The following is a 43,109-nucleotide window of genomic DNA, read 5'->3' on the forward strand; positions in this document are numbered from 1 at the left end:
TGAGGTAGCTAATCCCATTACCCAGGAGAGATACAAGGTTGGGTTGAGACGGCTCTATCGTCGAAGCCCAACGTTGGCGGTGCTGGGCTTCGCTGGCGCTCAACCCAACCTACAAAAACCTACCGCCGCTTCCCGCGAAATCCCGTAGCGCCGCACCGTCCAGGCGATAGCGCACCCACTCGCCCTGCGCCTGGGCGCCCAGGCTTTGATAGAAGTCGATGGCCGGGGTGTTCCAGTCCAGCACGCTCCATTCCAGGCGGCCGCAGTCGTTGGCCACCGCCTCGCGGGCCAGTTCGCGCAGCAGGCCCTTGCCCAGGCCGGTGCCGCGAGCGCTGGGACTCACATAGAGGTCTTCCAGGTAGATGCCGTTGCGGCCCAGCCAGGTGGAATAGCTGTAGAAATACACGGCATAGCCCACCACCGCGCCCTCGTGCTCGGCGACCAGCGCCCGGGTCGGGGTAGCGGCGGCGAACAGCGTGGCCTCGATCTGGGCCGGGCTGGCCAGCACCTCGTGGACGGCCCTTTCATAGTCGGCCAGTTCGACGATCAGTTCGTGGATGCGGCGGGCGTCTTCGCGGCGGGCGGGGCGGATCTGGGTGGTCATGGGTGCCTTGGTCTGGTCGCGGGGCGGCGCCGACCTCAGGAGGGCACCGCGGCCCGATTGGCGGACCCGGCCAGCATGGCGGCGACCTGCGCGGCCAGCTGGTCCAGGGTGAAGGGCTTGGTCATGAGCTCCATGTTACCACCCAGAAAGGCCGTCCTGCTGAGCGCGCCTTCGGCGTAGCCGGTGAGGAACAGTACCGGCAACCGTGGCCTGAGCTGCTGGATCACCTCTGCCAACTGCCGACCATTGAGGCCTGGCAGGCCGACATCGGTCACCAGCAGATCCAGTTGGGGAATCTGATCCAGCAGGCGCAACGCGGCCTTGCCTTCGGCCGCGCTCCACACTCGATAACCCAGGGCTTCCAGCGCTTCCTGATTGACCAGCCGGACGGCATCATCGTCCTCCACCAGAAGGATGGTCTGCCCGGCACCCTGGGCTAGCGCCGCCGGCTCAGGCCGTAGCGGCTCTCGGCGCTGTTCGGCCAACGGTAGAAAGACGCAGACCTGCGTCCCGCTGCTGTCGCTGGCGATGGTCAGGCGGCCGTTGCTCTGCCGGGCGAAGCCATACACCATCGACAGGCCCAGCCCCGTGCCCTGACCTTGCGGCTTGGTGGTGAAGAAGGGTTCGAGCACCTTGTCCAGCAGCCGCTCCGGGATGCCGGTCCCACTGTCCCGCACCTCGATGCAGACATAGTCTCCCGGAGCCAGGGCATCGTCCTCGGTTCCCTGTTCGGTAACGGCGACCAGGGACGTCACCAGGGTGATGACCCCACCGTCCGGCATGGCATCGCGGGCGTTGATCACCAGGTTGAGCAGGGCGTTCTCCAGTTGATTGGCGTCGGCCAGGATCCAGGGCAGGTCATTGGCAAGGACCAGGGTTACCGAGATCTGCTCGCTCACCGTGCGTTGCAGCAGTTCCTGCAGCGCCAGGATCAGTTCGTTGGCGGACATGGGCCGGGATTCCAGCGATTGCCGGCGCGAGAAGGCCAGTAGGCGCTGGGTGAGCGACGCTGCCCGATGCGCCGACTGCTGCGCTGCATCCATGTAGCGCTCCAGGCCTTCCAGCTGGCGCTTGCCCTTGAGTCTCATCAGATCCAGCGCGCCCAGCACGCCGGTCAGCATGTTGTTGAAGTCGTGGGCGATACCGCCGGTGAGCTGGCCGACCGCTTCCATCTTCAACGACTGGCGGAGCTGCTCTTCGGCGCGACCGCGCTCGGTGGTTTCCCGTTGCAACTCGCTCAAGGTATGGGCGAGGGTGCGCGTTCGTTCCGCCACCTGGGATTCCAGCTCTTCGTTGAAGCGCCGCAATGCCAGTTCCGCGCGCTTTTCCTCGCTGATGTCGGCAATCATCGTGGTCGCGCCGATGACCCGCTGAGCCTCGTCGTGCAAGGGCACCGCGCTGACGCGCAACCAGGATTCCTCGCCTGCGTCGTTGGAGTGATAGAAGTCCTGTCCCTTCACCCGCTCGCCTCGCAAGGCCCGCGCCCCCGGGAACTGATCAGGTGTCAGCAATTGACCGGCAGCGTCGAGCGCGGCCCAGCGTAGCGCCTCCTCAGGGTGCCGAGACGGAATCTGGCGGCCGGACACATGCTGGTCATAGAACGGGTTGCTGACCAGAATGCGGCCTTCACCGTCCATGAAGCACACCCCGACTGGCAGGTTTTCCAGCAGCGTCTGCATGCGCTCGCGCTCCTGGGCGAGTTCGGCGAGGCGATCGCGCATATCGAACTGGCGCAAGCGCGAGCGCCAGGCGGCCGCGACGCTGCTCAGCAGGGAAGCCCCACTCAGAGGCCGTTCCAGGATGACCAGATTGGTCGCCGCCGCAGGCAACTGACGGCGCAGGAGATCATTGCCCCGTCCCGAACGCTTGGAATCGGACGCCAGCAGCACCAGGGGAATGTCCGACCAGGTCGGCTGCCGTTCCAGTGCCTTGGCCAGGGATCCCATGTCCTGGCGCAAGGCCTCTTCGGTGAAGACGATGATGCCGATGTCGTCGCCAAGCGTCGCCGCCACCTCGTCCAGGGTGGACAGATAACGGGTGTGGTAGCCCTGGGTAAAGAGCCGCTGCAGGCTGGCTGCATCACCTCTCAAGGGCGCGCAGATGATGAGTTCGCAGGACGCCGCTGCGTTTCTGGTCAATCGCGCTCTTCCATCAGGGGCTGTTTGGCACCGAAATACTCCGGCGTGCCGGTCAGTACGCCGCGGAAGTCCACCAGGGGTTTGCCGACCCGAATGCCCTGGGTGTCGATGCGCAATTCCCGGATCGCGTCCTCGTGACCGCCCCCGCGGTGCTTGAGGATGGAAATGGCCTTGCGTAGGCGCCCCTGCGCCTCGAAGAAGCGGATCAGCACCACGGTGTCGGCGATATAGGAGATATCGAGACTTGAGGTCATCGAACCGACCAGCCCGTGCTGGGGATTGATCAAAAAGGTCACCACCCCGGATTGGCTCAGGTACGAGAGCAATTCGTGCATCTGCAGGATCAGCTGCTGTTCCTGCGGCATGGCAGCCAGGTAACCGTTGAGGCTGTCCAACACCAGCATCCTGCAACCATGCGTCTCGACATCCCGCCGCACGCGCCAGGCGAACTCGCCCGGAGACAGCTCGGCGGGATCGATCTGGTGGATCACCAGCAGCCCTTCCTGCATGTGGCGCAGCAGCGGCATGCCCATGCTGTCCGCGCGCTTGAGCAGGGTGCCGATGCGCTCGTCGAACTCATAGACGGCGCACTTTTCGCCGCGTGCGCAGGCGGCCATCACAAACTGCAGGGCCAGGGTGGTCTTGCCGGCACCGGCCGGGCCGGTGAGCAGAGTGCTGGTGCCCCGCAACGGCCCGCCGTGCAGCAGGGCGTCCATATCGGCGATGTTGCTGGGCACGGGTTCGCCGGCAAAATCCTGGTAGCGCCCTGCCGCGATCATGCGCGGATAGACCTCTAGCCCGCCACGGCGGATGGTGAAGTCATGATAGCCGGCGACGAAGTCCACGCCGCGCAACTTCTGGACCTGTAGGCGACGGCGGGCAGCACCGAATTCCAGCGTCAGCCGCTCCAGGGTCAGGACACCGTGGCAGAGGCTGTGCAGGTGGTTGTCCCGTTCGCCGCCGCTGGTGGTCAGGTCGTCCACCAGCAGCACGGTGAGGCCACGCCCGGCAAAGAATTGCTTGAGCGCCAATACCTGGCGTCGATAGCGTAGCGGGTCCTGAGCGAGCAGGCGCATCTCGGACAGGCTGTCGAACACCAGGCGACGAGGCTTGAGCTCATCTACGCGAGCCTGGATCAGCCCTATGGTGTCACCCAGCTCGGACTCCCAGGGATGCAGGATGGTTTGCTCCTGCGCACCGCCCAGTACCGCATCGGCGGCCGACAGCTCGAAAAGATGCACGCCGTCCAGGCTCCAGCCATGGGATTCGGCGACGCTCTGCAGCTCTTCCCCGGTCTCCGACAGCGTGATGTAAAGCACCGACTCGCCCTGGCGCACGCCTTCGAAGAGAAACTGCAGACCCAGCGTGGTCTTGCCCGAGCCCGGAGTGCCCTCGAGTAGATAGAGCCGATCTTTCGGCAAACCACCGCGCAGTATCCCGTCCAGGCCGGGATTGCCTGTCGCGATGATGGACGGGCTAGGAAAGCTCATGGGTGACGGGACCTCGCGGCGAAGGAGCGAAAGAGGACAGCAAGCCCGCCGCGCAGACGGCTTCCGAGCAGACCTTGGAAAGACGGTGTAGGCAACTGCTGGAATTGCGCCGGAAGATGGCGGTACAGGAAGTCAAAGGCACCTGTCGCCCTGAATTATCGTCAGTCTAATCGCGTCGCCTGTCTCGGGCCACTCCGCCGGTAGCGTTCGACGCGCCGCCGGTGCTTCCCGGAGCTCTAACGGCACCTCGTGGTGTCTAGGCGATGCCGTTCGGTCCATCCAGCACCCGGCGTACCTTGCGCGCCAGATCATTGGGGATATAGGGCTTGGAGATTACCTCGAACTCCGAACCGCCGATGTCGGTGCGCTCCAGGGAATTCTCGGCGTACCCGGTGGTGAGCAGCACCTTGATCTGAGGATGCAGCCGCTTTACCTCCCGTGCCAGCATCACCCCATTCATGCCGCCGGGCATGATCAGATCGGTGAAAAGCAGCTCAAACGGCTGCTCGCTCTCGCGCAGTACCCGCAAGGCTTCACTTGCATTGAAGGCGATCTGCGCGGTGTAGCCGTAGTCTTCCAGCACCAGTTTGGCGAGTTCGGCGACATCCGGCCGGTCTTCCACCACCAGGATACGCTCCGTGCCGCTGCGGCGATCCGAACGCTGCTCCGCCTGCTGATGGGTGATGCGGCTGTCGTCAACCGGGAAGTAGAGGCGCAGCGTGGTACCCACGTCTTCTTCCGAATAGATGCGCACCGTGCCACCGGACTGCTTGACGAAGCCATAGACCATCGATAGCCCCAGCCCCGAGCCTTTGCCTTCTTCCTTGGTGGTGAAGAAGGGGTCCATCACCCGGTCGCGGATACTGGCGGGCATGCCATGACCGTTGTCGGTGATCGCCAGGCTGACGTAACGACCGGGCATCAGCCCGTCGTACGACATGCTGGCCAACTCGCGCACCTCGACGTTGCGCGTTTCAATGCCCACGCTGGGCTGCGGGCAATTCACCAGAGCGTCCCGGGCGTTGATCAGGATGTTGAGCAGCGCCACCTCGGCCTGGGTAGGGTCGATCCGGCAATTCCACAGCTCGGGATCCAGCTGGGTGCGGATCTCCACGGCGCCCAGGGTACGCTCGGCCAGCTCATGAGCGCCGCGGACGAGGTTGTTCAGATTGAGCACCCGGCCTTCGAGCTTCTGCTTGCGCGAAAACGCCAATAGTTGCTGGGTGAGGGTACTGGCGCGTTCGGCCGCCGACTTGGCATGGGTCGCGCTGCGCACGATGCGTTCCTGATCGAGGCTGGGCCGCTCCGCGGTGCGCTGGATGATGTCGATGTAGCCCATCATCACCTGCAGCAGATTGTTGAAGTCGTGGGCGATGCCGCCGGTGAGCTGACCGAGCGCCTCCATCTTCTGCGCCTGACGCAGGGCATCCTCGGCATCGCGCCGCCGGCTGACATCCAGCTGGGACGCGAAGTAATAGGTCAGTTCGCCCGCATCGTTGTACACCGGGGAGACGAACAGCGCATTCCAGAAGGTCGAGCCGTCCTTGCGATAATTGATGATCTCCACCGAGATCTCGCGTTCCTGCTCCACCGCCTCGCGGATCTGGGCGACCACCGAGCGATCGGTCTCCGGCCCCTGCAGAAAACGGCAGTTGCGCCCCAGCAGTTCGTCCACCCGGTACCCGGTCATGTCGGTAAAGGCGTTATTGGCGAACAGGATCGGGTTGTCCGGCTGGTTGGGGTCGGTGATCAGCATCGGCATCCGCGTGGTTTCCACGGCGGCGAAGAAGATGTTCTTGCCCTCGTGCGAGACATCGCTCGTCGCGGAATTGTCGACCCGCGCCTTGCGGGGTGGGTGCTTCTGGCTCACGGAGGCGGAATCCTTGCGCAGGCAAAATTAGGCGTCTTGGCCCTCAGACAGCCAAGCGGCGAAAAAACTTCATTGGTACCCCTTGCGGGCCCGTCTGGCATAGCTGTTTTCTGGCCTTAAAGCCAGGCGTGATGCGGCGTTGGCGGCCATTTGCCAGCGTACCGCTCACCTGCCTCAGGTGACCGTTAGGTAGGTTTCGGGAGAACCTCTTCAACACCCGCTGTCTGACCTGCCATGAAGCCAAGAAGCCTTGAAATACAAAGACAAATTCTTGTTCTGGAAGATGATCCTGGGCAGCGCGAATTGCTGACCGAAATCCTTACCGAACAGGGCCTGGATGTCGTGGCGGTCGCTTCCAGCGACGCGGCCTTGGCCCACATGGATAGCCGCGGCAGCGATACCAAGATGGTAATCGCCGATGTCAACGTGCCGGGCATGCTGGACGGCTTGGCCTTCGCCCAGCTGGCCGCCGTCAGCTGGCCCACCGTGCCCTTCATCATCATCTCCGGCTACATCGACCAGGATCTCGCCATCCTGCCGCGCCGAGCGGCCTTCCTGCCAAAGCCCTGGAGCGTGGCCGACCTCAGCCAACTGGTCGAGGACCTGCTGCCGCGTCGCTAGGGTCCTGCTTCTTGGGTGGCGCAACCTGCCCGTGCCGGCCTGCCGCCTTTACAGTCACGCCTCCTTTCGTCCCCCGAATAGACGCGCTCGTCGGCAGTACCCCCTTTCGACTGGCCAAATGATATGACGTCCGTCGGCATGCCCGTTTTGCAGGGAACCAAAAGCCTTGAACGCTATCAATGTGCCATCTATTCCCGACTGGCAAGGAGCGCTTCATGGACGCAGTCATCACCCAGATTTCTCAGATCACCGATTGGGAATTTCTCATTGCGCTGGAGCGCAGCCTGGAAAGCCGCGGTCGCCTCGACCTGGCCGCACGCGAAGCCCTCGAACGCCAGGGCAGACTGCTCTCGCGCCGCTACCTGATGCAGAAGGGCAAGCTCGGCAACGGCCCCTTCACCCCGGTGGAAAACGAGATCCTCGACGTCCTGGCCACGGCCACGGCCGCCCTGCGCCGCAATCGGCGCCTGCCCCACAACATCGTCAAGACCCTGCGCGCGGGTGGCCTGATCGAGGCGGTCGAGCGCAACGTCTGCCACGCCGGCGCGCTGCAGTGCCGCACCGACTTCGAAGCCGACGGCATTCCCCGCGGTACCCTGGAGCGCATCGTCGATCGCAATCCCCAGGCCTTCGAGCTGGAAGCCCGCCGCGCCGCCGCGCGCTACATCGCCGAGCAGGAACCGGCCTTCCGCGCCGCCGGCTGAGTCTCGCCATGGCCGCCTGCGGGCGGCCATGGCGGTTCGAGAGCAGGCTGATCGCCGTCCTGACCCCGTGCTACCGTTTCCAAGCCCCCAGATGAAACGAGCCCTGTCATGGCCCTCGCCGATAACCTGCTGGCCTTCACCCTGGCCGCGTCCCTGCTCACCGTCACCCCAGGCCTCGATACCGCGCTGATCCTGCGCACTGCCGCTGTCGAAGGACGCGCCCAGGCCTGGCGTGCGGCCCTGGGGATCAACGCGGGCTGCCTGCTCTGGGGCGCCGCCGTGGCCTTCGGCCTGGGCGCGTTGCTGGCAGTCTCGGAACTGGCCTATACGTTGCTGAAGTATTGTGGCGCCGCCTACCTCTGCTGGCTCGGCCTCAACCTGCTGCTGCGACCTCGTACGGCGCTTACGCCAGCGGCAGGCGAGGGCGGCACGGCCTCCAACTGCTTCGTGAAGGGCATGCTGGGCAATATCCTCAATCCCAAGGTCGGCATCTTCTACGTGTCCTTCCTGCCCCAGTTCATTCCCCAGGGCCAACCCCTGATCGCCTGGACCTTCGGCCTGGTCGCCATCCATGTGGCGCTGGGCCTGCTCTGGTCCCTGACGCTGATCGGCGCCACTCGCACCCTGGGCAAGGCCCTGCGCCAGACCAGGGTGATCCGCTGGCTGGATCGGGTGACGGGGATGGTCTTCCTGCTGTTCGCCGCCAAGCTGGCGTTGAGTCGGCGGTAGAGAAGGGGGAGCGGCGCTTCCGAGCGGGCGCCAAAGCCAGACGCCAGAAACGACAAGGCCCGCACTTGGCAAGCCTTGGAGGTGCAAGCGCGCAGGTGGATGCCCCTTTTAGCCCAGGCGCCGCCCACCTCCAGGCATTGACGCACCCGCCAGCGACTCGATGATCCTGCATTCCGCTATGGTCCCGCCGTGGCAGCACGCCAACAGTCGCTGCAATTCGCTCTCCAGGGCTTGCAGATCGGCAAGCCGCTGCCGCACCTGCTGTAGGTGTTCTGCCACCAGACCATCCACAGCGTCACAAGGCGCCTGCTGTCTATCCGCCAGGCCGAGTAGCTCCCGCACTTCATCCAGGCTGAAGCCCAGCGTACGGGCACGTCTGACGAAGAGCAGCCGATCCCGTTCGGTCGGGCCGTACATCCGGTAGCCGGCCGCAGAGCGCGTCGAGGACGGCAGCAACCCTTCCTTTTCGTAATAGCGAATGGTGACGGTCTTGGTATCCGTGGCCTTGGCCAACTGACCGATGGTGTACGTAGAGGCGTTCATGGCCTTGACCTTATAGCGACTATAACCTTCAGCCTAGGGCAAATCCTGAGTGTTGCCGAGAGGGTGCTGTGGACAGTTGCTGCGAAGACAAGGCCAGCGAGCTGGCTCAGTTGCGAGGTCGCCAGAGTCGCGTGCTCTACAGTGTGCTGGCGATCAATGCGGTGATGTTTCTGCTGGAGTTCGCGGCCGGTTGGCTGGCCGGCTCGACGGCGCTGCTCGGGGATTCCCTGGACATGTTCGGCGATGCCTCGGTCTATGCGCTGACGCTGTTCATGCTACATCGCGGGGATAGAGCTCGCGCCGGTGCTGCCCTGGTGAAAGGCGGCTTCATGCTGCTGTTCGGCGTGCTGGTGATCGCGGACGCGGTGCGCAAGGTGATCCTGCAGGAGGTGCCCCAGGCCGACTGGATGGGCTCGGTCGGACTCGTCGCACTGCTCGCCAATACCTACTGCTTCTACCTGCTGTACAGCCATCGCGCGGACGATCTGAACATGAGGTCCACCTGGATCTGTTCACGGAACGATCTGGTCGCCAATACCAGCGTGGTGCTGGCCGCCATCCTGGTGGCTGTCACCGGCAGCCTCTGGCCAGACGTCCTGGTCGGTCTGGCCATCGCCGCGCTGTTCCTGCTCTCGGCCTGGCAGGTCAGCCGTGAGGCCTACCGCGCGTGGCGTCTTGCTTCGGAAGGGCAGGGAGAGCCAGCGCAGGAGCTGCAAGTCGCTCCGATGCAAGAGCCGCCGGTGTCTTCCTGCTGCGGCGGTAAGGCGCCAGCGGTCATCGTTGCGCCTGGTCAGCGCGCTCCGGCTGCTTCGTGCTGCGCCTCTGACAGCAAGAAGGGGGCTTTTGAAGCCGTGGAAAAGCCAGGCCGCCCGTAGGCGGTCTGTTGCTGTGCAGGCAGGGGCGGGCAAGGCGATCTCGTCGCTCCTTGGGTCGTGGACAATCCACCACCGAGACGTCCGCTTCCCGGTTTGGCATGCCGGAGAACAGAATGGGCGCCTGTGGGAGCGGTCGTGCAGGAGAGAAAAGGGGTGAGCGCCGCGAGGGCAGATTGCCAAACGCCAGAAACAACAAAGCCCGCACTGGGCGGGCTTTGGGGTGATCCTTGCGGGTCAGATTGGTCGGGGCGACTACGTCAATACATTCGTCTCTAAGCTGCTTAGATGCTGGATTCTAGGCGGTTTGTGATCTCTGGGCATACAAGCTGGCATACACGGTGGTTTTGATCCACTGCTTGCGCGTCAGTCCTTCTAGCCTGTCTGGTTTATTCGTTCGGAGAAAAAAGTCCTACGGAGATTGCTGCAGCCATAAGCGGGGGTACAGCATTCCCAACCTGACGAGCCTTGGAATTTTTTGAGCCAAAAAAAGTGAAGGAACGTGGAAACGTCTGTAGCCGTGCAGCTTCCCGCAGGCTCAAGGCTCGGTCTTGGACAGGGTGTCCAAAACGTCCATTTGAATAGCTTATACAGCGTGTTGTTAGACCTACTGCCGGCTTGTCCCAGCTCAGCCTTCCGTACACATCTGAATGCCCTTTGTATCCCTTGTGGCATTCAAGAATCAATTCTTCAGGCCAATGTTCTCTCCCTCCACCTTCAGGAGTATTCTGAATTCTTTGCAGGTTCAAATCAGAAAGTTTTAGTGCAAAGTGATCAGGGTCCCGTTCATTGACCTGGCCATTTAATAGTGGGGGAAGTTCGGATATCCAGTCGCGTAATGTTGAGTAGGGTATTTTACTGGCGCCGTGACTTGGCGCAGGTATAGATACTTTGTTTTTTGGACGCTATCAGAACAAGTCTGGCACGTCTTTGAGGTACACCAAACCACTGGGCTTCTACTACCTTGGAGTCGTGGTTGTATCCAAGTCTGTCAAGAAGCCCTAAAAAATTCTTGAAAGTCTTACTGTTCGCAGCGCGACGCTGTATTCCTGGGACATTTTCCACAAAAACATATTCAGGTAGCCACGCTTCGACAAATCGACCAAACTCGTCTAGCAACGTAGATCTGGTGTCGCTAGAGGTTCTTTGCCGATTTTGTTTGGAGAACGGTTGGCAAGGAGCACACCCACAAAATAGAAGTGGATTCTCTCTTTTGCCTAAAATGTGGCTAATGTCATCCGTTTTTACTTCGCGGATGTCTTTCTGTATCGTATTAGCGTCGGGAAAGTTTTGTTTAAATGTCTGAATCGCATCGTAGTCGATGTCGATAGCCATTTTTATATTGAGTCCGATATCACGGAATCCACAGCTGGTGCCGCCGCATCCAGAGAAAAAGTCGAATACGTCAACGTTCATAGCGGTCTCAGTCAATGTACTTCCGTAAAGTCCTGGAGAGCTCAACAATATCGAGGTGGTCAGGGGGGATAGTGGCCAGCTTTCTAACTTGTGTCTCAAGTATCTCAGCTGACGTGACCGTTTCGGTATCCATTAGCCCTTTTTCTAATCGGGTGAGCTTAGCATACTTTTCTTTGGATTTCTCGTTTTCACATAAAGCAGTGATGGCTGTTTTTTCCATATTATTCCAGATGAAGACTTCTGGATTCTCGTCTGGAAGATAGCTTGTATGCTTGATGATGTATTCTAGAAATCCCCTTTCCAATTTCTCAAGTGCTTGCTCAGCGTTCGGGTCATCCCCGCCGTTTCGTGAGAATTCAATTGATTGAGCACCTGTGAAAGTCTTGATCTGTTCCTTGATGGCTTTTGTGTCTATTTCAGGAATGTTTTCAGGAGGCGTGATGGCCTTCTGCGGTTTTTGATCGCCGTCTAACAAAAACAATACGTTATTTACTTGGGTTTGAAAAAGGCCGGGCATGCATGTAGTGAATATTGATTTGGCACCGCCTGGATAGGGGATAATCTCAAATTGCTCCATCGCCGCTTCTCCAATCAGCCTGAGGGCCTTCCTAACAATTTCCTTGGCTAGAAGGTCTTCTACAAATATTTTCTTTTTGTTAGCAGGCGAAAGACCAAGATGGAAAAATGCTTCATTCGGCTTTACGTTTTGCGGGCAAACAACTCGCCCCGATGCCAGGTTTTGCTGCAGCAGCACTATAGCGTTGTCCGGAAGCTGATCAATTATTGATTTTGAATGAGTGCCAATGAATATTTGATGCTTTTTCTGAATGCACTGCTCGGATAAAAATTCTATGAGCTTTGACTGTGCTCCAGGATGAAGTGAGACTTCCGATTCATCTATGACTATCAGCGTCTTATCCTTAGCCTTTAGAATCTTGTGAACCAAAATTATGACTGCAAATTCTCCGCTTCCTGCGAATGCTTCGCTATAGCTTAGATCTCTTGTTTTGATTATGGCTGTATAGGAATTGTTTTCAAACAGATCGTGCAGGATGAGTTTTATGCTGACATATTCTCGGCCTACTATGTCCGAAATTTTTCTCAATTCAATTGCACTAAGCTCAATGTTGGAGAAAATTTGCTCTTTTCGTCCTTTAAATGGTCGAAGCGTTTTAAGGTCTTCATTAACTGCTCGCTTTAGATAAACTGAGCGCTGTCTGAGAATTTTTTTCGGCTTTCGTCCGCGTAGAGCTGATACTGACTGTCCACGATAAAGAAGCTTATCAAAGGCGCTGATTTCGTTTCTGAAATCAATAACCAGCACTTCTTTTTTTATTCCTTTCCATCGGGTTCTTGTCCTTCCTGGATGTACTTTGCCATCTGCTAACTTGGGAAGCCTTGTCATACCATCTCCGACTAGTGGCCTAGACGGCTCCCAATAATCAGGTTCATCAGGCTTGGAAATTCTTGTTTGTATTACCTCCACTATGGCTTTCGAAGTCGGATCTTTGTAGCCAAATATATATCTCGGTCGTCCCCCAGTTTCATCTATTGGATCTACGTCCGTCGAAAACCAAAAGTCGCCGAGATTCGAGTATTGTGGACAGCAGGCAAGCGCTCTTAGAACTGAGCTTTTATTTGATCCATTAGGGCCAACAATGGCTGTTATTGGAAAGCTAAACTCGATGCGAAGGTACGGTTCTAGGTTCTTGAAGTGGGGGAATCTAATGTGCCTGACAGATGGCTCGAATTGATCGAATTCAAAAGCCGCTTGAAGACCTTTAATGTTTATCATGATTTTATGCTTAGTAAGTTTTACGTCGTACGCGTTTAAAGTTCAGCGCGCTTTTTAATTTTTTCTTCTCAATTCGTTTTTTTCTCATAGCGTCCCTTAACGGGCTTTGTGTGCCAGTTTTTATAGACCGTGTAATTTCTTGCGGTAGTTTAGATGCTTCTTCTATTAATGTGTCTACAAAGGACTTTTGAACAAGCCACATGATTTCGAGTATTAGAACGGGTGTGAGATAGAATGCGAATTGGGCTATTTGCGCGCTAAATGGGCGCTGGGAGGGATATATTGGTAGGATCAGAAGGCCAAGAGATATAACTGCTGAGAGTAGAAAGCAAGTGTATAGCGCAGCCTCCTTTTTTAGTTCTCTTAACGTTTTGAGTCGGTCAATCCTGATCTTTTTTGCTTTTACAAGGTCTCGGTAACGGAGGCCTCTTAACAGATAGACCAGTTTGGTAATTGCCGGACCACCTAGTTTTTTGAATCCCCAATACAGTCCAGCCGTCAAGGCAGGGAGATAGAGATCTTTTACGCTCGGCAGAATGTCTGCGGATCCCAACGTGTTCCAGTCCAAATCACTTTCCCTATGCTGTTGGCTTGAATTGGTAATTGTGATCCGACTCACGAATTTCTGCCACTAGGTCTGGATGGGTTACTCATGCCTCAGCTGCAGGGATCTGCAGGGTTTTTTCTGGTGCAGAGTCTAGCCTTAGGACCACAGCTGGCGCGGCCTTCAGGACAGTGCAGGGATGCAGAAAAACCGACACATTTAGCCCGCAGGCGTGGCGGGGGGACAACGGCGCGCGCTGGGGTAAGAGGCCCGCGGCGGCTGGAGACGGACGGTTGGGAACGATTCATCGAAGGTGCTATCAGATCGCCATCTTGGAACCACTTGCAGGGATAGCAGCTATGGATCGTGTCGTCGCCCAGATCTCCCAGAATCTCGACTGGGAATACCTCATCGCGCTGGAAAGCAGCCTGACCGCTCGCGGCCTCATCAACGGAAAGGTCCAGGCTGAGTTGGACCGTCATGCCCACACCCTGGCCCGGCGATACCTGCTGAAAAAAGCCAGGTTGGGCAATGGTCCCTTCTCTGCGGTAGAGGAAGAGATCCTCGATGTCCTGGCCACCGCCGTTGCGGCCCTGCGGCGCTCCCGGCAGTTGCCGCACAACATCATTAAGAGCCTGCGCGCGGGTGGATTGATCGCCGCTGTGCAGCGCAGCGTCTGCCACTCCGGCGTTCTTCAATGCCGCACCGACTTCGAAGCGGACGGCATTGCGCGGGGCACCTTTGAGGCAATCGTGAATCGTCACCCAAGCGCGTTCGACGCTGAGACGATCAATCTGGCCAGCCTGCAATCGGCTATGCCTGCACAAGCACCCCTGCAAGCGGTCAGCTGACTCGTTCACCCGGATAGCGACAGGCCGCCTGTAGGCGGCCTGTCGCTGGCCAGGAAGAGCTAGGCGCTGTGCTGAACGCCTTTCTCTTCGAGCAGGGCGAGCAGGTTGGCCCGCTTCCGGGCGAGCATTGTGGGACTCGATGCTTCCTGGCCCGTGAGTTCGTAGGCTACGGCTGGAAGCACCTGCAGCGCCTGCTCGTGCGGATCTGCGTCAGCTGGCTCGAGTCCGGTCCCAGCCGCGTCCACCAGCGTTGCCAGCGAACGTTCGAAGCGTCCTCGGGCCGCCTGCTCGCAATCGCTGCTAGCGATCATCCCTTCACCGAGGACCGCGCGGAGGTGGCGTGCCTGCTGACGTCTGGCCAGCTGCAGCCAGGCACGGCCCTCATCGGTGGCGAACATCGCAGCGGACGCGGCGGCGAAGCGATGATCCCCGTAGAGGGCTGCCGCCTGGTCTCTGGTGTAGGCGTATCGCTTGCGCGCCTCCACTGCGTCCAGCTGCGCCAGTTGGTAGCTCGGCTCCAACTCGCTTGCCAGCTCCTCGTAGCTCTCGGCCAGCTCGCGCTTGTCCAGCTCGGCGCGCTTCACCTTCAAGATCTCCGGCCTTGGGTCGCCATCGGCAGCGCGGAATGCCGCCCGCCATTCGCTGCCGGCCGTCTCCGATTCGTGGCGGGCAGCGCTGGCCGCAGCACGGTGCTTTTCCAGTCGCTTGCCGAGGGCGATCAGCGTTTCGCGCTGGGCCAGGTAGGCGGCTTTCGCCTGGTCATGGCTGGCCAGTGCGGCGGCAACGTCTTCGGGGAGGGCGGTGGTGTGGGTTTCGGTGTTCATGGGGTGTCTCTAGTTTGGGGTTGGGGTGCTCCGGACCGACCGTGCTCGAGCACGGCCAGCCGTCGCGGTTGGGTTGGGTGGATCAAGTTAAGTGAGGAGCGTCAAGCACTTCGTGCCAGAACACCCTTGTTCGTGTCTGAAAACGCGAATCGACCGGGAACGTGGGCGCGCGGACAAAACCGCTCTGGAATGCGGGTTTGCGAGTGGGAATTTGATCCCACCCTTTTTCGAGCGGGAACAGAGGGAGGAGGGAGGCTATTACTTGAACAGAGTTGTGTTCCCACATTCCCACTCTCGTAATTCAAATGGGAACGCTGCAACCCGCGTCGTTGCTGGCCTGTTCCCACGTTCCCACTGTTCCCGCTGAAAACAGTCAGCAAGGTGATATCTACTGAGAGATTCATGCTTGACTCTCTCCCTCGGCATCCAGGCGCTCGGGGTCGATGACGTAGAACCGGGCATTGCCTCCGCCTGGCGTGCGATAGCGTTTCGTGCGCCGGGAGGTGCGCGCCTCTTCATCCACCTTGGCGAGTGCATTGGCTTCCACCAGAGCGCGCAGGATCCGCTCCTTGCCGTAGCCGGCCGCCGCCTCGAGCAGCGCGGGCGCGTTGAACAGGTACAGCCGGCGATCGTCGATCAGCTCGTAGAAGCCGGCCCGATCGCGCACGGTCGAGGCAGCGTGCTCGGCGTGGATCCAGGAGAAGCGACTGTCGCCGTGCAGGGCGATGAAATCGCCGATACCGCGCAGGATCTGGCGCTCCTCGGCGTTGCCATCACCCATCCTGGCGAGCCATTCGCCGAACAGTTGGCGGCAAGCGTTGCCCGCTGCGCCGATTGGCCAGCCCAGCAGCCCGCGCTCGGCCGCCAGTTCGCCGGCCAGGGCGAGCACGGCGAAGCGATCTGCCACCCGGCCGGCATGGGAGCTTTCCGTGCGGAAGGTGGCGCGGACCTGGCGAAAGCGCTCGAGTAAGTCTTCAGGGGTCTTGAGCAGGCTTTCCACGAACGCCGGCCCCAGGTGGCCGTAGTCCTGGCCGACGGCATCGGTCAGCCGCCGGTGGAATTCCTGGCCGGTGAGGCCGTGCACGTCGTCGAACGCCCGGAAGGGGCGAGTGCCGGCGTTCACGTCCACCATGCGCAGCTCCGCGCCGGCGTGGGCGCCGTTGCCGGCAATGGCAGCATGCTCTGACAGCGAGCGCTCGCCGCTGGACAGCGCCAGGACGCGCCAGGTCAGCTTGGCGCGGCCCTCGCGCTCGCGGGTCATGGTGCTCTTGCCCATGCCGTTGGCGATGGCGTAGGCCATCTCCTGGACGCGCTTGGGGTCGGCCCGCTTGATCTCGTCCAGGATCAGCACCGTGTCGTTGCGCGACGCCGCCTCGATCTCCACGCCGCCCTTGGACACGTCCCAGGACGCGGCAAAGGTGCCTGGGTTGCCCCAGACTGACGCCGCGAGCAGCTGCGCCAGCGACTTGCCGCTCGAGGAATCGCCGACCAGGTGGATGCCACCGCCGTTGATGCCCAGTTTGGCCAGCAGCGGCCCGGCCAATGCGCAGCACACGGACAGGATCAGCACCGGATTGCCCAAGCAGTATGGCGCGATCTGCGCTTGCTAGTTTGCCAGGGTGCCCTTGCTGGTGAAGAGGTTCACCGCCCGGCCGGAATCCTGATAGCGCACGTTGTCGCCGCCGATTACTCGCGATGGCAGGACGAAGGCGCCGGATTCGTGCCAGCCGGGCTTGGTGGTGGTAGCGATCACCCGTGCCGGCGCGTGGTAGCTGGCCAGGTACGGCGCGACGTGGCGGCGCTGGTGGTACTCGATGGCCAGGCCTTGGCGCATGAGCGCCTTGAGCACCTCGTCGGCCTTGCCGGCCAGGCCTTCCATGGGCATGACCCACTCAATGCGCTTGCCGCGATAGCGGAAGCTGAGCAAGCGGCCAATGCTGCCGTCCTCGGTGTTCACCGTCTCGGCGTCGACGTGCAGCGGCGAGCAGATCCAGTAGTCGAAGGGAACCGGCTTGTCTTCCGGGCCGGTGTGCTTGACGCCGTGGTACCAGGTGCCTTCGCGGAATTGCTTGCCTTCCTTGAAGACGGGGCGGTCGTACACGGCAAAGCACGGCCGATCCAAGGTGTCACGGTCCGGCGCCTTGGGTTCACCGACCAGGCTCAGGCCAGTTTTCGCTTCGGGCGTACTCATGCCGGCACCTCCCAGCGTCCGCTCTGCCAGAGGTGCAGGTCGTTGAAGTCGGATAGCTCGGCCGGACCGTCATAGGGCCAATCGGGGAAGACCACCAGCGCCTCCGCCGCGGCGGCCGCCCGGTTCGCCGCGGCGCGGCCGGGATTGCCCAAGGTGAGGCGGTCGTCGTCGCCGGCGATCACCAGTTCGACGCGGCGGCCGAAGCGTTCCCGCATGGCCAGGGCCACCGGCTTGAGGTTGCCGGCGTTGAGCGCGCAGACCACCGGCGCGCCGGTGTGATGGTGCAGGGTGGCGCCGGTGGCCCAGCCTTCGCAGATGTACAGCCGGGCGCCGTCCTGGACCTTGCCCAGCGGGCAGTAGCAGCCCTGGACGCGCCCCCCGGCCAGAAAGCGCTTGTTGCCCTGGCCATCGATGATTTGTAGGTAGACCAGGCGGCCGCCCAAGACCAGGGGCACCGCCAGCCGGCCGTGGGAGATCTGGCGCAGCCCGAACGGTTCGACCTGCTTCGCCTGCAGGTAGGTGTGCAGCCGATCCACCGGCTTGCCATGCTGCCAGAGCAAGGCCGCCTGGCGCGCTGCAGCGGTCTGCTTGTCGTGCAGCTGCGCCTCAGCGTCGCGCTGTTGCTGCTCGAGGCGTTGGCGGGTGGCTAGGGCGTCGGCCGAGGGTTGGCCATCCCCCCTGGCGAGCGCTTCGAATAGGCCCAGACCGAGGCGTTGATCAATCTCCCGTGCCGCGTCGCCCTGGCGGCAGCCGCGCAGGTAGGCCAGCAGCGACACCAGGTCGCCGCCGTGGGCGGCGCTGTCGGCGAAGTCGTTCCACTTACCGCTGTCCAGGGAGACGCCGAAGGAACCGGCCTGGCGGTCGCCCCGGGCGGCGTTAGGCGCAACCCACTCGCGGCCCTGGCGACTGCCTTTCGGCAGCCACTCGGGAAGCAGGGTGGTGGCGTTGGCCAGGGCGTGGAGCGCGGCCTGGCGGATCAGGTCGGGAATGCGACTCTCAGCCATGAGGCACCTCCCCATGCAGGCCGACGGTGCGCGCTGCCTTGTAGAGATCCGTGGCATCGGCCAGCAGGATCTGGACCACCTCGGCGACGTTGAGCAGGTCCTGGCTGGCGGCGTCCTTGGTGGTCATGCAGGTGAGGCTATCGACCAGGCCATAGGCAGCGGTGAGGCGGTGCTCGGCGCAGTCCACCAACGCGGCAAAGCCCGGGGAGGTATCCACCAGCAGGACCGAGGCATAGGTCGGGTTGAGGGTCAGCGGAATGAGCTTATTCATGGCCGGCCCCCGTCTGCACCATAGCCAGGAGCAGGCGCAGCAGCGACAGCGGCACCTGGCGGATATGGAGCTGGCCGGCCTGCTCGGCGGCATGGACCTCGGCGCGCAACTGGTTAGCGACGCCGGGCTGATGGTTGAGGGCGTCGACGGCATCGAGCATGGCCTCGAGGGCAGGGCGCGACGGCGACTGGCCGGCCGGGTTGGCCAACGCGGTCAGCAGCTGGTGGAGGGCATCGATGGAATCAGCCATGGCGCACCTCCAGGACGGCGGTGGCCACCGGGGTGACGGCGGTAGGCGTCGTGGGGCGAAGGGCGAGGGTGGTGTCGGTAGCGGCAGTCGGCGCGAGGCTGGCCTCGAGGGCGCGAGCGCGCTGCATGTGGTGGTTGTAACGGGCGAGACGGGTGGAAAGGCTGGAGTTTGCGTGCAGGGCAGCTAAGGCCATGGCCTTGTGTGCGGCGACGCGGATGCAACGGGGGGACGGATTGAGGGCGTGCGAACGCTTCATAGGGTGTAGCTCCTGTGCTGAGGAGCTGTCACCGCTCGCGGCCAAGCGAGGAATGGCGACAGCTGTACGCGGGTTGGCCGACCGGGGCACAAGGATCCCGGCACACCCGAAGGTGTCCCGCGCACAGCTGCCATAACTCGGAACGGCAGACACAAAAAAAGCGCCTGCAGTAAAGGTCTGGGCGCCTGTGCGCCATGTGCTTGTCGACCGGCCAAGGTCGATCACGGAATTTGCCGTGACGCCACGACTATAGGCTGTCTTCGGAAGGCTTGGCAAGGCTTGAGCGGGCTTTACCTGTAACAGGTCGTGCAGCCCAACAGCGCTGGTCACGCGGGGCGAACGGCTGAAAACACCCAGGGCTGTGGTAGCCTTGCGGGTGCGAATTGATTGGTTCTGAGCCCTGGCAGCGTTGGCGCGCTTGCCGGGGCTTTGTCTTTTCTGAGACATGCAAAACTCCTCTCCGCCGAGCAAGCCCGGCGGCGTATGCGTATGGATTCAGGAAGGGAAGCGGGGGTGGATCAGCAGTCGGTCAGGATGACAGGGGTGTCGGCGCTGGTCTGGTTGAAGATCAGGGCGCCGCCTGGCAGGCCATTGGCCGTGTGCTGAGCGCCGTTGGAAGCGCTGGACACGTTCAGCTCGATCTTGGCACCCACACGGCTCGGGCCGAGGCGGCGGAAGGTCTGCTCGCCAGGCTTGCGCGCCGCGTCCAGGAGGGCGCTTTCGATGCTGGCGAGGTCTTCCACGGCGAAGGTGATGGACTGGTTGTCGATGGTCAGGGTGCAGCGGTTCATGGTGGATCTCCGAGGGTAGGGGACTGCTAGGCCTAGGGAGCAGCGCTGATGAGCTTTCGCTCGGCGAGACGGTCGGCGATCCACTGATCGATTTCCGCTTCCAGCCACGCGACGCTGCTCCGGCCGATGGGGACCGGCTCCGGGAAGATGCCGGCACGAATGTCGGCATAGATCGCAGCCCGGCTTTTGCCGGTCTTGAGTTCCACCTCGCGGCGCCGCAGCAGGCGATTGCCCAGGTTGATGCGCTCGATGGGGCGGAATGCGCTCTGTGCCGGCTTGCTCATGCACGTTGCTCCCTGGCAGCGATACGGCCTTCGATCCAGGCCTGGACCTCGCCAAGGACGAAGCCTACGGGGGCGTTGCGGGCACCGCTGTCGCTGAGCTTGACCGGCTTGGGGAAGGTCGGGTCAGTCTTCATCAGGCGATGCGCCGTGGTGCGGGAAAGGCAGGTCAAGACGAGCAGCTCGGGCATACGCACAAATCGCAGCGATTCCTGGCTGAGGCTGACGGGTTGTTTGTTGGAGTTCGCGCTCACGCTGCACCTCTCTCGACCTGGCCGGGGCAATTCGATCCGGGATCCTGTTCCAGGTCGGCCGATGCCGCTCGGCGGAGGGCGCTTGGCGCGTAGGGAAGGGTGACGTCAGGGTTTGGCTGACTGGATGGACTGAGGCGATGGGTGATCTCGTCGATACCCAGGAAGGTCGCGCCGCACACCGGATTCCGGCAGATAAGGAAAGTGCGCGACAGCAGCAGGTGTTTGCTCGTCGAGCTGCGCTTCACCAGGGACGCGCCGCAGTCAGGGCACCGGCGCCGGGGCGTGGTGTTGCGGTTGGATTTGGGAGTGTTTGTCATGGTTGGCACGCCTTGGTTTCTGGACGTGCCAAGCTTCCCTTGGACTACTGAGGAACGATATGCGGCGGACTTGTAGCAAACGCTGCTACAAGTATTTGGTAGGGCGGGAGTGGTTTGCTGGGGGATGGCGAGGATCATTCGGCACCTCCCTGACAGCGAGATTCCAGCCAGCGGGCGACGTCCTGCTCGCGATAGCGCACCAGGCGCCCGACTTTGAGGAACGGCAGGTCATGGCGGCCAGTGCTGCGCCAGGTGGCCAGCGTGCGAAGGGAGACGCCCAGCGCTTGGGCTGCGCGACGGGGCGTCCAGAGGTCAGCGCAATGCGCCGTAGGTGAGGGATGATGCATCTTCGTCTCCGTAATGCGTTCTCGATGCCGGAGCGAAGAGTGCTGGGTTACGGCGCCTGACCGGCTTTTTTTCCGAATTCCGAATTCGGAAAATCAGGGGTGCAGGTGCCTGAGCGCTGCGCTCAGCGTTTTGCTGAATCCATCGCTTTTCAGTTCGTAGTTGTGCTCAGCCGCTATACGCGCAAGCTCTTTCGAGATGGTCGAGCAGTTGGGTTTATCGCCACACGAAAGCCCTCTCTTCCGATTTCCCACCTTCTCGAGTTGATCGAGCTTGTCACCCAACTCTGCAATCAGGTGGGCAGCGAAGCCAATTGTTCTGAGTAGTGGCTCCGGGCGCTTGGGCGCAGCGGTTGTGCTTGGCCGTACGTTACTTGTCTCTCGGCGATTAGTAATGGGATAAGCCATCCACGGCGCGGGACTGTTGATGAAAGGAATATCTTCTGAGCTGTCCTCGTCTGGCGACTTGAGGAGGTTCAAGTTGCAGATGCACGGGGGCAGCTGTGGTTGGTTAGGCAGAGTTGCTGCAAGCTGCTCCAGGTCAGTGATGTGGATGAAGAAGTCATAGTGACCTTCCTTCAGGCTGATGGGCTTTCCATCTTCACCGACTCTGTAGCAGCCACCGACGGTTATTACTCCACTATCCAGCGGATTGATTTGAACAGTAATGCCAATAGGCTGTTGATGTCCTGCCCTGCAGTTGATGGCGAAAATTTGATAATGGGTAATTGGTACAGGCCCTTCGAAATGAACTATATATTCCGATTTTTCTAGAAAAACAGGTACCGGTGACTCGACATAGCGCGCGAAGAATGGTGGCAGCTTCTTCATTCTTTCTTCGTCGTAAACGATACTGAAAACACCTAGGTCTGCGTCATCGGTTGGCCAATAGTGTGCCCGGACTATGTTGTTGGTCGCAGCCCTATCAATGGCGTCTTCGTCAAACTTTCGTCCGGTTTTATCCGATAGGTAAGCGGCGGCCTCTGAATAGTTGAGCCACTCTTTGGATTCATAAGATGACATTGAGATTATCCTTTGGCTTGAAAGTCGACCGTAACGACGTTGCCTTTTTCAAGTTTGTCCAAATGATCCGCATACCACTGCATCATCACTCGCCGCTGATCGAGGTAAATGGCCTTGTTATAAAGGCCCGCAACGCCCTGCTCGGCATGAGCGAGTTGCGCCTCAACATGCTCGCGAGGAAAACCGTGCTCTCGAAGAGTCGTCGATGCGATGTGGCGGAAGCCGTGGCCTGTCTGCCTGCCCTCGTAGCCCATGCGCCGGAGGGCCATGTTGAAGGCCATGTTGCTCCGAGGCTTCTTGCGGTCGTTGCGACCTGGGAAGAGAAGGGGATAGTGCCCATTCAGCTCCTGTATTCCCTTCAGCAGCTCGAGCGCCTGGCGCGACAGGGGAACCAGGTGATCGCGACGCTTCTTCATGCGAGCCGCAGGGATGTTCCAAATCGCCGCCTCGAGATCGAACTCAGCCCATGGCGCTTCCCGTAGCTCGCTCGGCCGCACACCCGTCAGCATCAGCAGCTTCAGGCCGAGGCGGATGTCATGCGCATGGGGATAGGCGCCCATTGCTCGCAGCAGCTCGGGCAGCTCTTCCTGGGAGACGTGGGCATAGTTCTCGGCCGGCTTGGTCTGCAGGAACCTATGCAGTCCTTCGAGAGGGTTGTGGGTGGCCCGCCCGGTGACCCTGGCAAGGTCGTAGATCTCCTTGCAGAAGCGGCGCACGTTGCCCATCTGGTCAATGATGCCTTTGCGCTCCATGCCCCGCAGGAACTCCATCCACTCGATGGGCATGATCTCAGTGAAGGGGCGCGGGCCGAAGACGGGGAAAACGTGCAACTCGAGGGCGCCGATGATCCGTCGGGCGGTGCCGTCCTCCCAGCGTGGCTTGCGTGCGTCGTACCACTCACGCGCCAGCTTCTCGAAGGTGTTGGTGGCGGCCAGTGCCTCGGCGGCCTTGCGCTCGCGCTTAGTCAGCATCGGGCTCTTGCCGGTGGCTGCCTCGGCTTTCAACTCGGCGGCCTTGGCGCGGGCGGCGGCGGCACTCACGGCAGGGTAGGCGCCCAGGCCGAGCCAGGACCATTTGCCGTCCGGCTTCTTGTAGCGAAGCTCCCAGCTTTTCTGGCCGTTGGGTTTGACGCGGAAGTAGAGGCCGTTGCCATCCTGCTCGCGGTAGACGGCGGCTTCAGGCTCAAGGCCAGAGAGGGTTGTGTCGGAAAGGGGGCGACGCTTGATGTCTTGGCGTTTCATTCCTTGTATGCCTTTGGTTCGAATTTTCCCGAGGCATACACATTGGCATACACGGTGGGTTGGAATGACCAGAGACTACATGGAACCACCAGAAACAACAAAGCCCGCACTGGGCGGGCTTTTGAGGGGGTTTCTGGTACTGCTTGGGACTACCAGAAACAAGGCAATGGTCGGAGCGACTGGATTCGAACCAGCGACCTTCTCGTCCCGAACGAGACGCGCTACCAAGCTGCGCTACGCTCCGTAATGGATGGCGCGCATTCTACCTAAAACTCATGCAAGCACAAGGGGTTAGGTAAAAAAATCGCGCCGGGCAGGAATCAGAGCTCCTTGATGGTGCGAACCTGGTCCTTGTTGATGCGGGTCGGCTTGCCGTCGAGCTGCTTGAACGTATAGAAACCCGAGTCGTCATCGTACTTCGGCGTGTCGGTGGCCTGGATCTCGCGGCCATCGTTGAGGGTGATGACGCTGGGGGTGGAGCAGCCGGCGAGCAGGGCGCTGGCGACGACCAGCAGGGCGGCGGGGAGCAGGTGCTTGTTCATGTGACGGTCTCCTTTCTTGGCAACCAAGCGGGCTTAGGACCGCGGGTGCGGGGCCGAGTTCGTCCCGGAACCGCTGGGTCACGCCCTCTGGCCTAATGGTTCGCCGGGTTCAAACCCTGTTTTCCAAGGCCGCGGGATCGTTGAAGTTGGCCAGGCGGATATCGTATTCGGCGAACTCCACGGCGGTCAGGCCCAGTGGCAGCAGGGCGCCACGCGGACTGCGTTCGCCGTCCGCCCAGGCCTGGCGCAAGGCGGGCAACAGGCGCCGGGGCAGGGCGCTGAACAGCGGTTGCCAGTAGCCACCCTGACGCGCCATCACCGGGCCCGCGCTCGCCTGGGCCGCAGCGAGCAGCTGCAGGGCGAGAGCGGCATCGATTCGCGGCGCATCGCAGGGCAGCAGCAGCACCCAGTCATGCCGCGCCACGGCGAGTCCGGCGAGGATGCCGGCCAGAGGACCGGGAAAGTCCGGTTGCTCATCGGCCACCAGCTGGTCGGCCCACAGGGCATAACGCGGCGCATTGCGGTTGCAGGAGATGACCAGGTCATCGGTCAGTGCCCGCACCGCGGCCTGCACCTGGGCCACCAGCGGCTGACCCTGCCATTCCACCAGGCCCTTGTCGCGCCCGCCCATGCGCTGGCCGCGACCGCCGGCCAGGATGAGGATGGAGGAGGGGAGCAGTGGCATGCAGGAGGCCTTGGGCTTGCGGACGCGGAAGCGGGTATCCATCCTAGCCCGGTTTCACCGCTGGCGGCTGACCAGAGCGGGCTTTATCGGGGCGGGACGGCTGGGCTAGACTCGAGCGCGTCCCGTGCAAAGGGGCGTGCTAGACACCTTTGATCCCTGCCGCGCGGTGGCGGGGAGTCCCTGCCCAGAAGGAGTTTGCAAAAGATGAAGACGATGCTGCTTTCCGCCTTGGCCCTGGCCGCCTTGCCCGCCTTTGGCGCCGGCGGTGGTGAACCCCCTGCGATCAAGGTCACCTTTGGCCAGCCGACCGTTCGGCAGAAGCTGTTCTACGAGAAGCTCTACGAGAAGAAGCCCTATCCCGACGCCACCCTCTACTACTACAGCAATGGCGTCTACAAGATCATCTCGCCCGGCGAAGAGCACTATGGCGTCTACGTGGTGCACGGCAAGCTGACCGACGACCAGTACCAGGTGGATTTCATCTCCCTGCCCTCCGCGGACTGGGGCGGCAATACGGCCCGGCACTTCCTCACGTTCGATCGCAAGGCCGGCACCTTCACCCAGCAGGCGACCTGGGAAGAGGACCCGAACATCGCCCCGCAATACGGTCGCTTCAGTCAGGATGCCAACGACATCGCCGATCCGCGTCCCATCAAGTGGGAGACTCACGCCGAAGGCGAGCAACGCCAGCGCTAGGTCAGGACAGCGGCGCCCGCTCGGTTGAAGGGGCGTCGGCTTTTCCTCTAGGCTGTGACGATGCAGCCTTTTCGGACCTTCACCTCGACCAGGGTCGACAGCGACCCTCACTGTCGGAGCGGCCACCTTCCGGTCGCTGCCAGTCCAATGCTCGCTCCATGCGGGAAACCCGCTGCCCGTCCAGCGGTCTTCCGCTGCACCCTTTCCTTCGCACTCTTCGGAAATCCAACCAGATGAGCCACAAAGCCGAGGCGGTTTTCGTACCGCTGAACATCGCTGTCCTGACGGTCAGTGACACCCGCACCTTCGAGACCGATACCTCGGGTCAGCTGTTCGTCGACCGCCTGGAGGCTGCCGGCCATTTCCTCGCCGACCGCGTGCTGCTCAAGGATGACCTCTACAAGATCCGCGCCCAGGTCGCCCACTGGATCGCCGAAGACCAGGTGCAGGTGGTGCTGATCACCGGGGGCACCGGCTTCACCGGGCGCGACAGCACCCCGGAGGCCGTCGCCTGCCTGCTGGACAAGCAGGTGGATGGCTTCGGCGAGCTGTTCCGCCAGATCTCCGTGGCCGACATCGGCACCTCCACCGTGCAGTCCCGGGCGCTGGCCGGCCTCGCTAATGGCACCCTGGTCTGCTGCCTGCCGGGTTCGACCAACGCCTGCCGTACCGCCTGGGACGGCATCCTCGCCGAACAGCTGGACAACCGTCATCGCCCCTGCAACTTCGTGTCGCATCTCAAGCAGGCCGAGCCCTGCGGGCCGCGCGGATGAGCCTGCTGGCGCTGGAAGAGGCCCTGGCCCGGCTGCTGGCCCTGGCGGCCGAAGACGGTCCCTTGCCCCATGAGCAGGTGGCGTTGGAAAACGCCGACGGGCGCATCCTGGCCGCGCCCCTGGTGGCCGACCTGGATCTCCCGCCGTGGGACAACAGTGCCATGGACGGCTATGCCCTACGCCTGGACGACTGGCAGGGCGAGCCGCTGCGGGTCTCCCAGCGCATCTTCGCCGGCCAGGCACCGGCGCCCCTGGAGCCGGGCACCTGCGCGCGCATCTTCACCGGCGCGCCCGTCCCGGCGGGTGCCGACTGCGTGGAGATGCAGGAGAACACCGAGGTGCTGGACGAGGGTCGGGTGCGCTTCGTCGAGCAGCTGCGGCCGGGGCGCAACATCCGTCGCCGCGGCAACGAAGTCCGGGTGGGTGACGAGGTGCTGTCGGCCGGTACTGCTCTGGGTCCGGCGGAGCTGGGGGTCGCCGCGTCCCTCGGGCGTGCCCAGCTGAACGTCTTTCGCCGCCTCAAGGTCGCGGTGCTGTCCACCGGCGATGAACTCGTGGCGCCCGGACAGCCGCTCGGTCCGGGGCAGATCTACAACAGCAATCGCGCCCTGCTCATCAGCTGGCTGCGGCGGCTGGGTTGCGAGGTGTCGGACCAGGGCATCCTGCCGGACGATCTCGCCGAGACCCGCAGGCGGCTGGGCGCGCTGCAGGCCGATCTGATCCTTTCCACGGGCGGTGTCTCCGTGGGTGAGGCCGACTATCTGGGCCAGGCCCTGCGCGAAGAAGGCGAGCTGACCCTGTGGAAGCTGGCGCTCAAGCCGGGCAAGCCACTCACCTGTGGACGCTTTCGTGGTATCCCGCTGATCGGCCTGCCCGGCAATCCGGCATCCACCCTGGTGACCTTCGGCCTGCTGGCACGGCCCTATCTGCTGCGCCGGGCCGGCAAGATCGACGTGGCACCGCTGAGCGTCGAAGTGCCGGCGGGGTTCGACTGGCCGCGTGCCGGTGCGCGCCGCGAATACCAGCGGGCGCGGCTGGAAGATGGCCGGGCGGTACCCCACCGCAACCAGGGCTCCAATGTGCTGCAGACGGCGGCCTGGGCCCATGGCCTGGTGGAGATCCGTGAGGATCGTACCTTCGCCGTCGGTGATCCGGTGCGCTTCATCCCGTTGGCCGAATTGCTCAAGGCCTAGCCAACCGGCGGTCAGGACTGAACGTGGCCGTTGGGCCACAGTCCTAGTCTCCAGATTCGCTCGCCGGGCGCTGCCCGGTACCTGACGCGGCATCTCGCCGCGCAGCGCCAACCTTGGACGACAGACATGACGACGACAGGCACCCTGGCTGACGCAGCCCTGGTCATTCTCAATGGCAAGGAAACCGGTAACGAGGACGTGCGGGAGGCCATTCTCGAACGGCGTGCCGCCGGTCATCGCATCGATGTACGGGTGACCTGGGAAGAAGACGATGCCGCGCGCTTCGTCGAGCAGGCGACCCGCGAAGGCTATGGCACCCTGGTAGCGGCCGGTGGCGACGGTACCCTGCGCGCCGTGGCCGAAGCCATGGCGCAGAATCACAGCCAGGCACGCCTCGGCCTGCTGCCGCTGGGCACCGCCAACGACTTCGCCCGGGCGGCGGGTGTGCCGGTGGATCCTGCGGCGGCCCTGGCGCTGCTGGATGGCCCGACCAGTGCCATCGATCTGGTCGAAGCTGAAGGCCAGCTGTTTCTCAACATGGCCACCGGCGGCTTCGGCTCCCAGGTCACGGCCAATACCCCCGGCGAACTCAAGCGCCTGCTGGGTGGCGCGGCCTACTTCCTCACCGGCCTGACCCGCTTTGCCGAGGTGCACTCGGCCCATGGCCGCTTCCGCGGTCCCGGCTTCGAGTGGGAGGGTGAATTCCTTGCCCTGGGCATCGGCAACGGTCGCCAGGCCGGCGGTGGCCACGTGCTCTGTCCCACCGCCGTGGTCAACGATGGCCTGCTCGACGTGGGCATCCTGCCAGCGTCCCAGGACGTGCTGGGCACCCTGGGCGAATTCCTCAGCAAGGGCTTCAGCACCGAAGAGATGTTTATCCGCGCGCGGCTGCCCTGGGTGGAGCTGGAAGCCGCCGAAGGTCTGGACATGAACCTCGACGGTGAACCGGTCAAGCGAGACCGGGTGAGATTCGAGGTACGTCCGGGTATCCTGCAGGTCTGTCTACCGGTGGACTCGCCCCTGCTGGGCGCGACCGCCGGCTCCCTGGCCGAACCTGCGGCGACGTCCTGAGAGGGGGCCTGCGGAGGTTACATTGGAGCTACTGATAAATGCGGGCATCGTGCTGGCCACCGTGGCGGGCATGGAAGCCTTCGCCTGGTGGTCGCACAAGTACATCATGCACGGCTGGGGATGGGGCTGGCATGAGTCCCACCACCGCGCACGGACGGGCTGGTTCGAGAAGAACGATCTCTATGCGGTCGTCTTCGCCGGCCTGGCCATCCTGTTGATCGCCCTGGGTAATGCCGGCTACTGGCGCCTGCAGTGGATAGGGGCCGGCATGACCCTCTACGGCCTGCTGTACTTCATCGCCCACGATGGCCTGGTGCATCAGCGCTGGCCCTTCCGCTACATCCCGCGCACCGGCTATCTGAAACGGCTCTATCAGGCGCATCGCATGCACCATGCGGTGGACGGCAAGGACGGCTGCGTGTCCTTCGGGTTCCTGTTGGCACCGACCACCCAGCAGCTCAAGCAGCAGTTGCGCGAGATACACGGCGGCGCCCTGGATTCCTCACGCGAACGCAAGGCCCGGGATCAGGCGCAGGAAGAAGTGGACTAGGCAGGAGCGGAAGCGCCTCCAAGGAGGCGCTAGGCGGGGTCAGGCGACAGCGGGGGTGTCGTCGTAGGCGGCGAACAGTGAGTGAGCGTACTGGCTGCGTTCGCTCTCGTTGCGCAGCAGATCGATGAATTCCTTGGCCGGCGGGTTAAGGGTGCCCGCTTCGGCGGCGGTCACCACCTGGGCCTGTTCACCAGCTGCCAGTTCGGCGAAACCGGCGCCCAGCCGCTCGGTGCAGTAGCTGTTCACCACGGCCAGACCGTCACGCAGCAGATCGCGCAGATTGGCACCCTGCTGGACCTGGGCCTGCTCGTCGAAGGGATCGACGATGTTGGAGCGGTCGCCGTGGGCGTAGGGGGTCAGCATGTGGCGATCGATGAATTCGGGCAGGCGGGTATCGGCCTGTTCGCTATCGGCCTGCAGGTGCGCGCAGAGGGCGACCAGGGTGCGCCACTGGGTGGCGTTGAAGGATTCGGGCTTGTAACCGGACTGCGCGTTAGCGGAAAGGCCAAGGGCAAGTAGTGACGAGGAGGCAGCGAAGCGATCTTGTGAAACAGCCGTTTCCGTCTTGTGCATGTGCAAATCCCATACTCGTAGGCTGACTACCGGATGCAGCGCTCTGGCTCAGGCATCCATCCATCCGCGGCCCGTGAGGGGTCGCTTTAATCCGACCCGTTTATCGCATAAAAGTTTGCTGTTGGGCATCCCCAAGATGCACGCAAATGTGACCGGGGCGCGATCACTGGCGTCAGCGCCGCGGCCGGGTCCAGAGGTCGGTCGGGCGTGGCTCGTCGCGCTGGTGACGGGAGAGCATGGCGCGCGCGGCGCCGCGGCAGACCAGGCGCAGCTTGTCGGCGGTGCTGGTGCTCACGCGCTGGTCCCAGGCATGGCTGCCCAGGTGCAGCACCTGGACGCCGATCTCGCGGTAGACGCCGCGGGCGGTGGCGATGGCCCAGGCCGAGCGCAGGGGCAGGGCGGCGATGCCCTGGCGTGCCGAGTCATAGTAGGGCTCGGCCAGGCGTACCAGGCGCTCGGCCAGCTGGGCGACCGCTTCGCGATGGCGCGGCTCCGCCAGTTCGCCCGCTGGCACGCCGACTTCGTCGAGCCACAGCCGTGGCAGGTAGATGCGCCCGATACGGGCGTCCTCGACGATGTCGCGAGCGATGTTGGTGAGCTGGAAGGCCATGCCCAGGTCGCAGGCGCGATCCAGGGTTTCCTCGTCTTCGGCGCCCATGATGCGCGCCATCATCACCCCGACCACTCCGGCGACGTGGTAGCAGTATTCCAAGGTGTCTTCCAGTTCCACATAGATGCGTTCCTCGACATCCATGCGAAAGCCGGCGAGGTGATCCAGCGGCAGCGCCAGGGGAATGCCATGGCGCCTGACCACCCGCTGGAAGGCGGCGAAGGCCGGATCCTGCAGCGGCTCATCGCCGTAGGCGGCGCGGGTCAGGCGTTCCAGTTCGGCCAGGCGTTCGCGCCCGGCGCGGCGATCGCCGTCGACCTGGCCATGGCCCAGTTCCTGGCCATCGATGACGTCGTCGCAATGGCGGCACCAGGCATAGAGCAGCACGGCGCTCTCGCGGGTCTCGGGGGCGAACAGCTTGGCGGCCGCGGCAAAACTCTTGGAACCGACGGCGATGCTCTGCTCGGCGTGGTCGACGACGTCATGGGTGGCTGGCATGGCTAACCGTGCTCCTCGAGGATGACGCTGGCGGTGGCCTTGGCCGAGCCGACCACGCCCGGAACGCCGGCCCCGGGATGGGTGCCCGCGCCGACCAGGTAGAGGTTGGGGATGACACTATCGCGATTGTGCGGCCGGAACCAGGCGCTCTGGGTGAGGATGGGCTCCAGGGAGAAGGCCGAGCCAAGGTGGGCATTGAGCTCCTGGCGGAAATCGGCCGGGGTGAAGATGCGCGAGGTGACCAGGTGCTCGCGCAGGCCGGGCATGTAGCGCTCTTCCAGGTAGGCGAGGATCTTGTCGCGCAGGCGCGGACCCTCCACGCTCCAGTCGACGTCGGCATTGCCCAGGTGCGGTACCGGCGCCAGCACGTAGTGGGAGCTGTGCCCGGGCGGTGCCAGCGACGGATCGGTGACGCAGGGCGAGTGCAGGTAGAGCGAGAAGTCGTCCGGTACGCCCGGGCCCTTGAACAGTTCGTCGATCAGGCCGCGATAGCGCTGGCCGAAGCAGACCATGTGGTGTTCGAGGCCCACCGGCGGCTGGCTCAGGCCGAAGTGGATGACGAACAGCGACATGCTGTGTCGCTTGCGCTTGAGGCGGTTGCTCTCGACCACGCCATGGGTGTGGTGACCGAGTAGCTTGCGATAGGTATGCACCACGTCGGCGTTGGAGGCTACCAGGTCGGCCTCGAGCTGGCTGCCATCGGCCAGGCAGACGCCGGTGGCTCTATTGCCTTCGGTGAGGATGCGCTCCACCGGGGTGTTCAGGCGCACTTCGCCGCCGAGGTCGGTAAAGAGCTTCAGCAGACCCAGAACCAGCTGATGGGTACCGCCCTTGGCGAACCAGACGCCCCACTTGCGTTCCAGCGCATGGATCAGCGCATAGATCGAGGAGGTGGCGAAGGGATTGCCGCCCACCAGCAGGGTGTGGAAGGACAGCGTCTGGCGCAGCTTCTCGCTCTTCACGAAGCGCGACACCTGGGTGTAGACGCTGCGCCAGGCCGTGAGCTTGGCCAGCTTGGGACCCGCGGCGAGCATGTCGCCGACCTTGAGGAAGGGCTTGGCGCCGAGGCGGATGTAGCCTTCTTCGAACACCGCCTGGGAATAGGCCAGGAAGCGCTGGTAGCCGGCCACGTCGTCCGGCTCCAGGGCGCGGATCTGTTCGTCCAGCCGGGCCTGGTCGTTGACGTAGTCGAAACGGGTGCCGTCTTCCCAGCACAGCTGGTAGAAGGGGCTGACCGGCAAGAGCTCCACATAGTCGCTCATCTGCCGGCCGCTCAGGGCGAACAGCTCTTCCAGTGCCGAGGGATCGGTGAGGACGGTGGGGCCGGCATCGAAGGTGAAGCCCGCCTCCTCATAGACGTAGGCACGGCCGCCGGGCTTGTCGCGGCCCTCGATGAGGGTGGTGGCGATGCCGGCCGACTGCAGGCGGATCGCCAGGGCGATGCCGCCGAAGCCGGCGCCGATGACGATGGCCCGCTTGGGCGCGTTACCTTGGGTCATGGTGCTTCCTTGAACTGAGGGGGACGAGCCAGTGCGGCATCCAGGGCCGGTTTCAGCGGCACCGGCGGCTTGCCGGAGAGGATGCGCAGCCGATCGAAGGCGGTGAGGCGGCCGGCGTAGAAACGCTGGATCAGCGGTTCGCCGAGGCCATAGAACCTTTGCATGACGCGCACCCGGTGCTCGGGACGGCCAGCGAGAAACAGCATGCGATTGAGCAGGCGGAAAAAGCCCTGTTGCTGCCAGCGCCCCTGGGCGTATTGCCGCAGGCTGTCGCGCAGCACGGCGCTGGAGTTGAAGGGCTGCGCGGCCAGATGCTCCGCCAGGCGCACCGCCTCCGGCAGCGAGTAACCGGTGGTGGGGTGGAACAGCCCCGCGGCCAGGCCAATGGGCGCACCGGCGCTGACGTTGTCCCAGTAGCGGTCGAGATCGCCGCCCAGGGTGATGGGCAGCACGCCCTGTTCTTCGCGCAGCACCTCGGCGATTTCCCAGCCCTGCTGCCGGGCATAGTCGGCCAGGTGCTGGCGCAGGCGTTCAGCCGGGAGGCTTTCGCCGTCCGCATAGTAGGTGTCTTCGATCAGCAGCCGGTCGGGTGCCAGTGGCAGGCTGTAGACGAAGCGATAGCCGTCCAGCTGATCGACGGTGGCGTCCATCACGATGGGTTCGGCCAGGCCATGGGGGCGAACCAGGCGCACCTCCTGGCCGAGAAATTTCTGATAGCCCAGCCAGAGCGCCGGATCGGGTCGCGGGCCGCGGGCATCGATCACCGCGCCGGCGGCCAGGGTGTAGCCATCGGCGAACACCACGCCATCGTCCTGCAGGCGCAGCACCTCGCGGCCCAGCAGCAGGCGCTCGGCTGGCAGCCGGGCGCTCAATACCTCATGGAAGCGCTCGGCGCTGATGCTGGCATAGCCGCTGCCGAGGTGCCGCTGGCGCGTGGGGAAACGCACCTCGTAGCCCGGCCAGCGATGGGCGACCAGGGGCTCGATCCAGGCATGCTGCGGCGCGGTGAGGTCCGGCTCGTGAAAGGACCAGGTGTGGTTGCCGCCCAGCCGCGGACCGGCTTCCACCAGGCGCCAGTCCAGCTCCGGACGGGTTTCCGCCAGGCGCAGGGCGAGCAGGCCCCCGGCCAGGCCGCCGCCGACGATCAGCAGGTCAGGACGCACGTTCGAGTCCTCGTCGGGCCAGGCCATCCACCAGGCGGGCGGCAGCCGCGACGCCGCCGGCCGCCTGGGTAATGGGCACGAAGCGTTCGGCCGCCCGGCGATAGGCCGGGTCGGCCAGCACGGCGCCCAGGGCCTGGGTCAGGCGGGCCTTGCTGGCCAGGCGCGGTGCCAGGCAGATGCCGGCGCCGACTCGTTCCAGGCGGCGAGCGATGCCGGGCTGGTCGAACACCATGGGCAGGGCGAGCATGGGTTTGCCAGCCGCCAGGGCGTCCAGCACGGTATTGAAGCCGCCGTGGGTGATGACCGCGTCGGCGCGGGCGATGGCCGCCTCCTGGGGCGCGAAGTCGGTGACCCAGGTGGCGCCGTCGTCCAGCAAACGGCGTTCGGCATCGGCATCCAGACGTCCGCAATGGGCGATCAGCACCTGGACGCCGAGTTGGCGACAGGCCTGGGCGATGCGCCGGAACAGCGGTAGCCGACCACCCTGCAGGGTGCCGAAGGAGGCGAAGACGAAGGGCTGGCGCGGATCGATCTCCAACTCCAGTCGTTGCTCACGCACCGCCGGCGAACGCAGCGGTCCGACCTCGTGAAAGTGCGGCGGCGGGGCATGACGCGGAAAGTCGAAGCCCGGCAGGCACTGGCTCAGCTGCAGATACGGCGAGAAGCAGTCGTCGAGGGTCCGTCGCTCCCCCAGGCCGAAGGCCTGGGCCTGGCGCTGGATGACCTTGCCCTGGCCGCGCATCATCAGGTCGAACACCTGGGTGGCGCCCTGGACGATCTGCCGCTCCCGCTCGGTGCCGGGATAGGCGAAGGGCAGGGTGGGCAGCGGCAGGTGGGGCTCGCGATTCATCGGCACGGCGCAGGCCAGCGATGCATAGGGCAGGCCCAGGTGGTCGCCGAGCAGTCCACCGGCCGGTTCCATCTGGTCGGCGATCAGGTAGTCGACCCTGAGGTCACGCAAGGCGGCCGGGCCTTCGCGGCAGAACAGTTCGGTATTGCGCGCCATGTCGGCGATCACGCCGAGTACCGACCAGGGCTTGCTGCTGGCGGTCCGCGCCAGCAGGGGCGCCAGGCTGCCACGTGGATGGCTGGTCGCGCCCAGGGCCTGGAACTGGATGCCTGCCGGCAGCGCCCGCTCGCCCACTTCCACCTGGTGCAGCAGGGTGACCCGGTGGCCGAGCGCGACCAGCGCCTCGCCCAGCACCAGATGGGTGGACAGGTGGCTCGGCAGCGGCGGCGAGATCAGGGCGACATGCATGGCGGCGTCCGGTCGGGTGTCTGCCACTATGGGCACCGCTGCGGCGCGGCGTCCAGCAGCTCGGCCTGGCGCAAGCCGGCCAGATCCGCCGAGCCGGTACAGAAGCAGGCGATGCGCAGCTGTTCGATCACCACCCGGAAATGCGCGATCACCGCCTCGGTGGATTCGGTGGCGCCGGGCAGGGCCGCAGCGGCCTGGCCGGCCAGGTCCGCACCAAGGCGGATGGCCTTGGCCACGTCGATACCGTCGCGGATGCCGCCCGAGGCGATCACTGTCGCCTGGGGGCAGGCGGCGCGCACCTGGCGCAGGCTCTCGGCGGTGGGGATGCCCCAGTCGGTGAAGGCGCGGGCGATGGCGCGCTGCTGCTCGTCACGGGCGCGTTCGGCTTCCACCGCCGCCCAGCTGGTGCCACCGGTTCCGGCGACATCCAGCACCGCCACGCCAGCCTCCAGCAATTGCCTGGCGACCCGGCCCGACAGACCGGCGCCTACTTCCTTGACGACCACTGGCACGGACAGTTGTGTAACCAGATTTTCCAGGGCTGCCAGAATGCCGCGCCAGCGGCGATCGCCACCGGCCTGCACGGCTTCCTGCAGGGGATTGAGATGCACGATCAGGGCGTCTGCCTCGATCATCTCCACCGCGCGCCGCGCCTCGTCGAGGCCGTAGCCGGCCACCAGCTGTGCGGCGCCGAAGTTGGCCAGCAGCGGTACGTCCGGCGCCAGGCGGCGCAATTCGCCGGTCAGGCCCTGATCGCCACCCTGCTGCAGGGCGATGCGCTGGGAGCCGACCGCCAGGGCGATACCCAGGGTCTGAGCCGCCTCGGCGAGATGGCGATTGATCAGCGCGGCCCGCTCTGGCCCGCCGGTCATGGAGCTGATCAGCAGCGGCGCGGCCAGGGGACGGCCGAACAGGCGGGTGCCCAGGTCGATCTCGTCGAGATTGAGCTCGGGCAGGGCGCAGTGCGTGAAGCGATAGGCGTCAAATCCCGTGGTGACGGCGCTACGGGCCTTGTGGGGATCCAGCACGATGTCCAGATGATCGTTCTTGCGGCTTGCCAGTTCCCAATCCACCATGTCTTCTAGAGTCCGCCCTGAATGACCTTTCGTCGGTCGTTGTGGTCTGGTAGGGGACGACGGGTTCGCTTGGCGAAGACCTAATCCACCGAGGTGCGACCGTTCGTCGGTTCCACATATGGAGTATCTCGACTCATGGCGACCGTATTAGTGCCGAACGCGACAGACAATTTTGCCGCTTCGCTGCAATGGCAGCGTACCCGTATCGACGAGCGTCTGGCAGAGCTATTGCCGGCCGGGACCGATCCGGTCGCCGCCGCCATCCGCAGTGGGGTCATGGCCCCGGGCAAGCGACTGCGTCCGCTGCTGATGGTGCTGGCCGCCGAGGACCTGGGTCAGTCCGACGAAGCCGTCCTCGATCTGGGCTGCGCCGTGGAAATGGTCCATGCCGCCTCGCTGTTCCTCGATGACATGCCCTGCATGGACGATGCTCGGCTGCGTCGCGGTCGACCGACGCTGCACGTCGAATTCGGCGAAGACGTCGCCATGCTGGCCGCAGTGGCCCTGCTCAGCCATGCCCTGCGCCTGGTCGCGGGCCTCTCCGGCGTACCGGCGGAAACCCGTACCCAGATGGTCTGCCAACTGGCCGATGCGGTCGGCACCGCCGGTCTGGTCTGCGGCCAGTACCATGACCTGCACGGCGGTCGCCAGACGCGTCCGGCCGATGCCATCGCCCTGACCAACCAGCTCAAGACCGGGGCGCTGTTTTCCGCGGCCATGGGCATGGCCGGTGTCACCCTGATCACCACCGCCACGCAGCGCGAAGCCTTCCAGGTGTTCGCCTGCCAGCTCGGCCTGGCCTTCCAGTTGCTCGACGATCTGGACGACGGCAAGGGCCTGGGCAAGGACGCCGGCAAGGATGGCGACAAATCCACGCTGGTCAGCCTGCTCGGCCGCGACCATGCTCAACGCCAGTTACAAAGTCACCTCAGGCAGGCGCGCGAGGCTCTGGCCCAGGCCGATTGCGCCGAGGGCGCCCTGGCCGGACTGCTGGATATCGTCTTTCGTCCGCGTTAGGGCGAATTACTGGGCATCCGGCCCTCTAATCTCTCGATAACCCCGTTTTCGTGTGAGGAGTCCTGAGATGTCGAAGTGGAAAATTGCTTACAGCAACGTTGACGGCAACACCTCGGTGGTCACCACCGACGCTGACCAGAAGCCGGATATGGAGCGGGTCGCCCAGATCGTCCGTGACGATGCCCTGGAAGAGTACGACGACAGCGAAGTGCCACGGGATTACGACGAACCCACGGTAGCCCTGCTGGAGCGCCACGGCATCACCATCACCGGGATCACCGAAGAAGGCTGATCTCCTGGGTATCTGGCTCTAGGACTTGTTTGATGGGTAGCCGAGCGAAGGTCAGACAAGACAAAAATCAACGAGGAAGCGGAGTTTACGAGTGGTAAATGAGCATTCCGAGTTGATTTTTAATGCAGTATGACCGAGCGCAGGCCCCTTTCAGACAAGGCCTAGCGCAGGGGCCAGATGCCGCCATCTCCCACCACGAAGATCCGCCGCGCCGGATCGGGCGCCAGCAGGTGCCCGCCGGTGAAATCGCCAAAGGCCGGCAGGATCAGTACCTCGTCGTTTTCCAGGCAGAAGCAGGGCAGACGCAGCGCCTGGCGCCCACGGCCCTGCAGGCGAAAGGCCGGATGGATATGCCCGGCCAGCACCGGCAATCGCGGGTGCGGATCGGGCTCGTGCTGTAGCGACAGTCCATCCAGTTCCAGCGGTTCGCCCACCACGTCGATGCCCAGGGCGGCGGGCGGATCTCCCGCGCGGCGGTCGTGGTTGCCGCGGATCAACAGCAGCCGCAGATGGGCCTGGTGTTCCCGCCAGCGCTCCAGGGTATCCAGGGTCAGGGGCGCGCGGGATTCCGGGGCGTGCAGGAAGTCACCGAGAAAGATGATCTCCTGGCAGTCGTAGCGCGCCAGCAGGCTGTCCAGCCGGGCGATGTTGCCCGCGGTGGTGCCGTGGGGCACCGGTTGGCCCAGGGCCCGGAAGGCCGCCGCCTTGCCGAAATGGATGTCCGCCACCAGCAAGGCCCGGCGAGCCGGCCAGTAGATGGCCTTTTCCGCGAGCAGCCAGAGTTCGACACCGGCGAGGATGAGGGAGTGGTAGGCAGGCATGGGATCTCCGGAAAACGCTTCCTGCTCTGATGGCGGCCAGGTGCCAGGGTTCAGCCCTATTGGAGGGTAGGCCTGCTCGGCCAGCGCTCCATCTCTGCGGAAGAGGGTTGAAGTGAGGTCGAATTACTCGGAGAACGAGGCCGTGTTGTTTCCACGCTACGGGATACGCACCCGCGTAGGTTGGGTTGAGCGCGGCGAAGCCCAACAGCCCAATCCGGCATTGCCAACTCTGGGCTTCGAGCCAAACACAACCTATGACCACCATTGAGCCAGGCCAGGTGCGCCGTCGCCGGCAGCCCGGTAAACTGGCGGTTCACTAGAGTCCGGAGCGACCCATGTCGACATCCTTCGCCCAGATGCTGGAAAACATCACCCCCGATATCTACGAGGGCCTGAAGCTGGCCGTGGAGATCGGCAAGTGGCCGGACGGCCGCAAGCTCAGTCGCGACCAGGTCGAGCTCTGTCTGCAGGCGGTCATCGCCTACGAGGCCAAGCACCTGCCCGAAGACCAGCGGACCGGCTACATGGGGCCCCAGGAGTGCGCCTCCAAGTCGGTACCCATCGAGAACATCCTGTTCAAGTCCGACGCCATTCACTGATCGTCCGCGCCTTACCCGACGAGGTGCCCTTCGCCAGAAGAGGCACCTCGCGTCTTTATCAGAGTCCGCCCACCGTCTGCTGCGCGTCGGCCAAACGGCGTTGAAAAGGCCCTGGAGGGCCAGCCCCGTCGGAATGCTCATTTACCATTCGTAAACCCGAGCGCGGGTCCGGTCCGCTTCCTCAGGCGTTTTCGTAGGGCCGCCTAGGCCTTGTTTGTCGCTAGCTCGCGAGACGTCGAGCGGGCTCCAAGAAACCGAGAAGTACTACCGTGATGACCGAACTGGGCCGTGGCGCCCTGCGCAAGATGGCCGTGACCCTGGCCGACCCCGTCAACTACGCCTTTCGCCTCGATGAGCGCGAGGTGCCGGTCAATCCGCTGATCGGCCGTCGCGTACGGCTCGAATACCTGGGCGCCATCCATTGCACCCATTGCGGACGCAAGACCCGCAAGAGCTTCAGCCAGGGCTATTGCTATCCCTGCTTCACCGCCTTGGCCCAGTGCGACAGCTGCATCGTCAGCCCCGAGAAGTGCCACTACGAGCACGGCACCTGCCGCCAGCCGGAGTGGGGCGAGGCCCATTGCATGGTGCCCCACATCGTCTACCTGGCCAATTCCTCGGGCCTCAAGGTCGGCATCACCCGCGCCACCCAGCTGCCCACCCGCTGGATCGACCAGGGCGCCTACCAGGCGCTGCCGATCCTGAGGGTCGCCACCCGCCAGCAATCCGGGCTGGTGGAAGACGTACTGCGCAGCCAGGTAGGCGATCGCACCAACTGGCGGGCCATGCTCAAGGGTGTGGCCGCGCCGGAAGACCTGGCCGCGGTGCGCGAGCGGATCTTCGATGCCTGCGCCCAGGGCCTGGACGATCTCCAGGGTCGCTTCGGCCTGCAGGCGATCCAGCCGGTGGTCGACATGGCGCCCATCGAGATCCATTATCCGGTGACGGTCTATCCCACCAAGGTGGTCAGCCACGACCTGGAAAAGACCCCCGTGGTGGAAGGCACGCTGCTGGGCATCAAGGGTCAATACCTGATGTTCGACACCGGCGTGATCAACATTCGCAAGTACACGGCCTATCAGCTGGCCGTGTCCGCCTCCGCAGCAGAGATGTAAGGACGTAAGCCATGCGCACCGACCAGCCCCAGACCATCTACCTGAAGGACTATCAGGCGCCCGAGTACCTCATCGAGGAAACCCGCCTCCGCTTCGAACTGCATGACGACCAGACCCTGGTGCATGCCGAGCTGCGCCTGCAGCGCAACCCGACGCGTGGCGCGGGCCTGCCGCCGCTGGTGCTGCATGGCGAGGAGCTGGAGCTGCTGGCGGTGGCGCTGGACGACCAGACCCTGGCGGCTGGCGACTACCAGGTCGAGGCGGGCAGCCTGACCCTGCAGCCGCAGGGCGAGGCCTTCGTGCTCAAGACCTCGGTGCGCATCCATCCGGAAAGCAATACCGCCCTCGAAGGGCTGTACGTCTCCGGCACCATGTTCTGCACCCAGTGCGAGGCCGAGGGCTTCCGCAAGATCACCTACTATCTGGACCGACCGGACGTGATGAGCGTCTTCACCACCACGGTGGAGGCCGACAAGGGCAAGTACCCGATCCTGCTCTCCAACGGCAATCCCGTGGCCAGCGGCGATGCCGAGGGCGGACGTCACTGGGCCACCTGGGAAGATCCCTTCCCCAAGCCGGCCTATCTGTTCGCCCTGGTGGCCGGTGACCTCCGGTCCGTGGAAGACAGCTATCGCACCGGCAGCGGTCGTGACGTGGCCCTACGCATCTACGTCGAACCGGAAAACATCGGCAAGCTGCAGCACGCCATGGACAGCCTGAAGAAGTCCATGCGCTGGGACGAAGAGGTCTACGGCCGCGAATACGATCTGGACATCTTCATGATCGTCGCGGTGAACGACTTCAACATGGGCGCCATGGAGAACAAGGGGCTCAACATCTTCAACTCCAGTGCCGTGCTGGCCAGTCCGCGTACCGCCACCGACGCCGCTCACCAGCGCGTCGAGGCCATCGTCGCCCACGAGTACTTCCACAACTGGTCGGGCAATCGCGTGACCTGCCGCGACTGGTTCCAGCTGTCGCTCAAGGAAGGCTTCACCGTGTTCCGCGACGCCGGCTTCAGCTCCGACATGAATTCGCCCACGGTCAAGCGCATTGAGGACGTGGCCTTCCTGCGCACCAACCAGTTCGCCGAGGACGCCGGCCCCATGGCCCACCCGGTGCGCCCGGATCACTTCATCGAGATCTCCAACTTCTACACCCTGACGGTGTACGAGAAGGGCGCCGAGGTGGTGCGGATGCTGCACACCCTGCTGGGGCCGGAGGGCTTCCGCAAGGGCACCGATCTCTACTTCGAGCGCCACGATGGTCAGGCCGTGACCTGCGACGACTTCATCAAGGCCCTGGAAGACGCCAACGGCGCCGACTTCAGCCAGTTCAAGCGCTGGTACAGCCAGTCCGGCACCCCTCGCCTGGCGGTCAGCGAGCAGTACGATGCGGCGGCCAGGACCTATCGCCTGACCTTCCGCCAGAGCTGCCCGCCCACCCCGGGTCAGCCGACCAAGGAACCCTTCGTCATCCCGGTCCAGCTCGGCCTGCTGGACGGCCAGGGCCGCGACCTGCCGCTGCGCCTGGAAGGCGAGAGCGCGGCCCAGGGCAGCGACCGGGTGCTGTCGGTCACCCAGACCGAGCAGACCTTCACCTTCGTCGACGTACCCGAGCAACCGCTGCCGTCGCTGCTGCGGGGCTTCTCCGCGCCGGTCAAGCTCAGCTTCCCCTACAGTCGCGAGCAGTTGACCTTCCTCATGCAGCATGACAGCGACGGCTTCAATCGCTGGGACGCCGGCCAGCAGCTGGCCGTACAGGTGCTGCAGGGCATGATCGCTGGCGAGCCGCTGGACACCCGGCTGGTGGAGGCCCTGCGTACGGTGGCCGCCGACGAGTCCCTCGATCCGGCCATGGTCACCGAGATGCTGTCGCTGCCGTCCGAGGCCTATCTGGTGGAGCTGTCCGAGCAGGCCGATCCGGGTGCCATCCATGGTGCCCGGCGCCAGGCGCGGCGGGGCATCGCCGAGTCCCTGCGCGACGTGCTCTGGCAGCGTTATCGCAGTGCCCGTGAAGCCTCGCGCACCACGCCCTACCAGGCCAGCGCCGACCACATCGCCCGCCGCAGCCTGCAGAACGCCGCCCTGGGCTACCTCATGCTGCTGGAAGAGCCGGAGGCGCGCGATGCCGCCCTGGAGCAATTCGAGCACGCCGACAACATGACCGAGCGCCTGGCTGCGTTGAGCGCCCTGGTCAATTCCGGCTTCGAGCAGGAAAAGGCCGAGGTGCTGGCGCGCTTCTTCGAGGAATTCAAGGCCGATCCGCTGGTGATGGACACCTGGCTCAGCGTCCAGGCCTCCAGCCCCTTGCCGGGCGGTCTGGCGCGCGTCCAGGCACTCATGCAGAACCCGGTCTTCACCCTGAAGAACCCCAACAAGGTACGGGCGCTGATCGGTGCCTTCGCCAACGCCAACCTGGTCAATTTCCACGCCGAGGACGGCAGCGGCTATCGCTTCCTGGCGGACCAGATCATCACCCTCAACCGCCTCAATCCGCAGATCGCTTCGCGCCTGCTCACGCCCCTGACCCGCTGGAAGAAGTACGGTCCCGCGCGCCAGGCCCTGATGCGTGCCGAGCTGGAGCGGATCCTGGCCAGCGGCGAGCTGTCCAGCGACGTCTACGAGGTGGTGAGCAAAAGCCTGGCGTAGGGCCATCCACAGGTTGGGTTGAGCCTTGCGAAGCCCGACCTCGCCCGTCTCTGCAAAGCCTGACGCCCAGCGTCAGGCTTTTTTTCGTCCAGCTTTTCTCCGCAGCCAAGGCTTCTGGCTCAGCCTGCGAACAGGCGGCGCATGCCCGTGCCCGGCAACTCGTCTCCGCTCTGGCGCCGCTGGGCTGATAGAAATGCTTTAGGCTGGCAGCTGTATTCAAATCAGCTGCAGAACGAGGCGCCGCCGCCGACAGGCTGGGCAGGGTGTTTCGAGCGGCACCCAGACCCTGATCACCGGAAGAGAGCGGAGCGGCAGATGAGTCATGCACAGCTGATGGATTGGGGATTCGTCCTGATAACCCTGTGCAATATCCTGCTGATCGCCCTGGTGGTGTTTCTCCTGTGGCAGCGCTATGTCGCCAGCGACGCGGCTTCCAAGGCCGAGGGCGCTAACGAGGAGCCGGCGCCGGCCGTTCCCGAGGTGGTCGACAGCGCGCCTGCCGACATCCCGCCGCCGCCACTTCCCGCCAGTCCCGCCCCGGCGGCGAATCGTAACGTTGACCTCTTCGACGAGGGTCCGGAAGAGGTGTACGACGCCAACTATCCCGAGTGGAAGAAGAGCGACGACCCCTACGTCGAGGAATTGCTGTCGCACCGCGAAGCCCTGGAGCTCAAGGTGGACAACATGGTCATGCGGCTGACCCTGGCGCACAAGGTGGTGACCGGCCTGCGCGCGCAGAATCGCGAGCTGCGCGCTTCGGAGGCCCATGCGCAGCGCCTGCAGGAAGAGCTGACCCGCACCCAGACCAGCCTTGCCCAGCTGCGCCAGGAGCGTGACGCCCTGCTGGTCGAGCTACAACCCGGGCGCAAGGCGGACTCCGCGCCCCGGCATCCTACCGACACGGGTGCGCCTTCCTCGTCCTGAGCGGTGGTGTGCGGCGCTGGGCACCCTGCTGCTAGTGATCGGCAGCTGCGGACTGTTTTCGCCAATCTGCTCCAGGCCGCGGCGGCGCGCTCGCGCGAGCGCCTGGCGGATGCCTCCGCCGTGCAGTTCACCCGCCAGCCCCAGGGGCTGGCCAATGCCCTGAAGAAGATCGCCGCCCATCCGCTGCAGGGGCGGCTCTATCACCGCCGGGCGCGCAGCGTCGCCCACATGGTGCTGGGCGATTCGGGCGCCTCCTGGTTCGCCACCCACCCCCCCCCC

The 43,109-nt window shown here is 63.8% G+C and carries 46 protein-coding genes, 1 tRNA gene and 1 pseudogene; 17 read left to right on the top strand and 31 right to left on the bottom strand.

Annotated features, from left to right (window positions below; genetic code table 11):
* Positions 1-109: 109 nt before the first annotated feature.
* From GSQ95_RS09850 to GSQ95_RS09865, 4 genes are all read right to left on the bottom strand, one after another.
* Entirely contained in the window at positions 110-604 is a 495-nt protein-coding gene (locus GSQ95_RS09850) for a GNAT family N-acetyltransferase (RefSeq protein ID WP_158896150.1), read from the bottom strand.
* A 35-nt stretch (positions 605-639) separates the two neighbouring features.
* Entirely contained in the window at positions 640-2,742 is a 2,103-nt protein-coding gene (locus tag GSQ95_RS09855) for an ATP-binding protein (protein ID WP_158896148.1), read from the bottom strand.
* On the bottom strand, positions 2,739-4,232 hold the full coding sequence (locus GSQ95_RS09860; protein WP_158896146.1) for an ATPase domain-containing protein: 1,494 nt from the start codon (positions 4,230-4,232) through the stop codon (positions 2,739-2,741). The genes GSQ95_RS09855 and GSQ95_RS09860 overlap by 4 nt, the downstream gene beginning before the upstream one ends.
* Before the next feature lie 256 nt (positions 4,233-4,488).
* The gene (locus tag GSQ95_RS09865) at positions 4,489-6,102 is read right to left on the bottom strand and encodes a hybrid sensor histidine kinase/response regulator (protein WP_158896144.1); all 1,614 of its coding nucleotides are present in this window, start codon (positions 6,100-6,102) and stop codon (positions 4,489-4,491) included.
* 234 nt (positions 6,103-6,336) lie between these two features.
* Between GSQ95_RS09865 and GSQ95_RS09870 the strand changes: the two genes are divergently transcribed.
* The 3 genes from GSQ95_RS09870 to GSQ95_RS09880 all read left to right on the top strand — a co-directional run bounded on the left by GSQ95_RS09870 (position 6,337) and on the right by GSQ95_RS09880 (position 8,156).
* Positions 6,337-6,723 (top strand): response regulator, encoded by a 387-nt coding sequence (locus GSQ95_RS09870; protein ID WP_256664539.1) that lies wholly within the window; start codon positions 6,337-6,339, stop codon positions 6,721-6,723.
* A 215-nt stretch (positions 6,724-6,938) separates the two neighbouring features.
* Positions 6,939-7,427, top strand: coding sequence for a hypothetical protein (locus tag GSQ95_RS09875; RefSeq protein WP_158896140.1), 489 nt, complete (start codon positions 6,939-6,941; stop codon positions 7,425-7,427).
* A 108-nt stretch (positions 7,428-7,535) separates the two neighbouring features.
* Positions 7,536-8,156, top strand: coding sequence for a LysE family translocator (locus GSQ95_RS09880; protein ID WP_158896138.1), 621 nt, complete (start codon positions 7,536-7,538; stop codon positions 8,154-8,156).
* 108 nt (positions 8,157-8,264) lie between these two features.
* On the opposite strand, the gene GSQ95_RS09885 is transcribed toward GSQ95_RS09880, so the two are convergent.
* The gene (locus tag GSQ95_RS09885) at positions 8,265-8,699 is read right to left on the bottom strand and encodes a helix-turn-helix domain-containing protein (RefSeq protein WP_158896136.1); all 435 of its coding nucleotides are present in this window, start codon (positions 8,697-8,699) and stop codon (positions 8,265-8,267) included.
* A gap of 131 nt (positions 8,700-8,830) precedes the next feature.
* On the opposite strand from GSQ95_RS09885, the gene GSQ95_RS09890 reads away from it, so the two are divergent.
* Positions 8,831-9,574 (top strand): cation transporter, encoded by a 744-nt coding sequence (locus GSQ95_RS09890; RefSeq protein WP_372240098.1) that lies wholly within the window; start codon positions 8,831-8,833, stop codon positions 9,572-9,574.
* A 386-nt stretch (positions 9,575-9,960) separates the two neighbouring features.
* Here GSQ95_RS09890 and GSQ95_RS27130 read toward each other — a convergent pair whose 3' ends face one another.
* From GSQ95_RS27130 to GSQ95_RS09900, 3 genes are all read right to left on the bottom strand, one after another.
* On the bottom strand, positions 9,961-10,320 hold the full coding sequence (locus tag GSQ95_RS27130) for a DNA cytosine methyltransferase (RefSeq protein ID WP_218580202.1): 360 nt from the start codon (positions 10,318-10,320) through the stop codon (positions 9,961-9,963).
* 106 nt (positions 10,321-10,426) lie between these two features.
* Positions 10,427-10,987: a DNA cytosine methyltransferase gene (locus GSQ95_RS26275; protein ID WP_218580203.1), complete on the bottom strand. Its 561-nt coding sequence runs from the start codon at positions 10,985-10,987 to the stop codon at positions 10,427-10,429.
* 7 nt (positions 10,988-10,994) lie between these two features.
* A complete protein-coding gene (locus GSQ95_RS09900; RefSeq protein ID WP_158896132.1) occupies positions 10,995-12,782 on the bottom strand; it encodes an ATP-dependent endonuclease in 1,788 nt (595 codons plus the stop codon).
* 903 nt (positions 12,783-13,685) lie between these two features.
* Here GSQ95_RS09900 and GSQ95_RS09905 point away from each other — a divergent pair.
* Complete coding sequence (locus tag GSQ95_RS09905) at positions 13,686-14,177, top strand: hypothetical protein (RefSeq protein ID WP_256562850.1); 492 nt, start codon at positions 13,686-13,688, stop codon at positions 14,175-14,177.
* Positions 14,178-14,236: 59 nt separating this feature from the next.
* Here the strand turns inward: GSQ95_RS09905 and GSQ95_RS09910 are convergent, their stop codons facing one another.
* The 16 genes and pseudogenes from GSQ95_RS09910 to mobA all read right to left on the bottom strand — a co-directional run bounded on the left by GSQ95_RS09910 (position 14,237) and on the right by mobA (position 24,451).
* Positions 14,237-15,001: a hypothetical protein gene (locus tag GSQ95_RS09910; RefSeq protein WP_093249426.1), complete on the bottom strand. Its 765-nt coding sequence runs from the start codon at positions 14,999-15,001 to the stop codon at positions 14,237-14,239.
* Between the two features lie 400 nt (positions 15,002-15,401).
* Positions 15,402-17,192: pseudogene (locus GSQ95_RS09915) on the bottom strand (DUF927 domain-containing protein).
* A complete protein-coding gene (locus GSQ95_RS09920; RefSeq protein ID WP_158896130.1) occupies positions 17,189-18,196 on the bottom strand; it encodes a toprim domain-containing protein in 1,008 nt (335 codons plus the stop codon). Before GSQ95_RS09920 ends, GSQ95_RS09915 begins: the two are co-directional and overlap by 4 nt.
* A complete protein-coding gene (locus GSQ95_RS09925) occupies positions 18,189-18,467 on the bottom strand; it encodes a hypothetical protein (protein WP_158896128.1) in 279 nt (92 codons plus the stop codon). Before GSQ95_RS09925 ends, GSQ95_RS09920 begins: the two co-directional genes overlap by 8 nt.
* Positions 18,460-18,717: a hypothetical protein gene (locus tag GSQ95_RS09930; protein ID WP_158896126.1), complete on the bottom strand. Its 258-nt coding sequence runs from the start codon at positions 18,715-18,717 to the stop codon at positions 18,460-18,462. The genes GSQ95_RS09925 and GSQ95_RS09930 overlap by 8 nt, the downstream gene beginning before the upstream one ends.
* A complete protein-coding gene (locus GSQ95_RS09935; RefSeq protein WP_158896124.1) occupies positions 18,710-18,973 on the bottom strand; it encodes a hypothetical protein in 264 nt (87 codons plus the stop codon). The genes GSQ95_RS09930 and GSQ95_RS09935 overlap by 8 nt, the downstream gene beginning before the upstream one ends.
* A 518-nt stretch (positions 18,974-19,491) precedes the next feature.
* Complete coding sequence (locus GSQ95_RS09940; protein ID WP_093249407.1) at positions 19,492-19,764, bottom strand: hypothetical protein; 273 nt, start codon at positions 19,762-19,764, stop codon at positions 19,492-19,494.
* Between the two features lie 32 nt (positions 19,765-19,796).
* Positions 19,797-20,048 carry an AlpA family transcriptional regulator gene (locus tag GSQ95_RS09945; RefSeq protein WP_093249402.1) on the bottom strand — a complete coding sequence of 84 codons (252 nt, stop codon included), beginning with the start codon at positions 20,046-20,048 and terminating at the stop codon, positions 19,797-19,799.
* A complete protein-coding gene (locus GSQ95_RS09950) occupies positions 20,045-20,299 on the bottom strand; it encodes an AlpA family transcriptional regulator (protein WP_256664540.1) in 255 nt (84 codons plus the stop codon). Before GSQ95_RS09950 ends, GSQ95_RS09945 begins: the two co-directional genes overlap by 4 nt.
* Positions 20,296-20,616 carry an ogr/Delta-like zinc finger family protein gene (locus GSQ95_RS09955; RefSeq protein WP_158896122.1) on the bottom strand — a complete coding sequence of 107 codons (321 nt, stop codon included), beginning with the start codon at positions 20,614-20,616 and terminating at the stop codon, positions 20,296-20,298. Before GSQ95_RS09955 ends, GSQ95_RS09950 begins: the two co-directional genes overlap by 4 nt.
* 134 nt (positions 20,617-20,750) lie before the next feature.
* The gene (locus GSQ95_RS09960; protein WP_158896120.1) at positions 20,751-20,963 is read right to left on the bottom strand and encodes a helix-turn-helix domain-containing protein; all 213 of its coding nucleotides are present in this window, start codon (positions 20,961-20,963) and stop codon (positions 20,751-20,753) included.
* Between the two features lie 93 nt (positions 20,964-21,056).
* Positions 21,057-21,983, bottom strand: coding sequence for a hypothetical protein (locus tag GSQ95_RS09965; protein WP_158896118.1), 927 nt, complete (start codon positions 21,981-21,983; stop codon positions 21,057-21,059).
* Between the two features lie 5 nt (positions 21,984-21,988).
* Positions 21,989-23,224, bottom strand: coding sequence for a tyrosine-type recombinase/integrase (locus GSQ95_RS09970; protein ID WP_158896116.1), 1,236 nt, complete (start codon positions 23,222-23,224; stop codon positions 21,989-21,991).
* Between the two features lie 167 nt (positions 23,225-23,391).
* Positions 23,392-23,468, bottom strand: a tRNA-Pro gene (locus GSQ95_RS09975).
* A 76-nt stretch (positions 23,469-23,544) separates the two neighbouring features.
* Positions 23,545-23,766 (bottom strand): YgdI/YgdR family lipoprotein, encoded by a 222-nt coding sequence (locus GSQ95_RS09980; protein WP_059314378.1) that lies wholly within the window; start codon positions 23,764-23,766, stop codon positions 23,545-23,547.
* 109 nt (positions 23,767-23,875) lie between these two features.
* Entirely contained in the window at positions 23,876-24,451 is a 576-nt protein-coding gene (gene mobA, locus GSQ95_RS09985) for a molybdenum cofactor guanylyltransferase MobA (RefSeq protein ID WP_158896114.1), read from the bottom strand.
* Between the two features lie 204 nt (positions 24,452-24,655).
* Between mobA and GSQ95_RS09990 the strand changes: the two genes are divergently transcribed.
* From GSQ95_RS09990 to GSQ95_RS10010, 5 genes are all read left to right on the top strand, one after another.
* Positions 24,656-25,147, top strand: coding sequence for a hypothetical protein (locus tag GSQ95_RS09990; protein WP_158896112.1), 492 nt, complete (start codon positions 24,656-24,658; stop codon positions 25,145-25,147).
* Between the two features lie 233 nt (positions 25,148-25,380).
* Complete coding sequence (gene moaB, locus GSQ95_RS09995; protein ID WP_158896110.1) at positions 25,381-25,920, top strand: molybdenum cofactor biosynthesis protein B; 540 nt, start codon at positions 25,381-25,383, stop codon at positions 25,918-25,920.
* Entirely contained in the window at positions 25,917-27,113 is a 1,197-nt protein-coding gene (gene glp, locus GSQ95_RS10000; protein WP_158896108.1) for a gephyrin-like molybdotransferase Glp, read from the top strand. The genes moaB and glp overlap by 4 nt, the downstream gene beginning before the upstream one ends.
* A 126-nt stretch (positions 27,114-27,239) precedes the next feature.
* A complete protein-coding gene (gene yegS / locus GSQ95_RS10005; protein ID WP_158896106.1) occupies positions 27,240-28,184 on the top strand; it encodes a lipid kinase YegS in 945 nt (314 codons plus the stop codon).
* Positions 28,185-28,206: 22 nt separating this feature from the next.
* Complete coding sequence (locus tag GSQ95_RS10010; RefSeq protein WP_158896104.1) at positions 28,207-28,734, top strand: sterol desaturase family protein; 528 nt, start codon at positions 28,207-28,209, stop codon at positions 28,732-28,734.
* 39 nt (positions 28,735-28,773) lie between these two features.
* Here GSQ95_RS10010 and GSQ95_RS10015 read toward each other — a convergent pair whose 3' ends face one another.
* The 6 genes from GSQ95_RS10015 to fni form a co-directional block, all read right to left on the bottom strand.
* Positions 28,774-29,307 (bottom strand): gluconate 2-dehydrogenase subunit 3 family protein, encoded by a 534-nt coding sequence (locus tag GSQ95_RS10015; protein WP_158896102.1) that lies wholly within the window; start codon positions 29,305-29,307, stop codon positions 28,774-28,776.
* A gap of 172 nt (positions 29,308-29,479) precedes the next feature.
* The gene (locus GSQ95_RS10020) at positions 29,480-30,415 is read right to left on the bottom strand and encodes a phytoene/squalene synthase family protein (protein ID WP_158896100.1); all 936 of its coding nucleotides are present in this window, start codon (positions 30,413-30,415) and stop codon (positions 29,480-29,482) included.
* A gap of 2 nt (positions 30,416-30,417) precedes the next feature.
* Positions 30,418-31,914, bottom strand: coding sequence for a phytoene desaturase (locus GSQ95_RS10025; RefSeq protein ID WP_158896098.1), 1,497 nt, complete (start codon positions 31,912-31,914; stop codon positions 30,418-30,420).
* Positions 31,911-33,104 carry a lycopene beta-cyclase CrtY gene (gene crtY, locus GSQ95_RS10030; RefSeq protein ID WP_158896096.1) on the bottom strand — a complete coding sequence of 398 codons (1,194 nt, stop codon included), beginning with the start codon at positions 33,102-33,104 and terminating at the stop codon, positions 31,911-31,913. Before crtY ends, GSQ95_RS10025 begins: the two co-directional genes overlap by 4 nt.
* Entirely contained in the window at positions 33,067-34,335 is a 1,269-nt protein-coding gene (locus tag GSQ95_RS10035; RefSeq protein ID WP_256664541.1) for a glycosyltransferase, read from the bottom strand. Before GSQ95_RS10035 ends, crtY begins: the two co-directional genes overlap by 38 nt.
* A gap of 26 nt (positions 34,336-34,361) precedes the next feature.
* On the bottom strand, positions 34,362-35,411 hold the full coding sequence (fni, locus tag GSQ95_RS10040; protein ID WP_158896092.1) for a type 2 isopentenyl-diphosphate Delta-isomerase: 1,050 nt from the start codon (positions 35,409-35,411) through the stop codon (positions 34,362-34,364).
* A 135-nt stretch (positions 35,412-35,546) separates the two neighbouring features.
* Between fni and GSQ95_RS10045 the strand changes: the two genes are divergently transcribed.
* Both GSQ95_RS10045 and GSQ95_RS10050 read left to right on the top strand, forming a co-directional pair.
* Positions 35,547-36,428 carry a polyprenyl synthetase family protein gene (locus GSQ95_RS10045; protein WP_158896090.1) on the top strand — a complete coding sequence of 294 codons (882 nt, stop codon included), beginning with the start codon at positions 35,547-35,549 and terminating at the stop codon, positions 36,426-36,428.
* A gap of 67 nt (positions 36,429-36,495) precedes the next feature.
* Positions 36,496-36,720 (top strand): hypothetical protein, encoded by a 225-nt coding sequence (locus GSQ95_RS10050; RefSeq protein WP_027602825.1) that lies wholly within the window; start codon positions 36,496-36,498, stop codon positions 36,718-36,720.
* 161 nt (positions 36,721-36,881) lie between these two features.
* Here the strand turns inward: GSQ95_RS10050 and pdeM are convergent, their stop codons facing one another.
* On the bottom strand, positions 36,882-37,541 hold the full coding sequence (gene pdeM, locus GSQ95_RS10055) for a ligase-associated DNA damage response endonuclease PdeM (protein WP_158896088.1): 660 nt from the start codon (positions 37,539-37,541) through the stop codon (positions 36,882-36,884).
* A 335-nt stretch (positions 37,542-37,876) separates the two neighbouring features.
* Between pdeM and GSQ95_RS10060 the strand changes: the two genes are divergently transcribed.
* The 5 genes from GSQ95_RS10060 to GSQ95_RS27135 all read left to right on the top strand — a co-directional run.
* Entirely contained in the window at positions 37,877-38,140 is a 264-nt protein-coding gene (locus tag GSQ95_RS10060; protein WP_007162881.1) for a YeaC family protein, read from the top strand.
* Between the two features lie 272 nt (positions 38,141-38,412).
* Positions 38,413-39,255 carry a DUF2797 domain-containing protein gene (locus tag GSQ95_RS10065; protein WP_158896152.1) on the top strand — a complete coding sequence of 281 codons (843 nt, stop codon included), beginning with the start codon at positions 38,413-38,415 and terminating at the stop codon, positions 39,253-39,255.
* An 11-nt stretch (positions 39,256-39,266) separates the two neighbouring features.
* Positions 39,267-41,906, top strand: coding sequence for an aminopeptidase N (gene pepN, locus GSQ95_RS10070; RefSeq protein WP_158896086.1), 2,640 nt, complete (start codon positions 39,267-39,269; stop codon positions 41,904-41,906).
* 315 nt (positions 41,907-42,221) lie between these two features.
* Positions 42,222-42,830 carry a hypothetical protein gene (locus GSQ95_RS10075; RefSeq protein ID WP_158896084.1) on the top strand — a complete coding sequence of 203 codons (609 nt, stop codon included), beginning with the start codon at positions 42,222-42,224 and terminating at the stop codon, positions 42,828-42,830.
* A gap of 6 nt (positions 42,831-42,836) precedes the next feature.
* Positions 42,837-43,109: M48 family metalloprotease (locus GSQ95_RS27135; protein ID WP_372241639.1), on the top strand; the 273-nt coding region annotated here is incomplete at its 3' end.

The sequence above is a fragment of the Pseudomonas sp. BAV 4579 genome, assembly GCF_009765395.1.
In the GTDB taxonomy this organism is placed as follows: domain Bacteria; phylum Pseudomonadota; class Gammaproteobacteria; order Pseudomonadales; family Pseudomonadaceae; genus Chryseomonas; species Chryseomonas aestiva.

Excerpts from the sequence above, each read along its gene's own strand:
- pdeM (WP_158896088.1), bottom strand. The coding sequence starts at position 37,541 with ATGCCTGCCTACCACTCCCTCATCCTCGCCGGTGTCGAACTCTGGCTG.
- GSQ95_RS09955 (WP_158896122.1), bottom strand. The coding sequence starts at position 20,616 with ATGACAAACACTCCCAAATCCAACCGCAACACCACGCCCCGGCGCCGG.
- GSQ95_RS10075 (WP_158896084.1), top strand. The coding sequence starts at position 42,222 with ATGAGTCATGCACAGCTGATGGATTGGGGATTCGTCCTGATAACCCTG.
- GSQ95_RS10045 (WP_158896090.1), top strand. The coding sequence starts at position 35,547 with ATGGCGACCGTATTAGTGCCGAACGCGACAGACAATTTTGCCGCTTCG.
- GSQ95_RS10035 (WP_256664541.1), bottom strand. The coding sequence starts at position 34,335 with ATGCATGTCGCCCTGATCTCGCCGCCGCTGCCGAGCCACCTGTCCACC.
- GSQ95_RS09880 (WP_158896138.1), top strand. The coding sequence starts at position 7,536 with ATGGCCCTCGCCGATAACCTGCTGGCCTTCACCCTGGCCGCGTCCCTG.
- yegS (WP_158896106.1), top strand. The coding sequence starts at position 27,240 with ATGACGACGACAGGCACCCTGGCTGACGCAGCCCTGGTCATTCTCAAT.
- GSQ95_RS09940 (WP_093249407.1), bottom strand. The coding sequence starts at position 19,764 with ATGAACCGCTGCACCCTGACCATCGACAACCAGTCCATCACCTTCGCC.
- GSQ95_RS09905 (WP_256562850.1), top strand. The coding sequence starts at position 13,686 with ATGGATCGTGTCGTCGCCCAGATCTCCCAGAATCTCGACTGGGAATAC.
- GSQ95_RS10050 (WP_027602825.1), top strand. The coding sequence starts at position 36,496 with ATGTCGAAGTGGAAAATTGCTTACAGCAACGTTGACGGCAACACCTCG.
- GSQ95_RS10015 (WP_158896102.1), bottom strand. The coding sequence starts at position 29,307 with ATGCACAAGACGGAAACGGCTGTTTCACAAGATCGCTTCGCTGCCTCC.
- GSQ95_RS09920 (WP_158896130.1), bottom strand. The coding sequence starts at position 18,196 with ATGGCTGAGAGTCGCATTCCCGACCTGATCCGCCAGGCCGCGCTCCAC.
- GSQ95_RS09990 (WP_158896112.1), top strand. The coding sequence starts at position 24,656 with ATGAAGACGATGCTGCTTTCCGCCTTGGCCCTGGCCGCCTTGCCCGCC.
- GSQ95_RS09945 (WP_093249402.1), bottom strand. The coding sequence starts at position 20,048 with ATGAGCAAGCCGGCACAGAGCGCATTCCGCCCCATCGAGCGCATCAAC.
- fni (WP_158896092.1), bottom strand. The coding sequence starts at position 35,411 with ATGGTGGATTGGGAACTGGCAAGCCGCAAGAACGATCATCTGGACATC.
- GSQ95_RS09925 (WP_158896128.1), bottom strand. The coding sequence starts at position 18,467 with ATGAATAAGCTCATTCCGCTGACCCTCAACCCGACCTATGCCTCGGTC.
- GSQ95_RS09870 (WP_256664539.1), top strand. The coding sequence starts at position 6,337 with ATGAAGCCAAGAAGCCTTGAAATACAAAGACAAATTCTTGTTCTGGAA.
- GSQ95_RS10025 (WP_158896098.1), bottom strand. The coding sequence starts at position 31,914 with ATGACCCAAGGTAACGCGCCCAAGCGGGCCATCGTCATCGGCGCCGGC.
- GSQ95_RS09875 (WP_158896140.1), top strand. The coding sequence starts at position 6,939 with ATGGACGCAGTCATCACCCAGATTTCTCAGATCACCGATTGGGAATTT.
- GSQ95_RS09935 (WP_158896124.1), bottom strand. The coding sequence starts at position 18,973 with ATGAAGCGTTCGCACGCCCTCAATCCGTCCCCCCGTTGCATCCGCGTC.
- GSQ95_RS09980 (WP_059314378.1), bottom strand. The coding sequence starts at position 23,766 with ATGAACAAGCACCTGCTCCCCGCCGCCCTGCTGGTCGTCGCCAGCGCC.
- GSQ95_RS10060 (WP_007162881.1), top strand. The coding sequence starts at position 37,877 with ATGTCGACATCCTTCGCCCAGATGCTGGAAAACATCACCCCCGATATC.
- GSQ95_RS09970 (WP_158896116.1), bottom strand. The coding sequence starts at position 23,224 with ATGAAACGCCAAGACATCAAGCGTCGCCCCCTTTCCGACACAACCCTC.
- GSQ95_RS09910 (WP_093249426.1), bottom strand. The coding sequence starts at position 15,001 with ATGAACACCGAAACCCACACCACCGCCCTCCCCGAAGACGTTGCCGCC.
- glp (WP_158896108.1), top strand. The coding sequence starts at position 25,917 with ATGAGCCTGCTGGCGCTGGAAGAGGCCCTGGCCCGGCTGCTGGCCCTG.
- GSQ95_RS26275 (WP_218580203.1), bottom strand. The coding sequence starts at position 10,987 with ATGAACGTTGACGTATTCGACTTTTTCTCTGGATGCGGCGGCACCAGC.
- GSQ95_RS09900 (WP_158896132.1), bottom strand. The coding sequence starts at position 12,782 with ATGATAAACATTAAAGGTCTTCAAGCGGCTTTTGAATTCGATCAATTC.
- GSQ95_RS10065 (WP_158896152.1), top strand. The coding sequence starts at position 38,413 with ATGACCGAACTGGGCCGTGGCGCCCTGCGCAAGATGGCCGTGACCCTG.
- GSQ95_RS09850 (WP_158896150.1), bottom strand. The coding sequence starts at position 604 with ATGACCACCCAGATCCGCCCCGCCCGCCGCGAAGACGCCCGCCGCATC.
- GSQ95_RS09930 (WP_158896126.1), bottom strand. The coding sequence starts at position 18,717 with ATGGCTGATTCCATCGATGCCCTCCACCAGCTGCTGACCGCGTTGGCC.
- mobA (WP_158896114.1), bottom strand. The coding sequence starts at position 24,451 with ATGCCACTGCTCCCCTCCTCCATCCTCATCCTGGCCGGCGGTCGCGGC.
- pepN (WP_158896086.1), top strand. The coding sequence starts at position 39,267 with ATGCGCACCGACCAGCCCCAGACCATCTACCTGAAGGACTATCAGGCG.
- GSQ95_RS09960 (WP_158896120.1), bottom strand. The coding sequence starts at position 20,963 with ATGCATCATCCCTCACCTACGGCGCATTGCGCTGACCTCTGGACGCCC.
- GSQ95_RS09860 (WP_158896146.1), bottom strand. The coding sequence starts at position 4,232 with ATGAGCTTTCCTAGCCCGTCCATCATCGCGACAGGCAATCCCGGCCTG.
- crtY (WP_158896096.1), bottom strand. The coding sequence starts at position 33,104 with ATGGCCTGGCCCGACGAGGACTCGAACGTGCGTCCTGACCTGCTGATC.
- GSQ95_RS10020 (WP_158896100.1), bottom strand. The coding sequence starts at position 30,415 with ATGCCAGCCACCCATGACGTCGTCGACCACGCCGAGCAGAGCATCGCC.
- GSQ95_RS09885 (WP_158896136.1), bottom strand. The coding sequence starts at position 8,699 with ATGAACGCCTCTACGTACACCATCGGTCAGTTGGCCAAGGCCACGGAT.
- moaB (WP_158896110.1), top strand. The coding sequence starts at position 25,381 with ATGAGCCACAAAGCCGAGGCGGTTTTCGTACCGCTGAACATCGCTGTC.
- GSQ95_RS09965 (WP_158896118.1), bottom strand. The coding sequence starts at position 21,983 with ATGTCATCTTATGAATCCAAAGAGTGGCTCAACTATTCAGAGGCCGCC.